This is a genomic window from Amycolatopsis sp. CA-161197 (genome assembly GCF_050942255.1).
In the GTDB taxonomy this organism is placed as follows: Bacteria; Actinomycetota; Actinomycetes; order Mycobacteriales; family Pseudonocardiaceae; genus Amycolatopsis.
This window is the reverse complement of sequence record NZ_CP192059.1, coordinates 6,190,824-6,248,494: the sequence shown is the minus strand read 5'-3', so window position 1 is coordinate 6,248,494 and position 57,671 is coordinate 6,190,824. Positions and strand designations below refer to the sequence as shown.

Annotated in this window: 41 protein-coding genes and 1 pseudogene (2 of these 42 cut by a window edge); 29 read left to right on the top strand and 13 right to left on the bottom strand. The window is 71.7% G+C overall.

Features of this window, described 5'->3' with window-relative positions; all coding sequences use genetic code 11:
* Both ACQPXB_RS29180 and ACQPXB_RS29175 read right to left on the bottom strand, forming a co-directional pair.
* Positions 1-136 carry the beginning of a hypothetical protein gene (locus tag ACQPXB_RS29180; RefSeq protein WP_366583552.1) on the bottom strand. The gene continues 251 nt to the left of window position 1, outside the view, so only the first 136 of its 387 coding nucleotides appear in the window; it begins with the start codon at positions 134-136; the stop codon falls past the left edge of the window.
* Between the two features lie 115 nt (positions 137-251).
* Entirely contained in the window at positions 252-1,073 is an 822-nt protein-coding gene (locus ACQPXB_RS29175) for an alpha/beta fold hydrolase (RefSeq protein ID WP_366583553.1), read from the bottom strand.
* A 109-nt stretch (positions 1,074-1,182) separates the two neighbouring features.
* On the opposite strand from ACQPXB_RS29175, the gene ACQPXB_RS29170 reads away from it, so the two are divergent.
* The 4 genes from ACQPXB_RS29170 (at position 1,183) to ACQPXB_RS29155 (ending at position 5,627) form a co-directional block, all read left to right on the top strand.
* On the top strand, positions 1,183-1,863 hold the full coding sequence (locus ACQPXB_RS29170; RefSeq protein WP_366583554.1) for a GntR family transcriptional regulator: 681 nt from the start codon (positions 1,183-1,185) through the stop codon (positions 1,861-1,863).
* Positions 1,864-1,940: 77 nt separating this feature from the next.
* A complete protein-coding gene (locus ACQPXB_RS29165; protein ID WP_366583555.1) occupies positions 1,941-3,359 on the top strand; it encodes an aldehyde dehydrogenase family protein in 1,419 nt (472 codons plus the stop codon).
* A gap of 31 nt (positions 3,360-3,390) precedes the next feature.
* Complete coding sequence (locus ACQPXB_RS29160; RefSeq protein WP_432845164.1) at positions 3,391-4,476, top strand: Zn-dependent alcohol dehydrogenase; 1,086 nt, start codon at positions 3,391-3,393, stop codon at positions 4,474-4,476.
* A complete protein-coding gene (locus ACQPXB_RS29155; RefSeq protein ID WP_386954478.1) occupies positions 4,476-5,627 on the top strand; it encodes an acyl-CoA dehydrogenase family protein in 1,152 nt (383 codons plus the stop codon). The genes ACQPXB_RS29160 and ACQPXB_RS29155 overlap by 1 nt, the downstream gene beginning before the upstream one ends.
* Positions 5,628-5,660: 33 nt before the next feature.
* On the opposite strand, the gene ACQPXB_RS29150 is transcribed toward ACQPXB_RS29155, so the two are convergent.
* On the bottom strand, positions 5,661-7,979 hold the full coding sequence (locus tag ACQPXB_RS29150; protein ID WP_432845163.1) for a transketolase-like TK C-terminal-containing protein: 2,319 nt from the start codon (positions 7,977-7,979) through the stop codon (positions 5,661-5,663).
* A gap of 143 nt (positions 7,980-8,122) precedes the next feature.
* Here ACQPXB_RS29150 and ACQPXB_RS29145 point away from each other — a divergent pair, with 143 nt between their 5' ends.
* Positions 8,123-8,605 carry an Lrp/AsnC family transcriptional regulator gene (locus ACQPXB_RS29145; protein ID WP_220241846.1) on the top strand — a complete coding sequence of 161 codons (483 nt, stop codon included), beginning with the start codon at positions 8,123-8,125 and terminating at the stop codon, positions 8,603-8,605.
* Positions 8,606-8,627: 22 nt separating this feature from the next.
* Entirely contained in the window at positions 8,628-9,743 is a 1,116-nt protein-coding gene (locus tag ACQPXB_RS29140) for an oxidoreductase (protein ID WP_432845162.1), read from the top strand.
* 7 nt (positions 9,744-9,750) lie between these two features.
* Here ACQPXB_RS29140 and ACQPXB_RS29135 read toward each other — a convergent pair whose 3' ends face one another.
* On the bottom strand, positions 9,751-10,047 hold the full coding sequence (locus ACQPXB_RS29135; protein WP_432845161.1) for a DUF3040 domain-containing protein: 297 nt from the start codon (positions 10,045-10,047) through the stop codon (positions 9,751-9,753).
* 219 nt (positions 10,048-10,266) lie between these two features.
* Between ACQPXB_RS29135 and ACQPXB_RS29130 the strand changes: the two genes are divergently transcribed.
* The 15 genes and pseudogenes from ACQPXB_RS29130 to ACQPXB_RS29060 form a co-directional block, all read left to right on the top strand.
* Positions 10,267-11,127, top strand: a complete 861-nt coding sequence (locus tag ACQPXB_RS29130; protein ID WP_432845160.1) for an LLM class F420-dependent oxidoreductase — start codon at positions 10,267-10,269, stop codon at positions 11,125-11,127.
* A gap of 59 nt (positions 11,128-11,186) precedes the next feature.
* Positions 11,187-12,563 carry a M1 family metallopeptidase gene (locus ACQPXB_RS29125; RefSeq protein WP_432845159.1) on the top strand — a complete coding sequence of 459 codons (1,377 nt, stop codon included), beginning with the start codon at positions 11,187-11,189 and terminating at the stop codon, positions 12,561-12,563.
* The gene (locus ACQPXB_RS29120) at positions 12,560-13,945 is read left to right on the top strand and encodes a M1 family metallopeptidase (protein WP_432845158.1); all 1,386 of its coding nucleotides are present in this window, start codon (positions 12,560-12,562) and stop codon (positions 13,943-13,945) included. The genes ACQPXB_RS29125 and ACQPXB_RS29120 overlap by 4 nt, the downstream gene beginning before the upstream one ends.
* Positions 13,946-14,142: 197 nt before the next feature.
* The gene (malQ, locus tag ACQPXB_RS29115; RefSeq protein WP_432845157.1) at positions 14,143-16,122 is read left to right on the top strand and encodes a 4-alpha-glucanotransferase; all 1,980 of its coding nucleotides are present in this window, start codon (positions 14,143-14,145) and stop codon (positions 16,120-16,122) included.
* Between the two features lie 98 nt (positions 16,123-16,220).
* Positions 16,221-18,350, top strand: coding sequence for a glycogen debranching protein GlgX (gene glgX, locus ACQPXB_RS29110; protein ID WP_366583565.1), 2,130 nt, complete (start codon positions 16,221-16,223; stop codon positions 18,348-18,350).
* Complete coding sequence (gene treY / locus ACQPXB_RS29105; RefSeq protein ID WP_432845156.1) at positions 18,347-20,629, top strand: malto-oligosyltrehalose synthase; 2,283 nt, start codon at positions 18,347-18,349, stop codon at positions 20,627-20,629. The genes glgX (ACQPXB_RS29110) and treY overlap by 4 nt, the downstream gene beginning before the upstream one ends.
* A complete protein-coding gene (gene treZ, locus ACQPXB_RS29100) occupies positions 20,630-22,351 on the top strand; it encodes a malto-oligosyltrehalose trehalohydrolase (RefSeq protein ID WP_432845155.1) in 1,722 nt (573 codons plus the stop codon). It begins immediately after the preceding gene.
* 92 nt (positions 22,352-22,443) lie between these two features.
* A complete protein-coding gene (gene glgX / locus ACQPXB_RS29095) occupies positions 22,444-24,591 on the top strand; it encodes a glycogen debranching protein GlgX (RefSeq protein WP_432845154.1) in 2,148 nt (715 codons plus the stop codon).
* Positions 24,592-24,744: 153 nt separating this feature from the next.
* Complete coding sequence (locus tag ACQPXB_RS29090) at positions 24,745-26,304, top strand: Re/Si-specific NAD(P)(+) transhydrogenase subunit alpha (protein ID WP_432845153.1); 1,560 nt, start codon at positions 24,745-24,747, stop codon at positions 26,302-26,304.
* Positions 26,305-26,311: 7 nt separating this feature from the next.
* The gene (pntB, locus tag ACQPXB_RS29085) at positions 26,312-27,730 is read left to right on the top strand and encodes a Re/Si-specific NAD(P)(+) transhydrogenase subunit beta (protein WP_366583570.1); all 1,419 of its coding nucleotides are present in this window, start codon (positions 26,312-26,314) and stop codon (positions 27,728-27,730) included.
* A gap of 382 nt (positions 27,731-28,112) precedes the next feature.
* A complete protein-coding gene (locus ACQPXB_RS29080; protein ID WP_432845152.1) occupies positions 28,113-30,092 on the top strand; it encodes a maltotransferase domain-containing protein in 1,980 nt (659 codons plus the stop codon).
* A gap of 97 nt (positions 30,093-30,189) precedes the next feature.
* Complete coding sequence (gene treS, locus ACQPXB_RS29075) at positions 30,190-31,998, top strand: maltose alpha-D-glucosyltransferase (RefSeq protein WP_366583572.1); 1,809 nt, start codon at positions 30,190-30,192, stop codon at positions 31,996-31,998.
* 5 nt (positions 31,999-32,003) lie between these two features.
* Positions 32,004-33,392, top strand: coding sequence for a maltokinase N-terminal cap-like domain-containing protein (locus ACQPXB_RS29070; RefSeq protein WP_432845151.1), 1,389 nt, complete (start codon positions 32,004-32,006; stop codon positions 33,390-33,392).
* A 4-nt stretch (positions 33,393-33,396) separates the two neighbouring features.
* Positions 33,397-35,625 carry a 1,4-alpha-glucan branching protein GlgB gene (glgB, locus tag ACQPXB_RS29065; RefSeq protein WP_432845150.1) on the top strand — a complete coding sequence of 743 codons (2,229 nt, stop codon included), beginning with the start codon at positions 33,397-33,399 and terminating at the stop codon, positions 35,623-35,625.
* Between the two features lie 128 nt (positions 35,626-35,753).
* A pseudogene (locus ACQPXB_RS29060) lies at positions 35,754-36,578 on the top strand (glycoside hydrolase family 16 protein); the annotation flags it as partial.
* 180 nt (positions 36,579-36,758) lie between these two features.
* On the opposite strand, the gene ACQPXB_RS29055 reads toward ACQPXB_RS29060, so the two are convergent.
* Positions 36,759-37,769, bottom strand: a complete 1,011-nt coding sequence (locus ACQPXB_RS29055; protein ID WP_432845149.1) for a helix-turn-helix domain-containing protein — start codon at positions 37,767-37,769, stop codon at positions 36,759-36,761.
* 262 nt (positions 37,770-38,031) lie between these two features.
* On the opposite strand from ACQPXB_RS29055, the gene ACQPXB_RS29050 reads away from it, so the two are divergent.
* Together ACQPXB_RS29050 and ACQPXB_RS29045 are read left to right on the top strand one after the other, a co-directional pair.
* On the top strand, positions 38,032-42,036 hold the full coding sequence (locus ACQPXB_RS29050) for a S8 family serine peptidase (protein WP_432845148.1): 4,005 nt from the start codon (positions 38,032-38,034) through the stop codon (positions 42,034-42,036).
* Between the two features lie 538 nt (positions 42,037-42,574).
* Positions 42,575-43,429 carry an SDR family NAD(P)-dependent oxidoreductase gene (locus ACQPXB_RS29045; protein ID WP_432845147.1) on the top strand — a complete coding sequence of 285 codons (855 nt, stop codon included), beginning with the start codon at positions 42,575-42,577 and terminating at the stop codon, positions 43,427-43,429.
* Between the two features lie 49 nt (positions 43,430-43,478).
* On the opposite strand, the gene ACQPXB_RS29040 is transcribed toward ACQPXB_RS29045, so the two are convergent.
* Positions 43,479-43,895 carry a hypothetical protein gene (locus ACQPXB_RS29040; protein ID WP_432845146.1) on the bottom strand — a complete coding sequence of 139 codons (417 nt, stop codon included), beginning with the start codon at positions 43,893-43,895 and terminating at the stop codon, positions 43,479-43,481.
* 288 nt (positions 43,896-44,183) lie between these two features.
* Positions 44,184-45,065, bottom strand: a complete 882-nt coding sequence (locus tag ACQPXB_RS29035; protein WP_432845145.1) for a hypothetical protein — start codon at positions 45,063-45,065, stop codon at positions 44,184-44,186.
* Positions 45,066-45,476: 411 nt separating this feature from the next.
* Between ACQPXB_RS29035 and ACQPXB_RS29030 the strand changes: the two genes are divergently transcribed.
* The gene (locus tag ACQPXB_RS29030) at positions 45,477-46,037 is read left to right on the top strand and encodes a hypothetical protein (protein ID WP_432845144.1); all 561 of its coding nucleotides are present in this window, start codon (positions 45,477-45,479) and stop codon (positions 46,035-46,037) included.
* Here ACQPXB_RS29030 and ACQPXB_RS29025 read toward each other — a convergent pair.
* Complete coding sequence (locus tag ACQPXB_RS29025) at positions 46,034-46,762, bottom strand: M24 family metallopeptidase (RefSeq protein ID WP_432845143.1); 729 nt, start codon at positions 46,760-46,762, stop codon at positions 46,034-46,036. The two genes, ACQPXB_RS29030 and ACQPXB_RS29025, sit on opposite strands and share 4 nt — an antisense overlap.
* Positions 46,763-46,961: 199 nt before the next feature.
* Between ACQPXB_RS29025 and ACQPXB_RS29020 the strand changes: the two genes are divergently transcribed.
* The 3 genes from ACQPXB_RS29020 (at position 46,962) to ACQPXB_RS29010 (ending at position 51,111) form a co-directional block, all read left to right on the top strand.
* Positions 46,962-48,602, top strand: coding sequence for a trypsin-like peptidase domain-containing protein (locus ACQPXB_RS29020; RefSeq protein ID WP_432845142.1), 1,641 nt, complete (start codon positions 46,962-46,964; stop codon positions 48,600-48,602).
* Positions 48,603-48,998: 396 nt separating this feature from the next.
* The gene (locus ACQPXB_RS29015) at positions 48,999-49,493 is read left to right on the top strand and encodes a hypothetical protein (protein ID WP_432845141.1); all 495 of its coding nucleotides are present in this window, start codon (positions 48,999-49,001) and stop codon (positions 49,491-49,493) included.
* Between the two features lie 61 nt (positions 49,494-49,554).
* On the top strand, positions 49,555-51,111 hold the full coding sequence (locus ACQPXB_RS29010) for an AMP-binding protein (protein WP_432856830.1): 1,557 nt from the start codon (positions 49,555-49,557) through the stop codon (positions 51,109-51,111).
* A 4-nt stretch (positions 51,112-51,115) separates the two neighbouring features.
* Here the strand turns inward: ACQPXB_RS29010 and ACQPXB_RS29005 are convergent, their stop codons facing one another.
* The 5 genes from ACQPXB_RS29005 to ACQPXB_RS28985 all read right to left on the bottom strand — a co-directional run bounded on the left by ACQPXB_RS29005 (position 51,116) and on the right by ACQPXB_RS28985 (position 54,979).
* The gene (locus tag ACQPXB_RS29005) at positions 51,116-52,165 is read right to left on the bottom strand and encodes a class I SAM-dependent methyltransferase (RefSeq protein ID WP_432845140.1); all 1,050 of its coding nucleotides are present in this window, start codon (positions 52,163-52,165) and stop codon (positions 51,116-51,118) included.
* Between the two features lie 86 nt (positions 52,166-52,251).
* Entirely contained in the window at positions 52,252-53,478 is a 1,227-nt protein-coding gene (locus tag ACQPXB_RS29000; RefSeq protein ID WP_432856828.1) for a glycoside hydrolase family 18 protein, read from the bottom strand.
* Positions 53,479-53,632: 154 nt separating this feature from the next.
* Entirely contained in the window at positions 53,633-53,947 is a 315-nt protein-coding gene (locus tag ACQPXB_RS28995; protein ID WP_366583586.1) for a hypothetical protein, read from the bottom strand.
* 85 nt (positions 53,948-54,032) lie between these two features.
* Positions 54,033-54,650 carry a hypothetical protein gene (locus ACQPXB_RS28990; RefSeq protein ID WP_432845139.1) on the bottom strand — a complete coding sequence of 206 codons (618 nt, stop codon included), beginning with the start codon at positions 54,648-54,650 and terminating at the stop codon, positions 54,033-54,035.
* A complete protein-coding gene (locus ACQPXB_RS28985) occupies positions 54,647-54,979 on the bottom strand; it encodes a PadR family transcriptional regulator (protein WP_366583588.1) in 333 nt (110 codons plus the stop codon). Before ACQPXB_RS28985 ends, ACQPXB_RS28990 begins: the two co-directional genes overlap by 4 nt.
* Before the next feature lie 141 nt (positions 54,980-55,120).
* Between ACQPXB_RS28985 and ACQPXB_RS28980 the strand changes: the two genes are divergently transcribed.
* Complete coding sequence (locus ACQPXB_RS28980) at positions 55,121-56,893, top strand: chitinase (RefSeq protein ID WP_432845138.1); 1,773 nt, start codon at positions 55,121-55,123, stop codon at positions 56,891-56,893.
* An 89-nt stretch (positions 56,894-56,982) separates the two neighbouring features.
* Positions 56,983-57,671: the 5' portion of a short-chain dehydrogenase/reductase gene (locus ACQPXB_RS28975; protein ID WP_432845137.1), read on the top strand. It continues 61 nt past the right edge of the window; the window shows 689 of its 750 coding nt (coding positions 1-689); the start codon lies at positions 56,983-56,985; its stop codon lies off the right edge, out of view.

Sequence of the window (57,671 nt, the reverse complement as noted above, 5' to 3'; positions counted from 1 at the left end):
GGCTCACGTGCACGGTGGCCCGCGCGCCCTCCGGCGGCTGGTCGCCGCTCGCCGACGCGGTGGTGATCCCGATCGTGCCCGCCGCCGCCAGCGTCACCGCCACGGCCGCCACCAGCACCGCTTTCCGGTTCCCCACGGTGTTCTCCCTCCTCGGGTGTCCACTTCGGACACCTGCCGCACGGCCCCACGGCGTGGGACTCATCCGGGCAAGACGCTCGCGGTGGCGGCGGAGGTTCTCCGGGTGATCCGGATCACGCGAGATCGTCGAGGAACGCGGTGAGCACCGCCTCGTACGCGTCGGGAGTTTCGTCCTGCGGGGTGTGGCCGGCGCCGGGCAGCACCTGGACTTCACCGCGCCACAGCCGGGGCGAGGTGACGGTGCGCAGGTACTCGAGGTTCACCAGCTGCTCGAGCGCGCCGTGCAGGATCGCCACCGGCACGCGGGCGCCGGCGACGATCGCGCGCTCGTCGGCGTTCTCGGCACTCTGCAGGCTGCGGCCGAGCCCCGCGCGCGCCTCGGGGTCGGTGGCGAGGATGTGCGCGACCGCCGCGTCGAGCGGCAGCGGCGAGCCGAGCGCGAGCTGGGCGCGGGCGTACTCCGCCGCGTCCTCTCGGGACACTTCGCCGGTGAACCCCGTGGCCACGGCCGGGTTCGGCAGGAACGCCGTGGCGAGGTCCGCCGGCGAGGAGACCGGCGGCGTGCCGTGCACGACGATCCCGCGCACGCCGGGCAGCCGCGTCGAGGCCGAGAGCGCGATGTGCCCGCCGAGGCTCCAGCCGACGAGCACGGCGTCGCCGGCGCCCGCCGCCGCGGCGAAGTCCGCGACCACCCGTGCATAACCGGGGATCGAGTAGGTGGCCGGGTCTTTCGCGCGCGCGGACTCGCCGTGGCCCGGCAGGTCGAGCGCGAGCACGCGGAACCGCCGCCCGAAGGGGCCGTCGAGCACGTGAGCCCACGCCGCCGAGGACGAGGAGTTGCCGTGCACGAACACCACGGCGGGGCCGGAACCTGGGCTGGTGCGGTAGGCGATCCGCTGCCCGGCCGCGTCGAGGTTTTCCAAGCGGGATTCCATGCGGCGAACGCTAGGCCGGGCGGCGCCCGCGCGGTAGCGGCCGCACGGCGGATCGTCCGGCGCTACGATGGCGTGAATCGTCGCCGGAGCCCCGCAGGGTGGTCGTTTCGTGGCAGAAGCCGGACAGACGCGGCAGCCGGGGGAGCGGCTGAGCCCGCGGGTGGCCAAGCAGGTCCGCGACCTCATCATGAGCGGCGCCGTGCGCGGCGGCGAACGGCTGCGCACCGAGCACCTCGCCGAACAGCTCGGCGTGAGCGCGACTCCGGTGCGCGAGGCACTGATGTCGCTGACCGGCGAGGGCATGGTCGACTTCCGGCCCGGCCGCGGCTTCAGCGTGGTTCCGGTGACCCGCCAGGACGTGACCGACCTCTACGACACACAGGCCTACCTCTCCGGCGAGCTCGCGGCCCGCGCCGCGGGGCGGCTCACCGCCGCGGATCTCGCCGGTCTGGCCGACCTGCAGGACGAGCTGGAACGCGCCGTGTCCGCCGGGGATCTCGACGCCACCGAACGCGCCGACTTCGAGCTGCACCGCCGCGTGAACCACGCAGCGGCCGCGCCGAAGCTCACCTGGATGTTGTCGCTGACGCTGCGGTACGTGCCGTTCACCGCCTATGCCGACATCCCCGGCTGGCCGCTCGCCGCGCGCGACGGCCACGAACCGATCCTCGCCGCGCTGCGCGAAGGGGCGACCGCGCCGGCGCGCACCGCGATGAGCGCGCACATCCGCCTCGCCGGCGATCTGCTCGTCGACTTCCTCGCGGCGCAGGGCGTGCTCGCGGGCGAGTGACGAATCCGCACTGGGCAGTGCGCGCGAGTTTTCTATAGAATCCGCCGCGAAGGCGGTTCCCGGTCGAAGGAGACTCGGTGCAAGAGCGCAACGTGCTGTACATCGGCGGCGAGTGGGTCCCGGCGGCGGGCGCCGCCACGATCGCCGTCGAGAACCCGGCCACCGAACAGGTGCAGGCGCAGATCCCGGAAGGCTCGGCCGACGACGTCGACCGCGCGGTGCGGGCCGCGCGCGAGGCCTTCCCGGCCTGGTCGGCCACCACCCGCGCCGAACGCGCGGAGCTGCTGCGCAAGCTGCACGAAGGACTCGCCAAGCGCGCCGAGGAGATCGGCGAGACGATCGCGCGCGACGTCGGCACGCCGCTGCGCATCGCCACGCGCATCCAGGCCGCGCTGCCGCAGACCGACGTGCAGACGTATGTGGACCTGCTGGGCGAAGACGCGCCGGAGGAGAAGGTCGGCAACTCGCTGATCGTGCGCGAGGCCGCCGGGGTCGTCGCGGCGATCACGCCGTGGAACTACCCGCTGCACCAGATCACGTGCAAGATCGCGCCCGCGCTGGCCGCCGGCTGCACCGTGGTGGTCAAGCCCAGCGAGGTCGCGCCGCTGAGCGCCTACCAGCTGTTCGACGCGATCCACGAGGCCGGTTTCCCCGCCGGTGTGGTCAACCTGGTCACCGGGTACGGCCCGGTGGTCGGCGAGGCGCTCGCGACGCACCCGGAGGTCGACGTCGTGTCGTTCACCGGGTCCGTGCGCGCCGGCACGCGCGTGGCCGAGGTCGCCGCGCGCTCGGTCAAGCGCGTGACCCTGGAGCTGGGTGGCAAGTCCGCCAACGTGATCCTCGACGACGCCGACCTCGCCACCGCCGTGAAGGTGGGCGTCTCCAACGCTTTCCTCAACGCCGGCCAGACCTGCACCGCGTGGACGCGCATGCTCGTGCCGCGCGAGAAGCACGAGGAAGCCGTTGCGCTGGCGAAGAAGTTCGCCGAGGGCTTCACGCCCGGCGACCCGCTGGACGCGAAGACGAAACTCGGCCCGCTGGTGTCGGCGGCCCAGCGCGAACGCGTGCGGGAGTTCATCGCCAAGGGCGTCTCCGAAGGCGCGACGCTGGTGACCGGCGGCGCCGAAACCCCCGAGGGGCTCGACACCGGCTACTTCGTGCGCCCGACCGTGTTCGCGGGTGTGGACCCGGACTCGACGATCGCGCAGGAGGAGATCTTCGGCCCGGTGCTGTCGATCATCCCGTTCGACGACGAGGAAGACGCGCTGCGGATCGCCAACAACTCGAAGTACGGCCTGCACGGAGCCGTCTGGTCTGGCGACCAGGACCGCGCGCTGGCGTTCGCGCGCCGCGTGCGCACGGGCCAGATCGACGTGAACGGCGGCGCCTACAACCCGCTGGCGCCCTTCGGCGGCTACAAGTCCTCGGGCGTGGGCCGCGAGATGGGCCGCCCGGCGCTCGACGAGTTCACCGAGATCAAGTCCATCCAGCTCTGAGCCACTCGAGCGCGACGAAGGAGAAGACACCGTGGTCAAAGCCGTGGTCGTGCGCGAGCCGGGTGCCGTGCCCGAGGTCCGCGACATCGTGCTGCCGCCCGTCGGCCCGGCCGACGTGCGGGTGCGGATCGCCGCCGCCGGCGTCTGCCACTCCGACCTGTCGATGGTCGACGGCACGCTGAAACCCCAGTACCCGTTCGTGCCCGGCCACGAGGCTTCGGGCATCGTCGCCGAGGCCGGCGCGGAGGTCACGCACGTCAAGCCCGGCGACCGGGTCGTGCTCAACTGGGCCGCGGCGTGCCGTGAGTGCTGGTTCTGCCAGGCCGGGGAACCGTGGCTGTGCTCCACGATCGAAGGCATCACGACCTTGCCCCGCGGCGAGGTGGACGGCGAGCCGCTCAACGTCGTGCTCGGCGTCGGTGGGTTCGCCGAGGAGACGGTGCTGCCCGGCAAGTCCGTGGTGCCGCTGCCCGACGGCGTGCCGCTCGACCTGGCGGCGCTGATGGGCTGCGCCGTGCTCACGGGCGTCGGCGCCGTGCGCAACACCGCGAAGGTCCGCAGTGGACAGTCGGTGCTCGTGGTCGGCCTCGGCGGCATCGGGCTCTGCGCGGTGCTGGGCGCGAAGCTGGCCGGCGCGTCGCCGATCATCGCCGTGGACGTCTCGCCGGAGAAGGAAAAGCTCGCCCGCGCAGCCGGGGCGACGCACTTCCTGCTGAGCGAGGAAAAGCTCGCCAAGCAGGTGCGCGGCCTCACCGAGGGCCGCGGCGCCGACCACGCCTTCGAGTGCGTGGGCGCGGCCGCGACGATCCGCACGGCGTGGAGCTCGGTGCGCCGCGGCGGCCACTGCACGGTGGTCGGCGTCGGGCGGCGTGACCAGGAGGTGGTCTTCAACCCGCTGGAGATCTTCCACTTCGCGCGCACGCTCACCAGCACCGTCTACGGCGCGTCCGACCCGGACCGCGACATCCCGGTGCTCGCCGAAGAGGTGCGCTCCGGCGAGCTGAACCTGGAAAGCCTGGTGACGCACCGGATTTCCCTCGACGAGGTGCCCGAGGCGTTCGACCGCATGCGCGCGGGCCAGGGCGCCCGGTCGCTGATCCGGATCGCGGAGGTCTGATGGGAGAGCTCGACACCGAGGAACAGGCCATTGTGGACACCGTGGCCGAGTTCGTCGACCGCGACGTGCGCCCCGTCGCGCGCGATCTGGAGCACTCGGACACCTACCCCGAGGCGCTGATCGAGCGCATGAAGGAGCTCGGCGTCTTCGGCCTGGCCATCCCGGAGCCCTACGGCGAGGTCAAGGTGTCCACGCCGTGCTACGCGCTCGTCACCGCGGAGCTGGCGCGCGGCTGGATGAGCCTGGCGGGTGCGATGGGCGGGCACACCGTCGTCGCGAAGCTGCTGCTCATGTACGGCACGGAAGAGCAGAAGCAGAAGTACCTGCCGCGCATGGCGACCGGCGAGCTGCGGGCCGCGATGGCGCTCACCGAACCGGGCGGCGGCTCCGACCTGCAGGCGATGCGCACGCGGGCCCGCCGGGTCGATGACGGGTACGTGGTCGACGGCACGAAGACGTGGATCACCAACGCGCGCCGCGCGGGGCTGGTGGCGTTGCTGTGCAAGACGGATCCCGACGCCGAGCCCAAGCACCGCGGCATCAGCGTGCTGCTGATGGAGAAGGTGCCCGGCTTCGAGGTCTCGCGCGACCTGGGCAAGCTCGGCTACAAGGGCGTGGAGACGTGTGAACTGTCCTTTTCGGACTGTCACGTGCCCGCGTCGGCGTTGCTGGGCGGGGAAGAGGGCCGCGGCTTCGCGCAGATGATGCGCGGCCTGGAGATCGGCCGGATCCAGGTCGCCTCGCGCGCGCTCGGCGTGGGCCGGGCCGCGTTCGACGACGCGTTCCGCTACGCGCAGGAACGCGAGTCGTTCGGCAAGCCGATCTGGAAGCACCAGGCGGTGGGCAACCACCTCGCGGGCATGGCGACGAAGCTGACGGCCGCGCGCCAGCTCATCCTGCACGCCGCACGGCAGTACGACTCCGGCGCGCGCTCCGACCTCGAGGCCGGTATGGCGAAGCTGTTCTGCTCCGAGGCCGCGATGGAGGTGGCGCTCGACGCCATCCGCGTGCACGGCGCGTATGGCTACTCCACCGAGTTCGACGTGGAGCGCTACTTCCGCGACGCCCCGCTGATGATCGTCGGCGAGGGCACCAACGAGATCCAGCAGGACGTGATCGTGCGCCAGCTCATCGCCCGCGGTGGCCTCTAGCCGTTTCGGAGCCCACCGCGGGCGACCGGGGCGTCAGTCCGCGACGTCCAGCGCGGCGCGGATGATGCTGTCGGTGTCGATGCCGTGGTGGCGGTAGACGCTCTCCAGGTCGCCCGACTGCCCGAACCGGGTCACGCCCAGGTGCGCGGCCCGCACGCGGTGCACGCCGGCCAGGAACGCGAGCGTGTGCGGGTGCCCGTCGAGCACCGTCACCATCGGCGCCGAGCGCTCGGACGGCAGCGCGGAGTCGAGGATCCACGTGTCGGCGGTGTCCTGGCCCGAGCGCGCCTGCAGCGCGCGGAACAGCAGGCCCGCGCTCGTCACGCACACGACGTCGGCGTGCTTGCCCAGCGCGTCGAGGCGGTCGGCGGCGGCCAGCGCCTCGGTGACCATCGCACCCATCGCCACGATCGTCACGTCCGGGCGGGCGACCGCGGCCGTGCGGATCGGGTAGGCGCCGGCCACGACCTGGCGGCGCCGGCGTTCGCGTGCGGCGAGGTCGGTGGGCACCGCGGCGAGGTTCTGCTCCACGGGCCGGGTCGAGAGCCGCAGGTACGCCGACGTGCCGTCGGGCCGGCCGAGGCGGCCCAGCGAAGCCAGCAGCGTCCACTCGACGTCGATCGCGAACGCCGGTTCGTAGGTGATGCAGCCCGGCTGCTCGAGCCCGACCGACGGTGTGGTCACCGACTGGTGCGCGCCGCCCTCCGGCGCCAGCGTGACGCCCGAGGGCGTGCCGACGAGGATCGACTGCCCGCCGCCGTAGATGCCGAACGACCACGGCTCCAGCGCGCGTTCCACGAAGGGGTCGTAGAGCACGCCGATGGGCAGCAGCGGCCGGCCCCAGCGCGACCACGTGGTGCCCAGCTCGCCCAGCGCGCTCACCAGGTTCACCTCGGCGATGCCCAGCTCCAGGTGCTGCCCGGTGGGCCGTTCGCGCCAGTGCAGGATCGTTTCGGGGTCGTCGGCGAACCAGTCGACGCGTTCCTGCGGCGACCACACACCGACCTTGTTGACCCACCCGCCGAGGTTGGTGCTCGACGAGACGTCGGGGCACAGCGTCACCACGAGCTTCGCGGCTTCGGGCGCTTCCCGGGTCAGGTCGAGCAGCGCGCGCCCGAGCGCCGCCTGCGTGGTCGTGCGACCCGAGGGAGTGCGGCCGATGTCGGCGGGAATGGCCGGAACCTCGTGGGCCACCACGGGTTCGCGGTGCAGCCGCGCCGCGGTCTCGGCGCACAGACGGGCCGCGGCCGAGCCTTCGGGGAACTTGTGCCACGGGTCGTCGACCGACGTGCCGACGCGCTCGGCCAGCTGCCCGACCTGCTCGGCCGTGAGCAGCGACGAGTGGTTCTGCGGGTGGCCCTCGCTCGCGAGGCCGAAGCCCTTGACGGTGTAGGCGAAGATCACCGTGGGACGACGGTCGTCGATGGCGTCGAACGAGTCGAGCAGCGCGGACAGGTCGTGGCCGCCGAGGTTGCGGATCGCGGCGTGCAGCGTCTCGTCGTCGAGCGAGTCCAGCAGCGGCGCCAGCTCCGCCGACGCCAGGCGCTCGCGCAGCTGGGCCGGCGTGCAGCGCAGCAGGCGCTGGTACTCGGGGTTGGGCATGTCGTCGATCCGTCGGCGCAGGGCCTCGCCGCCCGGGCGCTCGAACAGCTCCTGAAGCAGCCGGCCGTACTTGACGGTGAGCACCTGCCAGCCCGCCGCGTCGAACATGCCCTGCAGGCGCGTGGCGCCGATGTTGGGCACCACGCGGTCGAGCGACTGGCGGTTGAGGTCGACGATCCACACGACCTCGCCGAGCTCCTGCACGTTCGGGTCGAGAATGGACTCCCAGACCGCGCCTTCGTCGAGCTCCGCGTCGCCGACGAGCGAGTACTGGCGGCCGGTGCCCGCGCCGCCGGTGGTCGACTCGACGTAGCGCCGCGCCAGCGCGCCCCAGATCGGCGCGGTGGCGCCGATGCCGACCGAGCCCGTGGAGTAGTCGACCTGGTCGGGGTCCTTCGAGCGCGACGGGTAGCTCTGCAGTCCGCCGAACTCGCGCAGCGACGTCAGGTACTTCTCGTCGAGGCCGTCGAGCAGGTAGTTGATCGCGTGGAGCACGGGGGAGGCGTGCGGCTTCACCGACACGCGGTCCTCGGCGCGCAGCCGCGCGAACCACAATGCGGTCATGATCGAGACCATCGACGCGCTGGAGGCCTGGTGGCCGCCGACCTTGAGGCCGGTCGGGTTCGGGCGCACGCGGTTGGCGTGGTCGATGATCGCGGTCGAAAGCCAGAGCACGCGGTCCTGCACCTCGCGCAGGACTTCCGTGTCCGCTGCGGTTCCCGGTGTGCGCTCGGCGGCTGGACTGCTCACGACGACAACGACCTCTCTGCGATCTTCTTGGGCGTAACGTGGTCTTCAGTCCAACAGAGCTGGGTATGCTGCACAACCGATGGTCTGTTCAGTGAGCAGAACGCCCAGAATCGCGCCTTCAGGCGCCGAGAGGACTGCGCACCATGCCCAGTGGCCAGCGGCTCGACGCCACCGACGCCCGGATCCTGCTCGCGCTCAACCGCAACCCGCGGGCCACCGCGGTCGCGCTGGCCGACGAGCTCGGCCTCTCGCGCAACACCGTGCAGAGCCGCCTCGCGCGGCTGGAACAGGGAGACTCGCTGCGCTCGGTCGAGCACCGGATCGACCCCGCCGCGCTGGGCTACCCGCTCACGGCGTTCGTGACCGTGCAGGTCACGCAGCGGCTGCTCGACGAGGTCGGCCGCGCGCTGGCCGCGGTGCCGGAGGTGCTGCAGGTGCGCGGGCTGACCGGGCAGTCCGACCTGCTGGTGCACGTCGTGGCCCGCGAGGCCGACGACCTCTACCGCATCGCCGGGCAGATGCTCGAGATCCCCGGCGTGGAGCGCACGCACAACGCGCTCGTGATGCGCGAGATGGTGCCCTACCGGATCACGCCGCTGCTGGAGCGCGCGGTGGCCGGGAAGTGAGCCGCGCGGGCACACTGGAGCCGTGAACGATCTTGTCGCGCGGGCGCGGGAGCTGCGGCCCCTGCTCACCGCCGAGGCCGCGCAGGGGGAGACCGACCGCAGGCTCACCGACAAGGCCGTGCGCGCCCTCGACGACGCCGGCCTGTTCCGGCTCGGCACGCCGCGGCGCTTCGGCGGCCACGAGGCGAGCCTGCGGACACTGCTGGACGTCGGCGCGGAGGCGGGCGAGGCCGACGGCGCGACGTCGTGGGTGCTCACGCTCGTGAACGCGTGCGCGTGGGTGGTGAGTCTCTTCCCGGAGCCGGCGCAGGACGACGTGTTCGGCGCGGACGCACAGGCGAAGATCGCCGGCGCGCTCGCGCCGACGGCCCGGGCCGAGCGGGTGCCCGGCGGGTACCGCGTCGGCGGGCGCTGGCCGTACGCGTCGGGGATCGCGCACGCGGGCTGGGCGCTGCTGGGGATCCCGGTGGGGGACAACGGCGAACCCGCGATGGCGCTCGTGCCGGCGGGTGACTACGCCGTCGAGCGCACGTGGGCCGTCGCCGGCATGCGCGGCACGGGCAGTGACACGGTGGTCGCGGACGAGCTCTTCGTGCCCGAGCACCGCGTTGTGCGGACGGCCGCCCTTCTGGAACGTGTTTCAGTCTTCGCGGCGTACCTGACCGTGGTGCTCGCGGCGCCGCAGCTGGGACTCGGCCGGGCCGCGCTGCGCCTGGTGCGCGCGGCCGCGTCGGCAAAAGGTGTGACCGGAACCGTGTATGCGCGCCAAGCCGATTCGGCGGTGTTCCAGGTGCGGTTCGCCGAGGCGGCGTTGAAAATCGACACCGCGCACCTGCATTCGGCGCGAGCCGCGGACGACGTCGACGCGGCCCTCGCGAGTGGTGAACCGATGACCGAACTGGCGCGGGGGCGAGTGCACGGGGACATCGGGCTGGCGGTGCAGAGCGTCGTCGACGCGATCGGGATCCTCGTGGCGGCGCACGGCACAGGAGGGTTCGCCGACGCGCATCCGTTGCAGCGCATCTGGCGCGACGCGAACTTCGCGCTGACCCACGCGATGGCACACCCGGCGGTGAACCACGAGATCTACGGGAAGGCGCTGCTCGGTATCCGGCCGAACATCACCGCGATGCTCTGAGCCTGCGCTAGGCCTTCGCGTCGTCGGCCGTGTGATTGCGCTTGCGCATCAGGATCGACCGGTGGACCCAGACGAGCACAGGGACCGTGACGAGGCCCCACAGGAACATGCCGGTGCTGCCGGCCAGCAGTCCGACCACGATCATCAGCACCACGGTGACGTCGGCCAGGATCAACGTGGCGAGCCACGTGCGCGATCGCACGGCCGGGACGCCGGCGCTCAGGGCCGCGACGAAGTCGGGGTCGCTCGCGGCCAGCTCTTCTTCGATCTTCCGCAGTGCACTGCGGTCACGATGGGGAAGCATGACCCCCTCCTCAGGACGGATCGGGCCGGGTGATCGCCCTACCAGTTGAATCCCCGGGCCCACCCCGCGTCAAGCGCCGCTTTTCCAGGAATAATCGCCAAACCGGACGGGTGGTGCGGTGCTCCGTGGCCCGGAGGCCACCTGCTCACTGTAGAACACTTCCGGCCGTCAGGCGGATTTCGTTGCAAACTGAAACACGTTCTAATACTGTCGGGAGCCGTGAGATACGGCATCGTGCTCTTCACGAGCGACCGCGGGATCACCCCCGCGGCGGCAGCGCGGGCGGCCGAATCGGCCGGGTTCGACACCTTCTACGTTCCCGAGCACACCCACATCCCGGTCAGGCGCACGGCCGCGCACCCGCGCACCGGCGACGCGAGCCTGCCCGACGACCGGTACCTGCGCACGCTCGACCCGTGGGTCTCGCTCGCCACGGCGGCCTCCGTCACCACGCGCATCCGCCTGGCCACGGCGGTCGCGCTCCCGGTGGAGAGCGACCCGATCACGCTCGCCAAGACGATCGCCACGCTGGACCACCTCTCCGGTGGGAGAGTCACGCTCGGCGTCGGGTTCGGGTGGAACACCGACGAGCTGGCCGACCACGGCGTGCCCGCGGGCCGGCGCCGCACCGTGCTGCGCGAGTACCTCGACGCGATGCGTGCCTTGTGGACCGACGAGGTGGCGAGCCACGAGGGCGAGCACGTGGCGTTCGGGCCGAGCTGGGCGTGGCCGAAACCGGTGCAGGAGCGGGTTCCCGTGCTCGTGGGCGCGGCCGGCACCGAGGGCACGTTCCGCTGGATCGCGCGCTCGGCCGACGGCTGGCTCACCACACCGTCCGAAGTGGACGTCGAGGCGAATGTCGGGCTGCTGCGGGAGATCTGGCGCGCCGAGGGCCGCACCGGCGAGCCGGAGGTGGCCGCGCTCGGCCCGCGGCCCGATCCCGAAGGCCTCGCACGGCTCGAAGCGGCCGGTGTCACGGAAGTGATCTTCGGGCTGCCGGACCGCGAGCCGGCCGAAGTCGTGGCCTGGCTCGGACGGCTCGCGGGCAAACTCGATCACGGAACCCTCATCCGACCCTGACAAGTTCCTGACCGGTTCGGCCCGTCGTTCTGCCAGCCTGGCGCGGTGCTGAAGAGAGTGTGGGCGACCGCGGTCGCCACCGGCTCGATCCTCGTGCTCGTCTCGGGCACGGCGGTCGCCGCCCCGGGTCCGACGGCGCCGGCGACCCGCTGTTCCCGCAGGACGGCAACGGCGGCTACCGCGTGAGCCACTACGACGTCGCGCTGGACTACGACCCGGCGAAACCCGACCACCTCACCGGCGACACGGCAGCCGACGCCGTCGCCACCCAGGACCTGAGCCGCTTCGACCTCGATCTCGAAGGCTTCACCGTGCAGAGCGTCACGGTGGCGGGCGCGCCCGCGGCGTTCACGCGCGCCGGGGAGCACGAGCTCGTGATCACGCCGGCGAAACCCCTGCGGCGTGGACAGTCCTTCCGGGTGCGCGTGCGCTACCAGGGCACGCCGGGGTTCTTCTGGATGACGGCCGACGACGCCGGTGCGGTGCACGCGTTCGGCGAGCCGCATTCCGCGTCCAGCTGGTACCCGGTGAACGACCACCCGTCGGGCAAGGCGACGTTCCACCTCGCCGTGACGATGCCGGACCGGCCGGGCTGGGCGGTGGTGGGCAACGGCGTGCCCGCGCCGCCGGTGGTGCGCGACGGCCGCAAGACGTTCTCGTGGACGGAAAACCACCCCGTGGCCTCCTACCTGACGGGTGTGGTGATCGACCGGATGACCGTCCACACGGGACACCTCGCCGACGGGACCCCGGTCGTGGACGCGTACACCACGGGCGCCGAAGCCGCGAAGCCGTTCGAAGACCGGCTGCCCGAGGTGCTCGGGTTCCTGTCCTCGCGCTTCGGGAAGTACCCGTTCTCCTCGGCCGGCGGCGTCTTCTACCCCGGCGGCACCGGTGGCGGGTTCGAGATGCAGGAGCGGCCCGTGTACCCGGGCGGGGTTCCGCCCGAGCGGTTCACCGACATCGTGCACGAGCAGGCGCACCAGTGGTTCGGCGACAGCGTCTCGGTCGCGCGCTGGTCCGACATCTGCCTGAAGGAGTGCTTCGCCACCTACGCGGAATGGCTGTGGCGGGAAGTGAAGGAGGGCCACGACCTCGACGCCGACTACCGCACCGCGCTCGCCGGCGCCGGCCCGGACTTCTGGCAGGTCCCGCTCGCGGACCCGGGTGCCGGCTTCTACGGCGGCTCCTACACCGTCGGCCCGCTCATGCTGCACGCGCTGCGCCGCACCGTCGGCGACGCCGTGTTCTTCCGGACCCTGCGTGATTTCCTCGCGCAGCACCGCGACGCCAACGCCTCCTGGGCCGACTTCGCGCACCTCGCGGCCCAGGAGTACGGCCACGACCTCACCGGCTTCTTCACCGCGTGGGCGCACAGCACCGTGATCCCGCCCGAGCCCTACCTCCACCCCGGAACCCTGAAGGACAACGCATGAGCTGGTACAAAGCGCTCGCCCTCGTCGCGAGCGGAGCGGCGGCGCTCGGCATGGCGCAGCCGCCGGCGATCGGCGCGGACGGCGTCGGCGACCCGTACTTCCCGCGGGACGGCAACGGCGGCTACGACGTCTCGCGCTACGACGTGAAGGTGTCCTACGACCCCGCGGACCCCGGTTCGTTCACCGGCGACACCACGGTGCACGCGGCCGCGCGCCAGGACCTCGACCGGTTCGACCTCGACCTGGAGGGCTTCACGGTCTCGGCCGTGACCGTGAACGGCGTGCCCGCGGAGGCGATCGCGCGGTCGGGCGCGCACGAGCTGGTGATCACGCCGCGCACGCGGGTGCGGCGCGGCAGCACCTTCGCCGTGCGCGTCGTGTACTCCGGCAAGCCGGTCGGCGCGAGCTGGCACCGGCTCGTGGGCGGCGGCATCGACGTGAGCGGCGAGCCGCACTCGGCGACGGCCTGGTTCCCGCTGAACGACCACCCGTCGGACAAGGCGGCGCTGCACCTGGAGGCGACCGTGCCGACCGGGTGGACGGTGCTGGGCAACGGGCTGCCCGGCCCGACGACCACCTCCGCCGGCCGCACGACGTTCCGCTGGCACGAGGACCACCCGATCGTCTCCTACGCCACGACGATGGCGATCGACAAGTTCACCGTGCACACCTCGAAGCTCGCCGACGGCACGCCCGTGATCACCGCGTACGGCCAGAACACGAGTTACCTCCCCGACTCCGAGGCGCTGCTGCCGAAGATCATGGGCTTCCTGACGAAGACGTTCGGCCCGTACCCGTTCGACTCGACCGGCGCGATCGTCGTCGCCCCGGAGGCCGCCGAGGGCAGCCTCGCGCTGGAGACGCAGACCCGCCCGACCTACGACGGCGCGTTCTTCGACGCCTCGGCCGTCCACGAGCTGGCGCACCAGTGGTTCGGCGACGCGGTGTCCTTTTCGGACTGGCGCGACGGCTGCCTCGCCGAGTGCTTCGCCCAGTACGCCGGGCAGCTGTGGGACGAGGCCGAGAACGGCGCCGACCTCGACGAGAGCTACCGCTCGATCGTCGAGCAGAACGCGGGCGACGCCTACTGGCAGGTGCCGATCTACGACCCGGGTAAAGATCGCCCCCTCGACTACGCCCTCTACGACCGGGGCTCGCTCATGCTCCACGCGCTGCGCCGCACGATGGGCGACGACAAGTTCTTCGCTCTGCTCAAGCACTGGATCGCCGCGCACCGCGACGGCAACGCGTCGTGGCCCGACTTCGAGCACTTCGCGTCGGCGCAGGCGGGCCAGGACCTGTCGGGCTTCTTCACGGCGTGGGCGCACAGCTCCGTGATCCCGCCTGCCCAATACCTGTACCCGGGCTCACTCGCGCGCTGAGCGAGCCGCACTTCACCCGAAATAGTGAAGTGCGCCACCGCGCGTCATTCTGTTCACCGGATGTCCTCTCGGTGGGTGTGGCGGTGACCGGCCGGCACGCCCCCCGACTGGCCGGTCACCGCTGTACGCATCCGGCATTCGGGTGCCGCCCGGCGAGGCGATTGGCGCGCCCCGGCGCGGGCGGCAAGACTGGGCCGGTGCAGAGCCCGACCGCCTCCGGATCACCGACCCCCGACGTTTCGCCCGAGCTGGCCGAGCTGGCCGCCGCCTACGGCGTGGCGACCCACTACGAGAACTCCGACCGCCTGGAAGTGCAGGTCGAGGCCGAGGTGGTGGTCGCCGTCCTCGCGCAGTTCGACGTGGACGCCTCGAACGAGGAGTCGATCCGCCGGGCACTGGAGGGCGTGCGCTCGGCGCGGGCGTCGGCCGACCTGCCGCCCACGCTCGTCGTGCGCGCCGGTGACACGCGCGAGCTGGGCCGGGAGGTGACCGTCGAGCTGGAGGACGGCACGACCCGCGCCGTCGGCACCACGCTGCCGGCCGACCTGCCGCTGGGCTGGCACCACGTCGTCGACGGCGAGCGCCGGGTGCCGCTGGCCGTGGTCCCGGCGAAGCTGCCCGAGGTGCCCGCCGCGTGGGGCTGGATGCTGCAGCTCTACGCCCTGCACTCCGCGGGGTCGTGGGGGATGGGCGACTTCGGCGACTTGCGGACCACCGCCACCCGCTCGGCCGCCGAGCTCGGCGCCGGCGTGCTGCTGGTCAACCCGGTGCAGGCGTTCGCACCCGCGCACCCCGTGGAGCGCTCGCCGTACTCGCCGTCGAGCCGCCGCTTCGCGAACCCCGTGTACCTGCGGGTCACCGACACCGAGGCGTTCGCCGGGGCCGACGAGGCCACGCGCGCGAAGGTGCTGGCCCTGGCCCCGGACGCGGTTCCGGACCTCATCGACTACGACGCCGTGTGGGACGCCAAGCGCACCGCGCTGGAGCTGCTGCGCCCGCACCACCCGCGGCCCGTCGAGCTCGGCGGCGACCTGCGCGACTTCGCGACGTTCGGCGCGCTGGCCGAGGTGCACGGCGCCGACTGGCGCGAGTGGCCCGAGGCCCTGCACGACCCCGCGAGCCCCGAGGTCGCGGCCGCGCGCGCCGAGCTGGCCGACCGGGTCGAGTTCCACGGCTGGCTCCAGCAGCTGTGCCACGAACAGCTCGACGAGGTCCGCCATGCGGCGCGAGAGGCCGGGATGACGGTGGGGGTCGTGCACGACCTGCCCGTCGGCGTGCACCCCGGCGGCGCCGACACGTGGGCGCTGCGCGAAGTGTTCGCCGCCCGGGTGCGCGTGGGCGCGCCGCCCGACGCGTTCAACCAGCAGGGCCAGGACTGGAACCTCCCGCCGTGGCGGCCCGACCGCCTCGCCGAGGCCGGGTACGCGCCGTTCCGCGACGTCATCCGCGGTGTGCTGCAGCACGCCGACGGCATCCGCGTGGACCACATCGCCGGGCTGTGGCGGCTGTGGTGGATCCCGCCGGGCGAGCCCGCCGGCCGCGGCACGTACGTGCACTACGACGCCGAGGCGATGCTCGGCGTGCTCGCGCTGGAAGCCCACCGCGCCGGCGCCGTGGTGGTCGGCGAGGACCTCGGCACGGTCGAGGACATCGTCACCGAGACCATGCACGAGCGCGGCGTGCTCAGCTCCGCCGTGCTGTGGTTCCAGCGCGACTGGGACGCACCGGGCAAACCGTTCGTCCGCCCCGCGGACTGGGATCCGCACGCGATGGCGAGCATCTCGACCCACGACCTGCCGACGGTGTCCGGCTGGCTCGAAGCGGAGCACGTGCGCGTGCGCGCCGAGCTGGGACTGCTCGACCGGCCCGTGGAGCAGGAGTACACCGAGGCGGCGGCCGAGCGCAGCGCGCTGCTCGACCTCGTTGCGCGCGAAGGCATCCCTGCCGACGACCCGGTGGTGGCCCTGCACACGCTCCTGGCCTCGGCGGCGTCACGCCTGGTGCTCACCTCACCGGCCGACGTGGTCGGCGAACGGCGCCAGCCCAACCTGCCCGGGACGATCGACCAGTACCCTAACTGGCGGATCCCGCTCCCCGTCACCGTCGACGGGTTCTTCGCCGACGCGCGGGTGCGTGCGGCGGTCGCCCCGCTCAAGGCCGCCCGTCCGCTCCCGTAACCGCCCGGGCCGGTCCTCGTGGTTCGAGACCCGCCCGCGGGGGTAAGTCAGTCTTCCCTGAGCAACCCGACAAACCGATGTCCCCCAAGGAGAGTCCCGTGCGTCCCTGGCCCGGAAGGCCCTACCCGCTCGGCGCCACCTACGACGGGGTGGGCACGAACTTCGCCCTGTTCTCCGAAGTCGCCGAGTACGTGGAGCTCTGCCTGTTCGACGAGGACGGCACGGAAACGCGCTCGCGCCTGGAGGAGGTCGACGGCTTCGTCCACCACGGCTACCTGCTCGGCATCGGTCCCGGCCAGCGCTACGGCTTCCGCGTGCACGGCCCGTACGACCCCGAGCGCGGCCTGCGCTGCAACCCGAACAAGGTCCTGATCGACCCGTACGCCAAGGCCCTTTCGCGCGGCGTCGACTGGTCGGAGGCGCTGTTCGGGTACGAGTTCGAGAACCCGGAGCAGCGCAACGACCAGGACTCGGCCGGGCACGTGCCGTACTCGCTGGTGGTGAGCCCGTTCTTCGACTGGGCCAACGACCGCGCGCCGCGCACGCCCTACCACGAGACCGTGATCTACGAGGCCCACGTGCGCGGCATGACGATGACGCACCCGTTCGTGCCCGACCGCCTGCGCGGCACGTACGCCGGGCTCGCGCACCCGGCCGTGATCGAGCACCTGAAGAAGCTCGGCGTCACGGCGGTGGAACTCATGCCGGTGCACCAGTTCGTGACCGACCACGGCCTCGACCAGAAGGGCCTGCGCAACTACTGGGGCTACAACACCATCGGCTTCTTCGCGCCCCACGACGCCTACGCGGCGATGCCGGGCCAGGGCGGGCAGGTGCAGGAGTTCAAGGGCATGGTCCGCGCCCTGCACGAGGCCAACATCGAGGTGATCCTCGACGTCGTCTACAACCACACCGCCGAGGGCAACCACCTGGGCCCGACGTTGTCCATGCGCGGCATCGACAACGAGGCCTACTACCGGCTGGTCGAGGACGACTCGCAGTACTACATGGACTACACGGGCACGGGCAACTCGCTCAACGTCCGCAACCCGCACACGTTGCAGCTGATCATGGACTCGCTGCGCTACTGGGTCACCGAGATGCACGTGGACGGGTTCCGCTTCGACCTCGCCTCCGCGCTGGCGCGCGAGTTCTACGACGTCGACCGTCTGTCCACGTTCTTCGAGCTCGTGCAGCAGGACCCGATCGTGAGCCAGGTCAAGCTCATCGCGGAGCCCTGGGACGTCGGCCCCGGCGGGTACCAGGTGGGCAACTTCCCGCCACTGTGGACGGAGTGGAACGGGCAGTACCGCGACACCGTGCGCGACTTCTGGCGCGGCGAGCCGTCGACGCTGGGGGAGTTCGCGTCCCGCATCACGGGTTCGTCGGACCTGTACCAGGACGACGGGCGCCGGCCGTTCGCGTCGATCAACTTCGTCACCGCGCACGACGGCTTCACGCTCGAGGACCTGGTGTCCTACAACGAGAAGCACAACGAGGCCAACGGCGAGGACAACCGCGACGGCGCCGACGACAACCGGTCGTGGAACTGCGGCGTGGAAGGCCCGACCACCGACGAGGAGGTGCTCGCGCTGCGCGCCCGCCAGCGCCGCAACCTGCTCGCCACCGTGCTGCTGTCCCAGGGCGTGCCGATGCTGCTGCACGGTGACGAGCTGGGCCGCACGCAGCAGGGCAACAACAACGCGTACTGCCAGGACTCCGAACTGTCCTGGATGGACTGGGGGCTCGCCAAGGAAAACGTCGACCTCGTCGAGTTCACCGCGGCGCTCACCGCGTTCCGCAAGGCGCACCCGGTGTTCCGGCGCCGCCGGTTCTTCCAGGGCAAGCCGGTGCGCAAGGGCGAGGAGCTCGGCGACATCGCCTGGTTCACGCCGGCCGGCGAGGAGATGACCGAGCAGAACTGGGACGACGGCTTCGGCAAGTCCGTGGTCATCTTCCTCAACGGCGAGGGCATCTCCGACCTCGACCCGCGGGGCATGCCGGTGGTCGACGAGTCGTTCCTGCTCGCGTTCAACGCCCACTACGAGGACATCGCGATGACCTTGCCCGCCAACGGGTACGGCACCGAGTGGACGGTCGTCGTCGACACGGCCACCGGCCAGGTCGGCAAGACCGACGTGGAGCCGATCCCGGGCGGGGGCAAGCACACGCTCGCCGCGCGGTCGCTCGTCGTGCTGCAGCGCACCGGCCGGGAGGAGCAGGAGTGAGCGCGCCGTCCTCGACGTACCGGGTGCAGCTGCGCCCGGAGTTCACCTTCACCGACGCCGCCGGGATCGTCGACTACCTGCGCTCGCTCGGCGCGGGCGCGCTCTACGCGTCGCCGGTGCTCGACGCGACGACCGGCTCCACCCACGGCTACGACGTGGTCGACCCGACGCGGGCGCGGCCGGAGCTGGGCGGCGAGGAAGCCCGGCAGGTGCTGGTCACGCGGCTGGCCTCCGCGGGGCTCACGCTCGTGGTCGACATCGTGCCGAACCACATGTCGGTGGAGGTCCCGAAGCTCAACCGCTGGTGGTGGGACGTGCTGCGCCACGGGCCGGCGTCGGAGCACGCTGGTTTCTTCGACATCGACTGGAGCCGCGGCAAGGTGCTGCTGCCCGTGCTGGGCGAGGACGCTGCCGTCGCCGAGCTGACCGTCGAGGGAGAGGAGCTGGTCTACTACGACCACCGCTTCCCGATCACGCCCGGCACCGGCGAGGGCACGCCGCAGGAGGTGCACGCGCGCCAGAACTACGAGCTCGTCGGCTGGCGCCGCGGCAACGCCGAGCTGAACTACCGCCGCTTCTTCGACATCACCAACCTCGCGGCCGTCACGGTCGAGAAGGCCGAGGTGTTCGCCGAGACCCACGGCGAGGTGCTGCGCTGGGTGGCCGACGGCGACGTCGCCGGCCTGCGCGTGGACCACCCGGACGGCCTGGCCGACCCCGGCGGGTACCTGCGCCGGCTGCGCGCGGGCGCGCCCGACGCGTGGCTGGTCGTGGAGAAGATCCTGCACCCGGGCGAGGCGCTTCCGCAGAGCTGGCCGGTCGACGGCACCACCGGCTACGACGCGCTGAACGAGATCACGGGCGTGTTCGTGGACCCGGGCGCGGAGCCGGCGTTCACGCGGCTCGCGGGCGAGCTGGGCGGGCGCACCGACTATCCCGCCGTGGAAGAGGAAGCGCGGCGGCTGGTCACCGACCGGATCCTCGTGGCCGAGGTGCACCGCATCGCGGGCCTGGTCGACGGCGTCGAGCCGGAAGCCGCGCGCGCCGCCGTGGCCGAGGTGATGATCGCCTTCGGCGTCTACCGCTCGTACCTGCCGGAGGGCGCCGCCGAGTGGACCGCGGCCGTCGAGCGCGCGCGGGCGCGCCGGCCCGACCTGGACGAAGCCCTGACCGCGCTCGATACGCAGGTCCGCGCGGAGCCCGCCGGCGAGCTGGCGACGCGCGTCCAGCAGACGTCCGGCATGGTCGTGGCCAAGGGCACCGAGGACACCACCTTCTACCGCTTCACCCGCTTCGCCGCGCTCAACGAGGTCGGCGGCGACCCGGACCGGTTCGGCCGCACGGTGGCCGAATTCCACGAGCTGGCCGGGGCCCGCGCCGCCGGCCGCCCGTCGAGCATGACCACGCTGACCACGCACGACACCAAGCGCTCCGAGGACACGCGGGCGCGGCAGGCCGCGCTGTCCGAGCTGGCCGACGAGTTCGGCGACGCCGTGCGCCGCTGGACGAAGCGGCGCGGCATCGACGAGCCGGCGCTCAACCTGCTGGCCTGGCAGACCCTCGTGGGCGCGTGGCCGATCGCGCCCGGGCGCCTGCGCGACTACCTCGACAAGGCGGCCAAAGAGTCGAAGCTCCGCACCACCTGGACCGACCACGACGAGGAGTTCGAGCAGGCCGTGGCCGCGTGGCCCGAGCAGGTGCTGGGCGACGCCGAGCTGGTGGCCGAGATCGAGGAGTTCGTCGGGAAGCTGCGCGGGCCGGGCTGGGTGAACTCGCTGGGCCAGAAGCTGGTGCAGCTGGCCGGGCCGGGCGTGCCGGATGTCTACCAGGGCACCGAGCTGTGGGACTTCTCGCTCGTGGACCCGGACAACCGGCGCGCGGTCGACTACGGCGTGCGCCGCGAGATCCTGGAGCGCGTGCTGGCCGGGGAACAGCCGGAGGTCGACGAAACCGGTGCCGCGAAACTGCTCGTGGTCCACCGGACGCTGACGCTGCGGCGCGAACGGCCCGAGCTGTTCACCGGCTACCGCCCGCTGAAGGCCGAGGGCGCGGCCGCCGAGCACCTGCTGGCGTTCCAGCGCGGCGAGAACCTGGCGGTGGCCGTGACGCGGCTGCCCGTCGGGCTGGAGAAGTCCGGCGGCTGGCGCGACACCCTGCTGCCGCTGACCGACGGCTTCTGGACCGACGTGCTGACCGGGCGGGCGCTCGGCGACGCGCCGCCGGCCGCCGCGCTGTTCGACCGGTACCCGGTGGCTCTTCTGGTGCGAGGGGATTCCTGAATGTTCACCGTGTGGGCGCCCGCCGCGGACCGCGTGCGGGTGCGCGTCGACGGCACTGACCACGAGATGAGCCCAACCGCCGGCGGCTGGTGGCAGGCCGAGGTCACCGGTACCGACTACGCGTTCCTCCTCGGCGACGACGGGAAACCGCTGCCGGACCCGCGTTCGCTGCGCCAGCCGGCCGGCGTCCACGAGGCTTCGCGCGTGTACGACCACGCCGAGTTCGAGTGGACCGACCGCGCGTGGACCGGCCGCCAGCTGCCCGGCGGGGTCGTCTACGAGCTGCACCTGGGCACCTTCACCGAGGGCGGCACGTTCGACTCGGCGATCGAGCGGCTCGGCCACCTCGTGGACCTCGGCATCACGCACGTCGAGCTGCTGCCGGTGAACTCGTTCGACGGCACGGCCGGCTGGGGCTACGACGGCGTGCTCTGGGGCGCGGTGCACGAGCCCTACGGCGGGCCGGACGGCCTCAAGCGCTTCGTCGACGCGTGCCACGCCCGCGGCCTCGCCGTGGTGCTGGACGTGGTCTACAACCACCTCGGCCCGTCGGGCGCCTACCTCGACCGCTTCGGCCCGTACTTCGCCGGCCACACCGACTGGGGCGCGGGCCTCAACCTCGACGGCCCCGGCTCCGACGAGGTGCGCCGGTACGTGCTCGACAACGCGCTGGGCTGGCTGCGCGACTTCCACGTGGACGCGCTGCGGCTCGACGCCGTGCACGCGCTGGTGGACAAGCGCGCCGTGCACCTGCTGGAGGAGCTGGCCACCGAGGTCGGCGAGCTGTCCGCGGCGCTGCGCCGCCCGCTCACCCTGATCGCCGAGTCGGACCAGAACGACCCGCGGCTCGTCACCCCGCGTGAAGGCGGCGGCTACGGCGTGCACGCGCAGTGGTCCGACGACCTGCACCACACGCTGCACGTCCGCCTCACCGGCGAGACTTCCGGGTACTACGCGGACTTCGCCGCGCCCGGAGCGCTCGCGAAGACGCTGCGCGAGGTGTTCTTCCACGCCGGCACCTGGTCGTCGTTCCGCGAGCGCACCCACGGCCGCCCGGTGGACACGCGCAAGGTGCCGGGCCACCGGTTCCTCGCGTACCTGCAGAACCACGACCAGATCGGCAACCGCGCCACCGGCGACCGGCTTTCGGCCACCGTCACGCCGGGCCTGATTGCGGCCGCGGCCGCGGTGGTGTTCTGCTCGCCGTACACGCCGATGGTGTTCATGGGCGAGGAGTGGGCGGCGAGCACGCCGTGGCAGTTCTTCGCCTCCTTCCCGGATCCGGAGCTGGCCGAGGCCGTGCGCACGGGCCGGCGGCGCGAGTTCGGCCGCCACGGCTGGGGCGAGGCCGACGTGCCGGACCCGATGGACCCGGCGACCGTCGCGCGCTCGCGGCTCGACTGGACCGAGCCGCAACAGCCCGGGCACCAGGAGATGCTGCGGACCTACCGCAGGCTGATCCGGCTGCGCCGCGAACGGCCGGAGCTCGCGGACCCGAACCTCGACGGGTTCGTCGTGCGCGCGGCCCCGGACGATTCGTGGCTGGTGCTGCACCGCGGCGCGCTGCGGCTCGCGTGCAACTTCGGCGGAACCCCGGCGACCGTCCCACTGGGCGGGACGCCGGGGGAGGTGCTGGCGTGCTGGGACACGCCGGAGTTCGACCATGCCGGTGAATCCGTCCGTCTTCCGGGCGCGTCTTTCGTGCTGGTGGTCACCTCCTGACCGGCGCCTACGCGGGAAGTCCGGCACTTTCCCCGGAAAGTTCAGCCGGGTAGCCGGACCCGCGGGACCGGCCGGTTTGGGAGGATCACCCCATGGCAACACGACCCGCTTCCGACACCCAGGTCCTGGCCGGCCGACCCTTTCCGCTCGGCGCTCACCCGGAAGCCGGAGGGGTGCGGTTCGCCGTCACCTCGGCGGTGGCCGACGCCGTGGAGGTCTGCCTCCTCGGTGACGACGGCAACGAGCGCCGGATCGAGCTGACCGAGCGGACGTTCGGCGTGTGGCACGGGCTGGTCCCGGGCGTCACGCCGGGGCAGCGTTACGGCTACCGCGTGCACGGCCCGTACGACCCGGCCCGAGGTCTTCGCTGCAACCCGGCGAAGCTGCTCGTGGACCCGTACGCGCACCGGATCAGCGGCCGGCTGACCGACCTCACGGCCGCGCAGGGCTTCGTGGGCGACCCGGACCGCGGTCCCGCGTCCACTGTGGACTCACTCGGCAGCGTGCCGCTTTCGGTGGTCACCTCGCCGGGCGGACCGGACACGGGCGTGCGGCCCGAGGTGCCGTTCGAGGAGTCGGTGATCTACGAGCTGCACGTGAAGGGCTTCACCGAGCTGCACCCGTTCATCCCGGAAGCGCTGCGCGGCACCTACCTGGGTCTCGCGCATCCGGTGGCGATCGAGCACCTCACGCGGCTCGGCGTGACCACAGTGGAACTGCTGCCGGTGCACGCGTTCGCCGACGAGCCGGCGCTGGTGCGCGCAGGCCGGCACAACTACTGGGGCTACTCGCCGCTGGGCTACTTCGCCCCGCACCCGGGGTACGCGAGCGAACCCGGCCGGGAGATCGAGGAGTTCCGGACGATGGTGGCGGCGCTGCACGCGGCCAACATCGAGGTGATCGTCGACGTCGTGTTCAACCACACCTGCGAGGGCGGGCCCGACGGGCCCACGCTGTTCCTGCGCGGCCTCGACGCGCCGGCCTACTACCTGCACACCAAGCGCGGGCAGATGGCCGACATCACCGGCTGCGGCAACACGCTCGACTCGGGCTCGCCGACCGTGGTCCGGCTCGTCACCGATTCGCTGCGGTACTGGACGCAGGAGCTCGGCGTCGACGGCTTCCGGTTCGACCTCGCGAGCACGCTGGGCCGTCCGCGCGGCGGCATGTTCGACCGCGACTCCACCATGCTCACCGCCATCACGACCGACCCGGTGCTGTCGCGGTGCAAGCTCATCGCCGAACCGTGGGACGCGACGGGGGAGGGCTACCGCGTCGGCGACTTCGGCGCGCAGTGGGCCGAGTGGAACGGCCGCTACCGCGACAGCCTGCGCGACTTCTGGCGCGGCGTCACGGGTGTGCGCGACCTCGCCTACCGGCTTTCGGGGTCCTCGGACCTCTACGACCACAACCTGCGCCGGCCGTGGCAGTCGATCAACTTCGTGACCGCGCACGACGGCTTCACGTTGCGGGATCTGGTGTCCTACAACGAAAAGCACAACGAGGACAACGGCGAGGACAACCGCGACGGCACCACCGACAACCGCTCGTGGAACCACGGCGTGGAGGGCGAGACCGACGACCAGGCGATCGTCGCGCTGCGCACCCGGCAAGCGCGCAACCTCTTCGCCACGCTGCTGCTGTCCACCGGCACGCCGATGTTCGTCGCGGGCGACGAGATGTGGCGGACCCAGGGCGGCAACAACAACGCCTACTGCCTCGACGACGAGACGTCGTGGGTAGACTGGACGCCCTCGGCCGCGTCGGAGCCGATGCTCGCCTTCGCCCGGCGGGTGGTGCGCCTGCGCGCGAGCAGCCCCGCGCTGCGCCAGCCGGAGTTCTTCGAAGGCCGCACCACGCCCACCGGCAAACCGGACCTCGTCTGGTTCCGGCCCGACGGCGAGGAGTTCGACGAGATCGACTGGTTCGACGAGAGCCGCCGCACGCTGTGCATGTGGATCGACGGCTCCAACTCGCAGGCCCGCAACCGCGAGGGCGAGCTCGTCACCGACCACTCCTGGCTGCTGATCCTGCACGCAGGAGAGGACGACGTGGAGGTGGTGCTGCCCGGACCCGAGTACGGTGCCACGTACAAACCCACGCTGGACACCGGCACGGCCGACGGCAGCCCCGCGTACGTCGGGGCGCTGGATCCGAAGACGCGCATCGTGGTGGCGGCCCGGTCGTTGCAGCTGCTCCGAGCGCCGCGGGACTTCGTGCCGGGCCCCCAGCCGCTTTAGCGCGGGGGTCCGGCGGCTCCCGGGGTGCATCGATCAAGAGGTTTCGCAGAAATCGGTCAAGAGATCACTCTCACCCCGGAACGCCGGAATCCCCCTCGTCATCCGGATCGTTGGATGCTGAAATCCAGCGTGGCTATCCCCGAGGAGAAGTGCATGAGCGACGACGGCACTGGATCCGAGCCCGGTCTGCGCATCGGACTGGTCGCGGAGTCGACGAAAACCGAGACCCGCGTCGCGCTGACGCCGGACACCGTGCGCAAGGCCATCGGCCTGGGTTACCGCGTGCTGGTGGAGTCCGGGGCCGGCGTGCGATCGGGGTTCGACGACGAGGCCTACCTGTCCGCGGGCGCCGAGGTCACCCCCGATCCGGTGTGGGACGCGGACGTCGTGGTCACCGTCAACGCGCCCGATCCCGGCGAGATCGAGAAACTGGGCCCGGGCACGGTCCTGGTGTCGATGCTGGCGCCCGCGCTGGAGCCGGGCCGGCTGGCGGCGCTGGCCGCCCGCGGCGTCACCGCGCTCGCGATGGACGCGGTTCCGCGGATTTCGCGGGCGCAGTCGCTGGACGTGCTCAGCTCGATGGCGAACATCGCCGGCTACCGGGCCGTGATCGAGGCCGCGCACGTGTTCGGCCGGTTTTTCACGGGCCAGGTCACGGCGGCCGGGAAGGTGCCGCCGGCGAAGGTGCTCGTCGCCGGCGCCGGGGTCGCCGGGCTCGCGGCGATCGCCGCGGCCAACAGCCTGGGTGCCGTGGTCCGCGCGACGGACCCGCGGCCGGAGGTGGCCGACCAGGTCCGTTCGCTCGGTGGCGAGTACCTCGCCGTCGAGGTCGAGCAGGAGGCCAGCACCGACGGCTACGCCAAGGCGACCTCGGCGGACTACGACAAGCGGGCGGCGGAGATCTACTCCGAGCAGGCCGCCGACGTCGACATCGTCATCACGACCGCGCTCATCCCGGGCCGGCCCGCGCCGAAACTGCTCACGGCCGAGCAGGTCGCGTCGATGAAGCCGGGCAGCGTCATCGTCGACATGGCCGCCGCGCAGGGCGGCAACGTCGCCGGCACCGAGGCCGGCGAGGTCGTGACGACAGAGGGCGGGGTCACGATCATCGGCTACACCGACCTGCCGGGCCGGCTGCCCGCGCAGGCTTCGCAGCTCTACGGCACCAACGTGGTGAATCTGCTCAAGCTGCTCACACCCGGGAAGGACGGCCGGCTCGCGCTCGACTTCGAGGACGTGGTGCAGCGCGGGCTCACCGTGGTCCGCGACGGCGAGGTCCTGTGGCCGCCGCCGAAGGTGTCGGTGAGCGCGGCGCCGCAGGCCGCGCCGGCGGCGCCGAAGCCGGCACCGGAACCCGAGAAGTCCCGCTCGCCGTGGGCGCGGGCGACGGTCGCCGCGGTCGGCGCGGTGCTGCTGTTCCTGGCGTCGGCGTTCGCACCGCCGGAGCTGGCCGGGCACCTCACGGTTTTCGTGCTGGCCATCGTGATCGGCTTCTACGTGATCGGCAACGTGCACCACGCGCTGCACACGCCGCTGATGTCGGTCACCAACGCGATCTCCGGGATCATCGTCGTCGGCGCGATCCTGCAGATCGCCGGCGGCGGGATCGCCACCACCGTCCTGGCCGCCGCCGCCGTGCTGCTGGCCGCCATCAACATCGTCGGTGGGTTCATGGTGACCCGCCGGATGTTGTCGATGTTCTCGAGGAGCTGAGCGAACAGTGCACGCTGAAACGTGGAAGTCGGCGGCGTACCTGATCGCCGCCCTGTTGTTCGTGGCCAGCCTCGCGGGGCTCGCCAAGCACGAGACCTCGCGCCGCGGGGTCTGGTTCGGGATCGCGGGCATGGCGATCGCGCTGATCGCGACCGCGGCCACCGCGCTCGGCCTGGCCTCGGGCCTCGGCATCACGCTGCTGCTCATCGCGCTCGTGATCGGCGCCTCGATCGGCGTGTGGCGGGCGCGCGTGGTCGAGATGACCGGCATGCCCGAGCTGATCGCGCTGATGCACAGCTTCGTCGGCCTCGCCGCGGTGCTGGTCGGCTGGAACGGGTTCCTCGAGGTCGAGGGGAACGACGCGCAGACCGAGCTCGTGGGGTCGCTGCTGGGCATCCACCACGCCGAGGTCGTGATCGGCGTGTTCATCGGCGCCGTGACGTTCACCGGCTCGATCATCGCGTTCCTGAAGCTGTCGGCGCGGATCCCGTCGGCGCCGTTGCAGCTGCCGGGCAAGAACATGCTCAACCTCGGCGCGCTGGTCGTGTTCGCGGTGCTCACGGTGTTCTTCGTGATCACTCCCGCCACATGGCTGCTCGTGGTGGTCACGGTGCTCGCGCTGGCGCTCGGCGTGCACCTGGTCGCGTCGATCGGCGGCGGGGACATGCCGGTGGTCGTGTCGATGCTCAACAGCTACTCCGGCTGGGCCGCGGCCGCGTCGGGCTTCCTGCTGGGCAACGATTTGCTGATCATCACCGGCGCACTCGTCGGCTCTTCCGGTGCGTACCTGTCCTACGTGATGTGCAAGGCGATGAACCGGTCGTTCATCTCCGTCATCGCGGGCGGCTTCGGCGCGCCGGCGACCAGCGGCCCGGCCGAGGTCACGGGCGAGCACCGCGAGATCGACGCCGCCGGGGTGGCCGAGCTGCTGGCAGGCGCGAGCTCGGTGGTCATCACGCCGGGGTACGGCATGGCGGTGGCGCAGGCGCAGTCGCCGGTGGCCGAGCTGACGCGGCGGCTGCGCGAGCAGGGCGTGAACGTCCGGTTCGGGGTGCACCCCGTCGCCGGCCGGCTGCCCGGGCACATGAACGTGCTGCTCGCCGAGGCGAAGGTGCCCTACGACATCGTCCTGGAGATGGACGAGATCAACGACGACCTCGCCGACACCGACGTCGTGCTCGTCATCGGGGCCAACGACACCGTGAACCCGTCGGCAGCGGAGGACCCGGGCAGCCCGATCGCCGGCATGCCGGTGCTGCGGGTCTGGGAAGCCGGCAACGTCGTGGTGTTCAAGCGGTCCATGGCGCCGGGCTACGCGGGTGTGCAGAACCCGTTGTTCTTCCGCGAGAACAGCCAGATGCTCTTCGGCGACGCCAAGGAGCGGGTGCAGGACATCCTCGCCGCGCTGCCGGCCCGCGTCGGCTGAGCCGGTAGTCGTCCACCGCGCCGCCGGACCGGGATAGCCCCCGGACCGGCGGCGCGGTGCTGTGTCCGGCGCCCACTGTGGACAGTCGGGCGCGAATCCGCCGGGGTCGTCGACTCGCGCGAGGAACTGTGAACGTTGTTCGACTTCTGTGTTACGGGGAAACTGCGAAAAACAGGCTCGGGTGATTGTTCCGCCGTTCGAGTTGCGCCCGATGCGAGCGTGTGGGAATGGGCGGAAGCTCCGGCCGGCCGGATCCGTTTCGCCCGACCGGGTGGCGGGTACAACTGTAAAAGGCCCCGCTGTCAAGGGCTTTGAGGGAATCAGGCACACTGACCGTGCTCGCGTTCGCACGGAAATCAGCACAGCCAAGAGGGGCGTTGCCATGACCGGCCGGCTCGGTATCGACGACGTCAACCCGACCGTCAGCTGCGGTCGGTACCCGGCGAAAGCCGTTGTGGGAGAACACTTTCCGGTCTCCGCCACGGTGTGGCGCGAGGGCCACGACGCCGTGGCGGCCACCGTCGCGTGGCGCGGTCCGGGCGACCGGGTGTCGCGTCAGACGCGGATGGCCGAACGCGGCAAGGGCCTGGATCTGTTCGCCGCCGTGATCGTGCCCGACACCGAAGGCCTGTGGACCTACCGCGTGGACGCGTGGAGCGATCCGTGGGCGACGTGGGAACACGCCGTCGAGGTCAAGATCGCTGCGGGACAAGGACCCGAGGACCTCGCGAACGACCTGGAGAACGGCGCGCGGCTGCTCGAGCGCGTGTCCCGCCGGCCCGAGCGCCGCGGCGAGCGCGCGCTGCTCGCGGGCGCGGCGGCGGACCTGCACGACGCCGGCCGCGATCTCGGCGAGCGCGTGGGCGCCGCGCTTTCGCCCGAAGTGCGCCACTTGATGCACGAATTCCCCGTGCGGGAACTGATCACCAAGGGCAAACCGCTGAAGCTGTGGGTCGACCGCAAACGCGCGGCCTTCGGTTCCTGGTACGAGTTCTTCCCGCGGTCCACGGGCGGGGTCGACGAGCACGGCAACGCGGTCCACGGCACGTTCGCCACCGCCGCGCGTTCACTCGACCGGGTGGCGAACATGGGCTTCGATGTGGTCTACCTGCCGCCGATCCACCCGATCGGGCGAGTGAACCGCAAGGGTCCGAACAACACCCTCGTGGCCACTCCCGACGACGTCGGCTCGCCGTGGGCCATCGGCGCCGACGAGGGCGGGCACGACGCGATCCACCCGGACCTCGGCACGTTCGACGACTTCGACGCGTTCGTCGCCCGTGCGGAGGAACTCGGCATGGAGGTGGCGCTCGACCTCGCGCTGCAGGCCGCGCCCGACCACCCGTGGGTGCTCAAGCACCCGGAGTTCTTCACCACCCGCCCGGACGGCACGATCGCGTACGCCGAGAACCCGCCGAAGAAGTACCAGGACATCTACCCGGTCAACTTCGACAACGACCCGCGCGGCATCTACGACGAGGTGCTCCGCGTCGTGCTCCACTGGGTGTCGCACGGGGTGCGCATCTTCCGGGTGGACAACCCGCACACCAAGCCGCCGGACTTCTGGGCATGGCTGATCCAGTCGGTCAAGGACGCGCACCCCGACGTGCTGTTCCTGGCCGAGGCGTTCACGCGCCCGGCGCGGCTGTGGGGCCTGGCGAAGCTCGGTTTCACCCAGAGCTACACCTACTTCACCTGGCGCACGAGCAAGGACGAGCTGACCGAGTTCGGGACCGACCTGGTCGAGCACTGGAACGAGGGCCGCCCCAACCTGTTCGTGAACACCCCGGACATCCTCCACGAGTCGCTGCAGCACGGCGGCCCGGGGATGTTCGCGCTGCGGGCGGCGCTGGCCGCCACGCTGTCGCCGACGTGGGGCGTCTACTCCGGGTACGAGCTCTACGAGCACCAGCCGGTGCGCGAGGGCAGCGAGGAGTACCTCGACTCGGAGAAGTACCAGCTGCGTCCGCGCGACTTCGAGCGGGCGCTGGCCGAAGGCCGTTCGCTGGAACCGTGGCTCACGAAGCTCAACACGATCCGCAAGAACCACCCGGCGTTGCAGGGCATGCGGACCCTGCGGTTCCACCACGTCGACAACGGCGCGCTGCTCGCCTACTCCAAACAGGACCCGGCGACCGGCGACACCGTCGTCACGGTGGTGAACCTCGATCCGCACGGTGCGCAGGAAGGCACCCTGTGGCTCGACCTGGAGTCGCTCGGCTTCGACTGGCACGAGCGGCTCATCGCCCACGACGAGGTCACCGGGGAGACCTGGGACTGGGGCCAGGCCAACTTCGTCCGGCTCGAACCGTGGCGTGCCGTCGCGCACGTCGTCGCGGTCCGCCGCCGGCTCGCCGGGTAACCGGGTCCCCTGAACGAATTTTCCAGCCACCCTGCACGCACGGCACGCGGCAGGGACGATCGAACGTACCGCCGGACGCGGGACGAGGTGGAGTTTGATGGACGACGAGAGCCGGCCCGACGCAGCTCTGGGCCTGGACGGTGTTCCGCACACGGGTGAGGCGATGACCGCCGAGGGCCTGCTCGTGGAACCGCAGGCGGACGAGTTCGCGCACGCCGAAGAGGCGCCGCGCGATCCGCACTGGTTCAAGGGCGCCGTGTTCTACGAGGTGCTCGTGCGTGCCTTCACCGACTCGAACGGTGACGGCACGGGCGACCTGCGCGGGCTCGCGAGCCGGCTGGACTACCTGGAGTGGCTCGGCGTCGACTGCCTGTGGCTGCCGCCGTTCTACGCGTCGCCGCTGCGCGACGGCGGTTACGACATCAGCGACTTCCGCTCGGTGCTCCCGGAGTTCGGCACCGTCGAGGACTTCGTGTACCTGCTCGGCGAGGCGCACCGGCGCGGGATCCGCGTGATCACCGACCTGGTGCTCAACCACACCTCCGACGCGCACCCGTGGTTCCAGCAGTCGCGTTCGGACCCGGACGGCCCGTACGGCGACTACTACGTGTGGAGCGAAGACGACTCGCGCTACGCCGACGCCCGCATCATCTTCGTCGACACCGAGACGTCGAACTGGACCTATGACCCGGTGCGCGGCCAGTTCTACTGGCACCGCTTCTTCAGCCACCAGCCGGACCTCAACTACGAGAACCCGGCCGTGCAGGAAGCGATGATCGACGTGCTGCGGTTCTGGCTCGACCTCGGCATCGACGGGTTCCGGCTCGACGCCGTGCCGTACCTGTTCGAGCAGGAGGGCACCAACTGCGAGAACCTGCCGCGCACGCACGAGTTCCTCAAGCGCTGCCGCAAGGTCGTCGACGACGAGTTCCCCGGCCGGATCCTGCTGGCCGAGGCGAACCAGTGGCCCTCGGACGTGGTCGAGTACTTCGGCGACCCGGACGTCGGCGGCGACGAGTGCCACATGGCGTTCCACTTCCCGCTGATGCCGCGCATCTTCATGGCGGTGCGGCGCGAGTCGCGGTTCCCGATCTCGGAGATCCTGCTGCAGACGCCGCAGATCCCGAGCGGCACGCAGTGGGGCATCTTCCTGCGCAACCACGACGAGCTCACGCTCGAGATGGTCACGGACGAAGAGCGCGACTACATGTACTCCGAGTACGCCAAGGACCCGCGGATGAAGGCCAACATCGGCATCCGCCGGCGCCTGGCGCCGCTGCTGGACAACGACCGCAACCAGCAGGAGCTCTTCACCGCGATGCTGCTCTCGCTGCCGGGCTCGCCCGTTCTGTACTACGGTGACGAGATCGGCATGGGAGACAACATCTGGCTCGGCGACCGCGACGCGGTCCGCACCCCCATGCAGTGGACGCCGGACCGCAACGCCGGCTTCTCCTCCTGCGACCCCGGCCGCATCTACCTGCCGGTGATCATGGACCCGGTCTACGGGTACGAGGCCCTCAACGTCGAGGCCCAGTCGAACAACGTGTCGTCGCTGCTGAACTGGACGCGGCGGATGATCGAGGTGCGCAAGCAGCACCACGCGTTCGCCGAGGGCGACTTCGTGGACCTCGGCGGGTCCAACCCGAGCGTGCTGGCGTACAAGCGCCAGTGGCGCCGCCCGGACGGGCGCGAGGACGTGGTGCTGTGCGTGAACAACCTGTCGCGCTTCCCGCAGCCGGTGGAGCTCGACCTGGCCGGCCACCGCGGCTCGGTGCCGGTGGAACTCACCGGCGGGGTGCGGTTCCCGGAGGTCGGTGAACTTCCGTACCTGCTCACGTTGCCCGGACACGGGTTCTACTGGTTCCAGCTCCTCGAGCGGGAAGCCGAAGGCGAAATGAGGTGAGTGCCTTGAGCGACCACGGGCACCTGGTCGAGCAGCTCGTCGCGGAGCTGCCGGCCTGGCTTCCGGCGCAGCGGTGGTTCGCGGGCAAGGACCGGCCGATCACGGCCGTCCGCCCGCTCGCGTCCACGGTGCTGGTCGAAGGCGACCCGCAGCTGCTGCACGTGGTCGTCGAGGTGGTGCAGGGCGAGCGGTCCGAGCCGTACCAGCTGCTGGTCGGGCGACGTTCGCACCCGCCGGAGATCTCGTCGTCGGCGTGGATCGGCGCCGACGGCGGCCTCAACTTCTACGAGGCGAGCGGTGACGCGGACCTGACCGCGGTGCTGCTGGACCACGTGGTGGCCGGCGACCGCGTCGGACCGCTCGTGTTCGAGCACGAGCCCGGTGCGCAGCTCACGGGCGGGCTGCGCGCGCGGCCCATCACCTCCGAGCAGAGCAACACGTCGCTGGTGTACGGCGGGCAGTACATCCTCAAGCTGTTCCGCAAGCTCAGCCCGGGGACGAACAAGGACCTGCTGCTGCACCGCGCGCTGCAGAAGGCCGGTTGCGAGCACATCGCCGAGGTCGTCGGCTCGATCACCGGCGAGCTCGCCGGGGAGCCGGCGACGATCGCGATGCTGCAGGTGTTCCTGCCCGACGCCGTCGACGGCTGGGCCATGGCCACCACGAGCGTGCGCGACCTGATGGCCGAGCCGGAGCTGCGGCCCGACGAGGTCGGCGGCGACTTCGCCGGCGAGGCCGAACGCCTGGGCGCGGCGGTGGCGCACGTGCACACCGACCTCGCCGCGGCGCTGGGCGCGCACCCGGTGGACGAGTCCGAACTCGAGCGCACGGTGGCGGGCATGACCGAGCGGCTCGACCGGGTCGCGAGCGACGTCCCGCAGCTGGCGGAGCACGCGCCCGCGCTGCACAAGGTGTTCGACGCGCTGCGAGACCTGCCGCCGGGCCGGCCGGGGATCTCGATGCAGTACATCCACGGCGACCTGCACCTGGGCCAGGTGCTGCGCACGGTCGGCGGCTGGCTGCTGCTCGACTTCGAGGGCGAACCGGCCGCGCCGCTGGAGGAGCGGCACGCCCTGCGGTCGCCGCTGCGCGACGTCGCGGGCATGCTGCGCTCGTTCGACTACGCGGCCCGGCAGCTGCTGGTGGGCCAGCCGGACGACCCGGCGCTGACCGAACGCGCGCTCGAATGGACGCGCCGCAACCGCACGGCCTTCTGCGACGGGTACGCCGGGGCCGCCGGCCCGATCGGCGACCCGCGCGAGCACGGAGAGCTGCTTCGTGCGTTCGAACTCGACAAAGCGGTGTACGAAGTGGCCTATGAGCACGCGAACCGGCCCGACTGGCTGGCCGTGCCCATGGCGGCAATCGCCCGCATCGCCCACGGAGGTGAGTGAAGACGTGAACGCGGTTTCCCGGGATCTGCCCGCGGCGGCTCCGTCCCCGCAGGACATCGACCGGCTGCTGGCCGGCTCGCACCACGACCCGCACTCGGTGCTCGGCGTGCACGCCCAGGGGACGGTGGGCATCGGCAGCACGAGCCCCGGCACCATCGTGGCGCGCGCGTTGCTTCCCGGCGCGAAGTCCGTCTCCGTGCTGGCGGGGGCGCGGCGGTTCCCGCTGGAGCGCGTGGCCGACGCGTTGTTCGCGGCCCCGCTGCCCGAGCACCCCGGCGACTACCGGCTCGAGGTCGACTACGACGGGCACACCGTGGTCACCGACGACCCGTACCGCTGGCTGCCGACCGTCGGCGAGCTCGACCTGCACCTCATCGGCGAAGGCCGCCACGAACGGCTGTGGGACGTCCTCGGCGCTCACGTGCGCGACTACGACACGCCCCACGGCGCGGTCGAAGGCGTGTCGTTCGCCGTGTGGGCGCCGACCGCGCGCGGCGTGCGGGTGATCGGCGACTTCAACGGCTGGGAGGGCCGCGGGCACGCGATGCGCTCGCTCGGCTCGTCGGGCGTGTGGGAGCTGTTCGTGCCCGACGTGCCGGTCGGCTCCTGCTACAAGTTCCGGATCCTCGGCGCCGACGGGCACTGGCACGAGAAGGCCGACCCGATGGCGTTCGCCACCGAGGTGCCGCCCGCGACCGCGTCGAAGGTCACGAAGTCGGCCTACACGTGGGCCGACGACGAGTGGACCGCCCGGCGCGAGGCGACGAACTGGGCCGACGCTCCGATGAGCGTCTACGAGGTCCACCTCGGCTCGTGGCGGCCGGGGCTGGACTACCGCGAGCTGGCCGACCAGCTGGCCGATTACGTGACCGACACCGGCTTCACCCACGTCGAGTTCCTGCCGGTGGCCGAGCACCCCTTCGGCGGTTCCTGGGGCTACCAGGTCACCTCGTACTACGCGCCGACCTCCCGCTTCGGCTCGCCCGACGACTTCCGCTACCTCGTGGACCACCTGCACCAGCGGGGGATCGGCGTGCTCGTGGACTGGGTGCCCGCGCACTTCCCGCGCGACATCTGGGCGCTCGCGCGCTTCGACGGCAGCCCGCTCTACGAGCACGAGGACCCGCGCCGCGGCGAGCAGCCCGACTGGGGCACGCTCGTGTTCAACTTCGGCCGCAACGAGGTCCGCAACTTCCTCGTCGCCAACGCGCTGTACTGGCTCGAGGAGTTCCACCTCGACGGCCTGCGCGTGGACGCCGTCGCGTCGATGCTCTACCTCGACTACTCGCGCAAGGACGGCGAGTGGCTGCCCAACGAGTACGGCGGCCGCGAAAACCTCGACGCCGTGCGGTTCCTGCAGGAGCTGAACGCGACTGTCTACAGGCGACACCCGGGTGTGGTGATGGTGGCCGAGGAGTCCACCGCGTGGCCCGGCGTCACGCGGCCGACGCACCTCGGCGGGCTCGGCTTCGGCTTCAAGTGGAACATGGGCTGGATGCACGACACGCTGCGCTACCTCGGCCACGAGCCGATCCACCGCGCCTACCACCACAACGAGATGACGTTCTCGCTCGTCTACGCGTGGAGCGAGAACTTCGTGCTGCCGCTCTCGCACGACGAAGTGGTGCACGGCAAGGGTTCGCTGTGGCAGCGCATGCCGGGCGACGACTGGAACAAGGCGGCGGGACTGCGGTCACTGCTGGCGTTCATGTGGGCCCACCCGGGCAAGCAGCTGCTGTTCATGGGCGGCGAGTTCGGGCAGCCGCAGGAGTGGTCGGAGTCGCGCTCGCTCGACTGGCACCTGCTGGAGCAGCCGCTGCACCGCGGCGTGCAGGACCTGCTGCGCCGCCTCAACGACATCTACCGGTCCACGGCCGCGCTCTTCAGCGGCGACGTGCGGCCGGAGGGTTTCCAGTGGATCGACGCCAACGACTCGGCCGGCAACGTGCTCAGCTTCCTGCGCATCGGCTCCGACGGCTCGCGGCTGGCGTGCATCGCGAACTTCGCGGGCGTGCCGCACCACGACTACCGCGTGGGCCTGCCCGCCGCCGGGCGCTGGACCGAGCTGCTGAACACCGACGCCGAGGTCTACGGCGGGTCCGGGGTCGGCAACCTGGGCGCGGTCGAGGCGGTCGACAAGCCGTGGCACGGCTTGGCGGCCTCGGCGGTGCTGCAGCTGCCGCCGAGCGGTGTCCTGTGGTTGCTGGAGGAGGCCCCGGTTACCGCCGAGTGAGGTTGTCGGAAAATTCCTCACGTTAATCCTTGCCGGTGAACAACCGGTCGGGTTAGCTTTGTTGCCATCCACAACAAACCCGGGGTGGCGCCGCCAGGCCGCCCCTCGAGTGACGAGGGATGACGACGATGAAGTCTCCGAAGACGTCTGCCCGGTGGCGGCTGCTGGCGATTCCGGCTGCGCTGGCGGTGGCAGGAGCCGTGACGCTCACGGCGACACCGGCCGGCATCGCGGCTCCGGCGGGCCCGGCCGCCACGTTCACCGACGACTTCGACGGGCCCGCGGGCAGCCCGGCCGACGGCTCGAAGTGGAACTACGAGACCGGCGACAACGTGAACAACCACGAGCGCGAGTGGTACACCTCCGGCGCGGCCAACGCGGCGCTCGACGGTCAAGGGCACCTGGTGATCACGGCCAAGAAGGAGAGCTCCGGCAACAACTGCTGGTACGGCCCGTGCGAGTACACCTCGGCGCGGCTCAACACCTCCGGCAAGTTCTCCACGAGCTCCGGCCACGTCGAGGTCCGGATGAAGCTCCCGCGCGGGCAGGGCATGTGGCCGGCGTTCTGGATGCTCGGTGGCGGCAACTGGCCGACCGACGGTGAGATCGACGTCATGGAGAACATCGGCAAGGAGTCGAACACCGTGCACGGCACGATCCACGGCCCGGGCTACTCCGGCGCCAACGGCATCGGCGCGGCCTACAACGGCCCGAACTTCTCCGACGACTTCCACACCTACGCGGTGGACTGGTCCACGAACAAGATCGTGTGGTCGGTGGACGGCAACGCCTACGAGACGCGCACGCCGGCCGACCTCAACGGCAACAAGTGGGTCTACGACCACCCGTTCTTCCTCATCCTCAACCTCGCCGTGGGCGGCGACTGGCCGGGTGACCCGGACGGTGGCACGCAGTTCCCGCAGCAGCTCGTGGTCGACTACGTGCACGTGAGCTGATCGTCCACTTCGGACTGTTTCGCGGTGGTGCACGCCACCGGACGCCTCCGCGAATTCGGGCCGCGGCGGCGGGCGGAGATCGGGTGGGCGCGGATCTCCGCGGCTTCGCCCGGCTCGACTTGCGGCGAGCCGGGCGAAGCTCCGGAACCGGGTCCCCGGTATTCGTCCATTGTGTATCTACAGCCAGCCGCGGGCTTTCGCGTTCATGCCGGCCTGGAAGCGGGTCGTCGCGTTGAGCTCGGTCATCAGCCGCTGCACGCGCCGCTGAGTGGTGCGGGGACTCCAGCCGAGGGCGCGGCCGATGCCGGCGTCGGTCTGGCCCGCGGCGAGCAGAGTCAGCAGTGTCATGCTCTCGGGATCGCGGTCCGGCGCCGGGTCGGTGAACGCCTCGGCGATCGGCACGGCGCGGTCCCACTCCGCTTCGAACAGCGTGACGAGTGCGTCGAGCAGGGCCGAGGCGTGGATGATGTAGGCCGCGTCGACGACGTGCGGTGACGAGCTGATCGGGATCACCGCCACCTCCTCGTCGGCCATCACCATCTTGATCGGCAGCTGCGGGCGCACGCGCGAGCGTTCGCCGTGGGTGCCGCTCAGCAGGATGTCGTTCTGCAACCGGCCGGGCACGGCGATCGCCTCGCGGTCGTAGATCACGCGGAAGACGATGCCGGCCTTGAGCCGCCGGTGTTCCAGGTCGAGGTTGCCCCCGGGCGCGCTGACGTAGGGCGGCCGGTCGAACCCGCGGATCTGCGTGCGGGCCTCGTCCTGCAGCCGGCGCACGCGGGCGTCGAGGTTCTCCGCGCCGGTCACGACCTCGACGAGCTCGGCGGGGTGGGTGAACCGGCTGGCTTCCCGGTGCACGGTCATCAGGTCCTCGATCGCCGCGCGGGCGCTGCGCAGCTCGGCCGCGCGTTCGGCCGCGAGCGCACCCAGTGCGATGTCGGGGGCCGCGGCGAGGTAGCGCGCGGGCCGCCCGGGCACCCGGCTCGCCATGCCACTCGCGGTGAGCCGCGAGAGCGCCCGCGTCACCTGCTGGGCGGAAAGTCCGGATTGTTCCACCAGGTCCACGGCTCGGGTCCGCGGATGGCCGAGCAGCGCCGTGTAGACCTGCGCGTCCGTGGCCGGGACGCCGAGCGCGTCGAGGTCCCGCAGCTGCTGGCGGGAACCCGCCACTTGGCGACTATTGGTCATGGTGGCTATCTTGCGCCACCGCGGCCACCGCTGGGAAATTGATCCGATCACTGGCCGACCGGTCGGTGATCCCCGTCCCCGACCCCTGTGAACTCCCCGTCCCCCCGACCCGAAAGGGAGCCAGGTGCCCCGCGCCCGAACGATCCCGTTTCGCCGTGTCCTGACCGCTGTGACCGCGGCCGCGACCTTCGCCGGTCTCGCAGTCGCTCCGGCCACCGCCGCACCCGAGCCCGATCAGCCACCACCTTCGAGACACGTCGCGATGCCCGATGGCGGCAGCATCACCGTCGACCCCGACGGCACCGCGACCCGCACCGACGCCCACGGCAAGACGCTCGGCAAGACCGTGCTCGCGCTGCCGCAGGGGACTTCCCCGCTCGGCTCGCTGGCGCCGACCGACGACGCCGTGCGCGCCGCCTTCACCCGCAGCGCCACGCCCGAGCAGCCGAGTGACGTGCTCGTGCAGCTCGCCGCCTCCACTGCCGTGACCGGCGCGCCGCTCGCGGCCGGTCGCCGTGCGGCCAAGACGTCGGACAACGGCGTCAACGCGGCGCTGGCCGCGGTCGGCGCGACCTCCGTCGAACCGGTGTTCCCCGACGTCACCGACGTGCCCGCGCTGGCCAAGACCGTGCTGGTGCACCTCGCCGACAGCAAGCACACCGATGCCGCCGTGCAGAAGCTCGCCGCCACGCCCGGCGTGGTGAGCGCGCAGCCCGACCGCCGTGTCTCGGCGATGTCGACCGGCCCCGTGCCGGTGCCGCAGCCGAAGGTGAAAGCGGCGAAACTGCCGCAGGCGCACCAGAAACCGCCGGCCGGCCTGCCGTCGAACTACGGCGTGACGTCGTCGGCGCAGAGCTACCTCGACGCCGGCGGCACCAACGCGCTCGGTGCGTACAGCCTCCTGCACGGGAAGCTCCCGGGCAGCGGCGAGATCATCACCAACGTCTCGCTCGGCGACCTCACCGATCAGAGCATGGCCGACGCGGGCGACACCTACGTGCGCAACTACGGCCCGACCACCGTCGTGCAGGGCGGCCAGCGCTACCTCGATGTGCCGTCGATGCCGCTGATCCCCACCTACACCGCCGACTCCTCGGGCCGGCTCGACCCGCTCGGCTCCGTGGAGAACGAGGACCCCGCGCTCGGCGAGGTGCTGCTCGACTTCGGCGTGATGGCCCCGCTGCCGCACGACGCGCAGCGCGCCGGCGCCCAGGGTGACGGCTTCACCGACCTGCTCGGCATCGCGCCCGGCGCGCAGTACCGGCTGGTGGTGCCGCAGGAGCCGACGCTCGACCAGATCTCCGTGGCGCTGCTGGCCGCCGCGCGCCAGACCCCGCGGCCGGACGTGATCACCGCGAGCCTCGGCGTCGGCACCGACAGCGCGGGCTTCCCGGGCCGCTACCTCGAAGACGACCCGGTGGCGCAGGCGGTGATCTCGACGATCGTGAACCAGTACCACATCGTCGTCACCATCTCGTCCAACGACGGCACGCGCCTCTACACCCCGGCCGCGGTCGGCCCGGACGGCGGCAGCACGCCCACCGACGTGACGCGCGACGCCCGCGCGACCACGGACATCGCCGACGACCAGTTCTCCACCACCCCGACCAAGGTGCTCGACAGTGGCGCGATCGCCGTCGGCGGCACCACACTCGACGACACGCTCGCCGTGCCGCAGCAGGCCGGCGGCGCGGCCGCGCACAACCCGACCTTCGCCACCACCCGCACCGACGGGGGCGGGAACTTCTCCTCCGGCTTCGGCACGCGCGTGGACGTTTCCGCGCCCAGCGACAACATCCTCGTCGTCGAGCACACGCAGAGCGGCGGCGCGCAGGACGTGACGCCGGTGCTCAACGGCGGCACGTCGGCGTCCGCGCCGATGACCGCGGCCGCGGCGGCGGTGGTGCTGCAGGCGGCGAAGCTGGCCGGCCGTTCACTGAGCCCGGCCGACGTCCGCTCGGTCCTGCAGCACACGGCGCGGCCGGTCGCGTCGCCGCCGCAGATGGACCGGCCCGTGACGGTCGGTCCGCAGATCGACGTGACGGCGGCGGTGCAGTCGGTGCTCGGTGATCGGCATGCGGAGCCGGCGATCGCGGGGGTTTCCGTGGCGCACCGCGTGACCGTGGGCGGGCTCGGCGGTTCCTTCACCGAAAACGCCGACGGCGGCCGCATCGACCTCGACACCGGCGGCACGGGGGAGGGCCTCGTCGGCCCGGTCACCGTCGGCGCCGACGTGGTGGGTGCGCCGGATCACGCGACGTACGCGCTGAAGATCCACGGGCACGAGTTCACTTCGGACGTTCCGGCCGTGCGGCTGAGCCCGAAGGAAATCCTGGCCGCGGCGGGACTTCCGGTGGTGTCCACAGAGGACCGATCCGTGCCCGTCACCTTCGAGGTCCGCTCGGGACACCGCGTGGTCGCGTCGGCCGCGCAGACGCTCACCTTCGGACCGGCCGACGGCACCTACGCCGAGGCACTCGCCCCGGTGGCGCCGGCAACCGTGGCCGTGGGCAAGGACGTGCGGGTGCACTACGACCTCACCGGCGTGCGGAACCTCTCGAACCCGCAGGTGGTCGTGTCGACGCTGGGGCACTGGAACCCGGTCAACGCGCCGCTGTTCGGCACTTCGTTCGTCGCGCCGGTCACCGCGACTTCCGGTGACGTGGTCGTGCCGGCTTCGGCTTTCGCCGGCGGGGCGGGCGTCTACGGCGTCGGGATCGTGCAGCGTTCGGTGACCGGCACCGCCGGCGACCCGACGTACGGCGAGTTCACCGCGATCCGCGTCGGCGGCGCGGCGCAGCGGCCCGACGCGCCGATCCTCACCGCGGGCGGGATTTCCGGGCACTTCGTGGAGATCACGCGGGCGGCGCCGGCGTTCTCGCTCGGCTACGACGTGCGCGGCGTGCCGGGTGCGACCGGCGCCGCGGTGGAGGTGTCGGCTCCGGCGCCGACGTTGTACAACTCGCTCAACACCGTGACCAACGCCAACGGCGACCGGCGCGACCAGGGTGGCCCGAGCGCGGGATCTGTTGCGTACCAGCAGCTTCCGGCACGCAACGGCGTCGCGAAGCTGGACGCGGTGAAGCTCGGGCTGGGTGGTTCGGTGGCCTACGACGTGCGCGTGCTCGCCACCGACCGCCAGGGCAAAGTGCTCGGTCAGGCGTCGCCGACGTCGTTCCTCGCGGTCGATGACGGCTATGCGCCCGGAACCGCCGTGGTGACGAGCTTCGCGGCGGCGGCTCAAGGTCTGTCGTACGCGGCGCTGCGCACGCCCGGCGGTGGTGAGGCGGTGCAGGAGTACGACGCCGTGAAGGGCACGTACGGGCGGGTGCTCACGTCCGACCCGTCCGGCGACGGCGGCTACCAGGTGCTCGGCGCGGACGCTTCGACGCACCGGCTGGCGTTGCTGCACTTCACGAACGCCGGGTGGACGCTGGAGACGTACGACACGACGTCGTTGCAGCGGGTGGCTTCCGTGACCGCGGACGGCTACTCGGTGCAGGGCGGCCGCGTGGACGCGACCCGGCACCGCGCGGCGATCCTGGCCAAGCGGACGGCGGACAACACCGACTTCGTCCTGCCGCTGACCCTGGCCGACGGCACCCTCGGCACGCCGCTGCTTGCGGATCCGCCGGGTGCGGTGGCGGGCGCGTTCAAGATGATCGAGCTCGACCAGGCCACCGGTCTGGTCTACCTCGCGCGCACCGGCGGCGGCCCGATCTGCTTCGGCGGCGGCGCGGCCTCCATGGCGAGCGTCGACCTCGACTCCGGCACGACGACCCTGTCGGGCGCGGGCAGCGTCTGCGCCGGCGCCATGGCCTACGACGAGGGCGCGAACAAGCTGTACCAGCTCGTGTACCGCTCGGTGAGCCTCAACATCGTCGGCACCACCTCGCTGGGCTCCATCGCGGGCGACACGCTGACCGCGGGGGAGTCGTACACGGTGCGCCAGCAGCAGGCGGCCTTCCTCGCCGTGGACGGCGTGCACCACCTCGGCCTGGTCGCCTTCCGCACGCCCCCGGTGATCTCGCAGTTCGGCAAGGTGGGCGGCGTGATCACCGACAACAACGCCACGAGCCAGCTCGCGGTGATCGACCTGGCGACCGGCAAGCAGCTGTCGGTGGTTTCCGGCCTGAACTTCGTGTCGAGCCCCTTCGGCGGCGAGTACAACTCCCTCACCGAACGCTCGGTCCAACTCGACCCGGCCACCCGCACGGGCTGGGTGCCTTCCTATGACGGGAGGCAGTTGCAGCAGTTCCGGTACTGAGGTTTCGGTGATCGCGGCGGGGCTGGTCCAGGGTGGACCGGCCCCGCTGTGGTCTTGGTGGGCAGGTGTGGGCCGGCTTTGGCGCGGCGCGTGGTCGCGGTGCGGTCTGGCGGGACGTGCAGCGTCGGGTCGGCGGCTTGCTGAGTGCGCTCCATGCCGGTGGCGCGGCCAAGAAGCGTACTCCCTCGCACCGGCGAATTGCCGCGTTCCGGCGTGGCTGACCTGAAGCGAGGCTTCGAGATCGGCAGTTGGCCGCGGTCGGTGCAGGCGGAAGGTGGTTCGCGCTTGGCGGCTCGGCCTGGTTCGGTGCGGTTGGGCAAGAGACTGTGACGCCGACGCAGGCAGTTCGGCTCGCGGGATCCGCCGCGAGTGGGCAGGACCCGCGACCTCCGGGGCGGCAGGTCGCCCCTGGGCGGCGCGCGTGGTCGCGGTTCGGCGGCTTGCGGCGGTCCCATGTGGCTGGCGCTGATGGGCAGGAGGCGTGCCTTCCCGGGCCGGCCGTTCGCCGTGGTCCCGGGGCGCGGGCAAGATCGGAATCATGAACGGAGCTTTGGCGGGCAAGATCGCGGTCGTCACGGGTGCGACGCGGGGTGTGGGCAAGGGCATCGCCCTCGAGTTGGGGGCGGCGGGGGCGACGGTGTACGTCACGGGCCGCACCGCTGAGCCCGGGGCGTTGCCGGGCACGCTGGGCGAGACGGCCGCCGAGGTGACCGCGCTGGGTGGCACCGGGGTCGCCGTGCGGTGTGATCACCACGACGACGCCCAGGTGGAGGCGGTCTTCGCGCGCGTCGCCGAGGAGGCGGGCCGGCTGGATGTGCTGGTGAACAACGTCTTCTCCGCGCCTGACCTGGCAACATGGCTGAACCGGCCGTTCTGGGACCTGCCGCTGACCGCGTGGGACGAGGTCCTCGGCATCGGCGCGCGCTCGCACTACGTGGCGAGCGTGTTCGCCGCCCCGCTGCTGTTCGCCGCGGGCGGTGGCCTCATCGCGAACATCTCGTCGTCGGGCGCGGCGGCGTACCAGCAGAACACCGTGTACGGCGTCGGCAAGGCCGCGGTCGACAAGATGACCGCCGACATGGCGCTGGAACTGCGCGACCGCGGCGTCGCGGCCGTCTCGATCTGGCCGGGCCTCGTGCGCACCGAGCTGCTCGCCCTCGCCGGCCGCCCCACGCCCGACGGCCGCACCGTCCTCGACATCCCGGGCGCCGGCGAGTTCGACCTCGCCGCGGCGGAGTCCCCGCGCTTCGTCGGCCGCGGCGTCGCGGCCCTCGCGGCCGACCCCGCCGTGCTCACCCGCTCGGGCCGCGTCCACACCACCACGGACCTCGCCACCCACTACGCCTTCACCGACCTCGACGGCACCCTCCCGGGCGAGGTCGCCGCGTCCTGACCCACGGGATCCGGTTGCCGCGGTGCGGTTCGCGCAATTGACGACAGTCTCACTGAGCCCAGGGGTGCAGGGCGCTCCAGGTGCCTCCGGTCGCTGCGAAGACCAGCGCCGAGCCGTCGAAGACTTCCTCGGCATTCTCCGGGTGCAGGCTCCCGAAACGTTCGGCACACAAGTCGACCTGCAGCAGGCCGTCGAAGCGGGTGAACTGCGGGGGATCGTAGAGCACCCACGAGCCCTCGATGTTCTCGTCGATGCGGAACCGCCGCACGTCGAGCAGGTCCAGGGACACCGGTTCCCAGCGGAGATCTTCCCAGCGCGCACCCTCGCTCAGGACCCTGGCGTCGATCACAAGCCGGACGACCCGTGTCCCTTGCGGGCCCCATTCCTGATCGACGATGACGCGACGGACGAGGGAGTCGTGAAACGCGTAGCGGTGCAGCAAGGCCGCGACCCCGTCCTCGGTCAACGGGTGTGGCCCGAGCTTCCGCTCCGGTACCGGCGGTCTGAGATCCATTGTGCTCCTTCGTCCTCCGGCGAAACGAGCGCCGGCATCGCCACGGCAGATAGTGTCCGACGCGTCGGCCCGAAGGAGCAGCGGATCGGCGTTCTGCTGCGCCGGCCGGCCGGGCAAGCTCCTGCATCCGACGCACGGGGAGACCGCCGCCCCTGGCAGGGGGCGCGTGCTCGAACTCCGCGGTCGAGCGAAGGGCGCCCCGACGGTGGTCGAGGCGCCCTTCGCGGTGAGGGGAAGCGGTCAGCCGCCCATCTGCTTCACGATCTCGCTCATGTCGGCGATCTGGTCGGCCGGCGGGGCGGTGATGGTGACGGGGGTGCCCCAGTCGCTGTATTTGAGCGTGCTCTTGCCCAGGCCGGTGCCGCCCGTGCCTTCGGCTTGGGTCAGTGCAGTCTCGTCCATCGTGATCTGGCGCGGGAGCTGGTTCTTGTCCACCCAGAGCTCGGTCGGGAGCATGATGTGCTTGCCCTTGACCTGCTGCTCGAGCTTGGCCTTCGCCGCGGCCGGCAGGAAGTCGGTGACCTTGTCCAGGATCTTGTCGAGATCGAGCTCCACCTTGTAGTGGTTCATTTTCTCGCCGTCCAGGGTGGTCTGGTCGGAGCTGAGGATCCGGCCGGCTTCGGCGACCCGGTCGAGTACCTCGGTCGGGTCGCTCGCCTGGGAGGTCGAACCCATGCTGCCCGACATCGCCTGCGACAGCGCGTCGTCGGCACCCGGCGTGATCTTGAGCCACGGCTTGTCGGTGCCCAGCTGGCTCGCCTCGCCCGGCGGAACCTTCACGTACAGGGTCTTGTCGACGATCCGCAGCTCGACTTGCTGGCCTTCGACGTTCTCGGTCAGCGAAAGCTCGATGTTGCCCGGCTGGAACAAGTAGTCGCCTTGAGCCGTGACCGTCTTGCCGGCCGCGTTCGCCACCAGCGAGACTTTCGCCGACTTCGACTTCTGCGTGACCTGCTTCGAGGCGGCCGACAGTTCCAGCACATTCTGGAACGGTGCGGCGAGCCCGAGTTCCGGTTTGTCACCGGCGCCCGACGCCGTCCCGTTCTGGCCCTTGGCACCACAGCCCGTCAGCACGAGTGCCAACGCGGCGCCCGCGGCGACGACGAAAGTGGTTCTGCGCATGCAATCTCCCTGGGAGGTCATTGGTTCACCCGCATATCGCCGTGGTGGTCCGGCGGTTACGCCGTTTCGGTCACGATTCGGCGTTGTGGTTCGACAAAAGTGCGGCCGGCGTCTTTTGCGACATCAATCCCGCTGACACGCAAATCCGCCAATAGGGAGGGATAAACCCCGATGTTCGAAAAGGTGTCATCCGGGGCCGAAACCACCACGGCAAATGATCAACCGCCCCACGCGAAACAGTCCCAATCATCCCGATTTGACCGAAAAATCCCCGACATACGGCGACACATCCCCGCAGGTTCACCGCGCGAGCCGAGACGAACACCACTCTCGACATCTGCTTAGGTTTGCCTAAGCTCACCTTGCCCGACCTGCCGGGCAGCCCCCTTGAGTCCGGAAAGGACCTTCGCCGTGAGTACCCCTGCCACTCAAGCCGCGCCCGTCGCGGGTTCCGTGTCCCCCACCTTCCGGCGGCTGCACGCCGCTGCGGTCGCCCGGATCGTGTTCGGTGTGGTGTGGGCGATCGACGCCACGTTCAAGTGGCTGCCGGGCTTCGTGCACGGCCAGACGCTCGGCAAGGAGCTGGGCAAGGCCGACAAGATCTCCGTCCCCGTGGTGCACCAGTGGCTGGAGCTGTGGCACACCGTCGCGAGCTGGAGCCCGGCGGCGTTCGCCGTGGGCACGGCCGTGATCGAGACGCTGATCGCGCTCGGGCTGATCTTCGGGGCGTTCTCGAACCTCGTGTTCATCGGGAGCGCGGTGTTCTCGTTCGGCATCTGGTCGGCGGCGGAGGGCTTCCACCTGCCGTGGGACGCGCCGGGCATGACGGACCTCGGACCGTCCGTCGGCTACATCTTCGCCTCGCTCGGCCTGTACTACGCGGCCGCCGGATCCGTGTGGAGTGCGGACACGGTGCTGCAGCCGAGGCTCGGCAAGCTCTCCTGGCTGGCCGCGAAACCCGCCGCTGTCTAGTCGGAGCCGCCGCCGGACCGCTCGTGGCCGAGGTCGAGCAGCTCCTCGAAGAACCCGCCGATCCGCCGTTCGCGGTCGACGAGGTGGACCTCGAGGATCCAGTGCGACGTCTGCCCGTTGCGGTCCGGCCGGCGCATCGGCCGGTCGCTGCCCGGCGCGATGTAGGACTCGATCCGCTCGCCGTCGATCGTCTCGTGCGGGAACTGGCCCACGAGGTGCCCGGAGTGCGCGCCGCCGAACTCCCAGCCGGCCTCGGCGGCGAGCTTGGTGACGTGCTCGTACAGCTCGGCGCCGGTCACGTCCGGGTGTGCCTCGAAGTACTCGCGCCCGGCCTGCCACACCACGGGCAGGCTGTCGCGCAGCCGCAGCTTCACGGGGTCGTCGCCGAGCACGAACGTCCGCCCGAAGTCGGCCTCGAACTCCTCGAAGATCGGCCCGAAGTCCACGAAGACGATGTCGTCCTCGGCGATCACGCGGTCGGGCGGGTTCTCCCGGTACGGCCGCAGCGTGTTCTCGCCCGCGCGCACGATCCGCTTGTGCCAGTAGCGGTCCACGCCGAACAGCTCCGCCGCGAGGTCGCGCACCGCGTTGCTCGCCTCCGTTTCGCGCACGCCGGGCGCGAGCAGCCCGCGCCGCTCGACCTCGTCGAACAGCTCGACGGCCTTGGCCTGCGCGTCCAGCAGCCGCGCCGCGCGCTGTGCCTCGTCCTCGATCAGCTCACCCATGCCCCCGACGGTAACCACCGCCGCACGTGGCCACCAGGCGAGTCCGATTTGGGTGCCGGCGGGAGGAATCACCCGATCCGCGACCGAACCTGGGGAAACTCCACAGGTTTCCCACGGAGCCCGGCAAGGAAAATCTCAGGTACGGGGTGTGTTCTGGTCGAGGCGGTAGCCAGGAGCGGGACGAGGCTGGAGCGGGAACATGAGCGAACAGGAGCCGGGGTCGACCGGTGGGTGGCCGTACGGACACGGTGACCAGGCCCAGCCGGGCGCGTACGAGCAGTACGGACAGCCGGACGCGGCGGGCCGGCAAGGCACCCCGGGGCAGCCGGGCACGCCTGGACAACCGGGCACGCCGGGACAACAGGGTCACTACGGCCCGTACGCCGGCTACAACCAGGGCTGGGCACCGCAGGGCGCGTGGGGTCACCCGGGCACCCAGCAGTTCCCGCAGACGCCGTACCACCGGCCGCCGCGGCCGATGCGCAGCGCGGCGATCGCCGTCGGCGCCATCGGGCTTTCGGTCGTGCTCGGCCTCGGCATCGGGCACTTCGTGTGGACGCCGGGCTCGGATTCCGCGTCGGGCAACCAGAACTTCGGGTCCGTGGCGCCTCCCGGGGGCACGTCGAGCACGTCGATCGACCCCAACGGGATCGCGACGAAGGTCGACCCGGGCCTGGTCGACGTGAACACCGAGCTCGGTTACCAGAGCGCCGCCGCGGCGGGCACCGGCATCGTGCTGACCTCGGACGGCGAGATCCTCACCAACAACCACGTCGTCGAAGGCGCCACCAGCATCAAGGTGACCGACATCGGCGACGGCAAGACCTACACCGCCTCCGTGCTCGGCTACGACCGCAGCCACGACATCGCGGTGATCAAGCTCAACGGCGCCTCCGGCCTGAAGACCGCGACGCTCGGCAACTCGTCCGCGGTCGCGGTCGGCGACGCCGTGGTCGGCATCGGCAACGCGGGCGGCGCCGGCGGCACCCCGGCCGTGGCGGCCGGCAAGGTGACGGCGCTGAACCAGTCGATCACCGCGTCGGACGAGTCGGCCAGCTCATCGGAGCAGCTCACCGGCCTGATCCAGGTCGACGCCGACATCCAGTCCGGCGACTCCGGCGGCCCGCTGGTCAACGCCGACGGCCAGGTCATCGGCGTCGACACCGCTGCGTCTCAGGGCTTCCAGTTCAACGGCGGCCAGGGCCAGGGCGGTCTCGGCCGCGGCCGCGGCGGGCTCGGCCAGGGTCAAGGAGGCCTGGGGCAGGGTGGTCTCGGGCAAGGGCAGGGCGGCCTGGGTGGCCTCGGCGGGCTCGGCCAGGGTCAGGGCGGTCTGGGCCAGGGCGATCCGGGCCAGGGCCAGGGCGGCCTCGGCGACGGCAGCGGCCAGCAGGGCGCCTCGAGCGGCCACCAGGGCTTCGCGGTCCCGATCAACCAGGCGATCGACCTGGCCCACCAGATCATCGGCGGCAAGTCGTCCGACTCCGTCCACATCGGACAGAGCGCGTTCCTCGGCGTGTCGGTGAGCGACGCCGGCCAGCAACAGCAGGCGCCCGGCGGGTTCGGCCAGGGCCAGGCCCAGGGTGGCCCGGACCAGTCCCAGGGCAGCTCGACCGGCGCGCAGATCCAGGACGTCGTCGCGGGCGGTCCCGCCGCCTCGGCCGGCCTCACGGGCGGCGACGTGATCACCGCCGTCGACGGCAAGACCGTCGACTCGGCGACCGCCCTCACCACCCTCATGGACACCCACCACCCGGGCGACAAGCTCACCGTCACCGTGGTGGACCAGACCGGCCAGCAGCACGACGTCACCGTGACCCCGGTCAACGGCCCGGTCGGCTGACCGCGAGCACGCAAGGAGGGGGCCCGGTCCATCACGGACCGGGCCCCCTTCGCTGTCGCGGCGGCAACTTCCTCCTGGGCCGTGCCGAGTAGGAAAGCGCGACTTCGGGCCGACGGTCTTGCTCGACCCCGGCGCGCGAACGTTGTCACGCGCCCGAGAAGGGGGTCCCGGTCGATTGCGAACCGGGGCCCCTTCGCTGTCGCGGTGGCAACTTGCTCCCGGGCGGTGCCGAACAGAAAAGCGCGACTTCGGGCGGACGGCCTCCGCCGGCCTGGCTCGGCCCCGGTGCGAGAACGTTGTCACGCGCCCGAGGAGGGGTTCCGGTCCAGCGGACCGGGACCCCTCCCGCCATCGCGGCGTTACCTTCCCCCGACGCGAGCGAGGGAGGAACAGCCCATGGACCGCAAGTGGCTCACCCCGGTGCTTCTGCTGGCGGTCACCGGCTGCAGCACCGGCACGACCGGCCACGCACACCCCGCCGGTGGGGACCTGCCGGGCGCGGCCGACGGGCGCGACTACGCGGCCTGCGCCGACGGCAACTGCGAAGTCCTCGTCACGAAGCCGGTCGACCTTCCGGCCGGCGGGCGCGGGGACGTCGACACGTTGGCGATCACCCGCATCGGGCCCGGCGGGGTGGACTACGAGGTCAGGAGCGCCCACGGCGGCGGCTCCGGGAACCTGACCGCGGGCTGCGTCTCGACGTTCTTCCGGGGCGGGGGAGGCTCGGCGTGCTACTCGGGGGACGTGCCGCGGCCGCAAGCGCAGACGGGGGTGCTCGCGGTGCGGCTGACGGGGGCTTCGGCGGCCGGGGCCGTGGTGCAGCTGGTCTCGGGGCCGCCCGGGCCGCCGCCGGAGTCGCTGGTGCCTCACATTCCCGGTTTCGGGGGCTGAGTGCGGCCTATTCTCTCCAGCGGCACCGTCGCCGAAGCCGGGAGAGGAATCCGTGGACTCCATCAGCACCCTGTCGTACGAGCCGCTCACCCCGACCGCCTACCTCGACCGCGCCGCGGCCGCGCACGGGGACCGGATCGCCGTGGTCGACGGTGAGGACCGCTGGACCTACGCCGAGCTGCACGAGCGGTGCCGCCGGCTCGCCGGGGCGCTGGCGCCGCTCGCGGAAGGGCGGCCGGTGGCCGTGCTCGCGCCCAACACCCACGTGCTGCTGGAAGCCAACTTCGGCGTGCCGTGGGCGGGCGTGCCGCTCGTCGCGGTGAACACGCGGCTCGCGGCGCGCGAGGTGGCCTACATCCTGGAGCACGCGAAAGCGGCGGTGCTGGTGCACGACCCGGTGTTCGACGAGCTGGTCGAAAACGCCATCGCGTTGCTGCCCGGGCCCGCGCCACGCCGGATCCGCGCGGGCGAGGAGTACGAGCGGCTGCTGGCGGCCGCCGAGCCGCTGGCGATCACGCCCGACGACGAGCGGTCCGTGCTGTCGATCAACTACACCTCCGGCACCACCGGCCGGCCGAAAGGCGTGCTCTACAGCCATCGCGGCGCGTACCTGCAGGCGCTGGCGATGGTCGGCCACACGGGCCTCTCGCCCTCGGCCGTGCACCTGTGGACGCTGCCGATGTTCCACTGCAACGGCTGGTGCTTCCCGTGGGCGGTCACCGCGGCCGCGGCCACGCACGTGTGCCTGCCGAAGGTCGAGCCCGCCCGCGTGTGGCAGCTGATTCGCGAGCAGGGCGTCACGCACCTCAACGGCGCGCCGACCGTGCTGTCGATGCTCGCCTACGCCCCGGAAGCGGCGCCGGTCGAGACGACGGTGCGGGTCGCCACCGGGGGAGCGCCGCCGTCGCCCGCGATCCTGCGCCGCATGAGCGAGCTCGGCTTCGACGTGACGCACCTCTACGGCCTGACCGAAACCTACGGCCCGGCGATGATCTGCGACTGGCGTCCCGAGTGGAACGCGCTGGACGAGCAGGAGCAGGCGCGGCTCAAGGCCCGCCAGGGCGTGGGCAACATGATCTCCTGCACCGCCCGCGTGATCGCCGACGACGGCACCGACGTGCCCGCCGACGGCGCCACCGTCGGCCAGATCGCCTTGCGCGGCAACAACGTCATGCTCGGCTACCTCGACGACCCCGAAGCGACGCGCGCCGCCGTGCCCGACGGGTGGTTCCGCACCGGCGACCTCGGCGTGGTGCACCCGGACGGCTACGTCGAGCTGCGCGACCGCAGCAAGGACGTGATCATCTCCGGCGGCGAGAACATCGCGTCGGTGGAGGTGGAGCAGGCGATCGCCGAGCACCCGGCCGTGCTGGAGGTGGCCGTGGTCGCCGTGCCGGACGAGCGCTGGGGCGAGGTGCCGGCCGCGTACGTGACCTTGCGCGACGGCGCGAGCGCCACGGAGGCGGAGATCGTCGAGTTCGTGCGCGAGCGGCTGGCGCGGTTCAAGGCGCCGAAGTCCGTGACGTTCGGGGACCTGCCGAAGACCTCCACCGGGAAGATCCAGAAATACGTGCTGCGCGAGAAGGCCTGGGCGGGCGTGGAGCGGCGCATCCAGTGAGCACTCAGCCCAGCCGGTAGAAGCGCCACATGTCGTGGTCGATCGGCAGGGTCTCGATGCGGGCGAACCCGGCTTCGCGGGCGTACGCCTCGACGGTCGAGCGGCGGATCGCGGTGCCGGTGGCGGCCGAGCCCGTGCTGCTCATGCTGTCGGGCAGGCAGATCGCCACGCTGAAGCCGTACATCAGCCGCTCGACGGCGTCGCCGGGCGCGGTGAACTCGTCGGCGACCTTCATGTCGGCCACGAGCACCGGCCCGCCGAGGCCGCGCATCGCCGCGAGCGCGCGGACGGGGTAGGGCAGGTCGTGGAGGCATTCGAAGGCCATCACGAGGTCGTACGGCTCGGCCTCGACCGTGCCGATGTCCTGGCGGTGCACGGTGATCCGGTCGGTGAGGCCGGCTTCGGCGACGTTGGTCCGGGCGAGCTCCACCGACGCTTGGTCGAGGTCGTACGCGTCGACGTGCGTCTGGGGGAACGCGCGCGCCAGCGCGATCGCGGCCCAGCCGCCGCCGCAGCCGATGTCGGCGACACGCGACGGCCCGTCGGCCAGGCGCGCGAGCACGTCGGGCATCGCGGGCAGCCATTGGTGCGCCAGCAGGTGCAGGAAACCCGGACGGTTGAGCGCCGCCTGGGATTCGCGCATGTCGGTGCCGTAGCCGGCCCACGGGAAGCCGTGGCCGGTGCGGAACGCCTCCGCGACCTCGGGCACGTGCCCGGCGGCGCTCACGAGCTGGCGCGCGAGCGGGCTGAGGTAGGCGAGCGCGTCCTGGTCGGCGAGCACGGTCTCGGCGCCCGGGGCGAAGCGGTAGTGCCGTTCGGTCTCGGTCCCGGTGACCTCCAGGAACCCCGACACCGCCTGCTGTTCGAGCCATTCGCGCGCGCACCGCTCGTCGGTGCCGGTCGACTCCGCGAGCTGGGCGGGCGTGCGGTCGCCGCCGGCGAGGGAGCGGTAGTAGCCGAGGCGGTCGCCGAGCGCGATGGCGATGACGTCGGAAGTCGCGACGGCGGCGTCGAACACGCGCGCCGCCATGGCTTCGGCGGGGTCTTCGGGCATCACCCAGTATTCGCAGAGCGGCCCGAACCGGACAACGACGGGCTTTTCACCGGGGCCCGGGCTCGCGGCCCGGGACCCGGCGGAGATCAGCGGGAGATCGCGGAGAGGAGTTCGGCGTTCGTGGTGTCGCCGGAGAGCTCCCACGCGAACACGCCGCCGAGCCCCTGCGACTTCGCGTAACCGGCCTTGGCCGACGCCGTCGCGGGAGTGTCGTAGCTCCACCACTGCGAGCCGCACTTCGCGTAGGCGGTGCCGGCGATGAGGCCGTTGGACGGGCACGTGGTCTTGAGGACCTTGTAGTCCTCCACGCCGTCCTCACCCGTGGTGGTGCCCTTCACCGGGCCGGTCGCCGTGCCGCCAGGCTGCTTCTGCGTGACACCGTCCCAGCCGCGGCCGTAGAACCCGAGGCCCAGCAACAGTTTCGCCGACGGCACGCCGTCGCGGCGCAGCTTCTGGATCGCGGCGTCCGCGTAGAACCCCGCGGTCGGGATGCCGTGGTACGAGCGCAGCGGCGAATGCGGCGCGGTGGGACCGGTCGGGGAGGCGCCGGCGACGAAGTAGTCGTAGGTCATCACGTTGTACCAGTCGAGGTAACGGCTCGCGCCCGCGTAGTCGGTGGCGTCGATCTTGCCGCCGGGCGTGCCGTCCGCGGTGATCGCCGCGGTCACGAGCTGCTTGCCGAACCTGGCGCGCAGGGCCCGGACGACCTCGGTGAAGGCGTCGGGGCCGCTGGCGTCGCACTCGAGGCCGCAGGCGTTGGGGTACTCCCAGTCCACGTCGATGCCGTCGAAGAGCCCGGCCCAGCGCGGGTCGTTCACCAGGGCGTAGCAGGAGTCCGCGAACTTCGCGGGGTCTTTCGCGGCCTCGGTGAAGCCGGGGGAGAAGGTCCAGCCGCCGAACGACCACAGGATCTTCAGGTTCGGGTGCAGCTTCTTGAGCTGCAGCAGCTGGTTGAAGCTGCCGTGCAACGCGCCGGGCTCGGCGCTGTCGGCCTGGCCGGTCACGCTCGTGGCGGCGTCGTAGGGCTGATCGGCGTCGGCCCACTCGTCGCCGAACGCGCACTGACCGGCCGTGACGGTGCCGAACGCGTAGTTGATGTGGGTGAGCTTCGCGGCGGAGCCGGAGGTCTCGATGTCCTTGACGTGGTAGTTGCGGGCGTACACGTCCCAGTCGGCGAAGTAGGCCATGACCTTGTGGTCCGGCCGGTGATTCGCCGCGGCCGGGGTGGGAGCAGGTGTGGTCGCCGTCGCCGGCGCTGCGAGGGAGGCGAGCACCAGGGCCACCCCGGCCCCGGCCGTGACCAGACGTCTCAGCACGATCGTTTTCCCTTCGACGGGGGAAGAAGACCGCCGGACGCTAACAGGTCCAGACCATTGGGGACAGGGCTCGCCGGGAGAGCGGGCAGCAACGCGGCCCGTTTTGACCCTGCCGGCGCGGAGACGGGCCTCGGGGTCGGGGAACCGGCGCTCAGGCCTGCTTGACCTCGCAGCGCCACGCGCCGCCGGCGCCACGGGTGCACGTGAGCTGCTGCTCGTCGGTCGCGTCGCCGGGCTGGCGCCACGGCATCACGGTGTCGCCGGCGATGAGCGCGTCGAGCGTCTGCAGCTGCGGGTCGCGCGGCTCGGGATGGTGCTCGTACCCGGCCCGCCCGAGCGCCAGCGCGATGGCCATGCCGAGCAGGTTGACGTCGTTCGCGTCCGTCGGCAGCTCGCCTCCCTCGGGGCGCAGCCGCACCCCGGCCTCGGGCGAGTGGACGATCGCTGCGGTGTAGCTGTCGGACATCAGCCGGCACTCTCCGTTCGTGAACTTCCGGACAGGGCTCAGCCTATTTCGCCCGCTCACCGGTGTCACCGCCGACCCGCCGGGCTCAGCCCAGCGCCCGCCGCAGCCGGGGTGCGCTCAGGAGCACCCGGCAGGCGTAGCGCACCTGGGCCCACCGGCCGCTGCGCGCTTCGGCGAGGTCGTGCAGCTCCGAGAGGAACAGCTCGGCGTACTCGGCCCGGCTCCCGGCCGGCAGCAGCGCCGCCGCGCACGTGGCCGTCACGCGGGAGAACGCGATCACCTGCGCCGGGCTCGCCGCCGGCCCCGCCCACCCGTGCCAGCGGGGACGCCGCGAGCCGAACCCGTGGTCGGAGAGCACGGTGACGACGTCCCTGCGCGCCGCGTCGAGCTGGTCCACCACCTCGATCACGCAGCGGCGCGCGAGGTCGTGGTCGTCGCGGCCGGTGCCGTCGCCGACCAGTGCCAGCGCGCGCCACGCGTAGGCGCGGGCGTTGCCGAGCGCCGGCCCCAGCTCGGCGGCGCTCGCGAGGTCGCCCGTCACGTCGAGCTCGCGGCACAGGTCGGCGAGAAGCCCGCCGACCAGCGGCAAATCGATGGCACGGAACGAGCTGCTCAGGTGGGGCAGCAGCGTGGCCGCGACGCGATCGTGGGTCCGGCCGAGCATGCGGTCCAGGCCGAGCAGCAAGTCGAGCGGCGGGTTCACCGCGCGTCCCCCGCCAGGCCCGGGCGCAGCCGCGTCAACGCGCGCGCCGAGGTTTCCGCGCGGTGCAACGCTTCCCGCACGGCCTCGAGACCGTCGGGGTCGAGCCGGTAGTAGCGCCGCCGCGGCCGGCCCGCCTCCGCCGGATCCGCTTCCTCCCACCGCGACCGCAGCCAGCCCGCCTTCTCAAGGCGCGCGAGGATCGGGTGGATCGTGCCGCTGGGCAACCCGGCGGCAGCGCAGATCTCGAGCCCGTAGAGCTCCTGGGTGGGCTCCCGCAGCAGCGCGTGGAGCACCAGCTGGGTCGGGAGGGTCATCCGCGGACCGGCCATGCAAGAACTCTACCTAGCCCCCTTCGCGAGGGAAAGCCCTGGCCGTGGCTCGGCGTCCGGGTGGGCTTCGGGAAGTGGTCTGGACATTTCACACATTGGTCCAGACAATGAGCACCTCCCCGCCGAAGCCGGAGGTGCGCGATGAGGCGTTCCCGACTGTCCGTGTTCCTGGCCGCGTTCGCCGTGGCGCTGGGTGGGCTCGTGGCCGTGCCCGGCAGTGCCGGGGCCGCGAACCTGCTGGTCAACCCCGGGTTCGACGCCGGGTCGACGGCCGGGTGGGAGTGTGCGGGCGGGGCGGCGACGGTGGCCTCGCCGGTGCGTTCGGGGGCGGGGGCGCTGGCGGTGACCGCGTCCGCGAGCGACACCGGGCAGTGCAGCCAGACGGTGTCCGTGCGGCCGAGCACGACCTACGCCGTGGAGGCGTGGGTGCGGGGCAATCCGGTGTACCTGGGGGTCACCGGAGGGCCCTCGACCTGGGCGGGATCGGGTGACTACACGCGGCTGGCACTGTCGTTCACCACGGGTGCGAGCCAGACGTCGGCGCAGCTCTACCTGCACGGCTGGTACGGCGGCGGCACCTACTACGCCGACGACGTCAGCCTCGACGGCCCGGGCGGCGGGACCCCCGGCGCGCCGAGCGCTCCGACGGCGCCGAAGCTCGGTGTGGTCACCGGCACGTCGATCGGCCTGACGTGGACCGCGCCGGCGGGCACGGTGACCGGCTACCGCGTCTACGAGGACAGCACGCTGCGCGCCACCGTCACCGGCACCTCGGCGACGCTCACCGGTCTTTCGCCGTGCACCACGCACAGCTACACCGTCGCCGCCTACAACACGGCGGGGGAGTCACCGCGCAGCGCCACCGTGTCCGGGTCCACCGGCGGCTGCACCAACGCCGGCTTGCCGGAGCACGCCCTCATCGGCTACCTGCACGCCAGCTTCGCCAACGGCTCCGGCTACGTGCGCATGGCCGACGTGCCCGACGCGTGGGACATCATCGACCTCGCGTTCGGCGAGCCGACCACGCCGACGTCCGGCGACATCCGCTTCAACCGCTGCCCGGCGACCGAATGCGCGGGCGTGGAGAGCGACGCCGACTTCATCGCGGCGATCCGCGCGAAGCAGGCGCAGGGCAAGAAGGTGCTCATCTCCATCGGCGGCGAGAAGGGCCAGGTGCAGCTCACCACCACGGCCGCCCGCGACGCGTTCGTCAGCTCGGTCTCCGCGATCATCGACAAGTACGGCCTCAACGGCCTCGACGTCGACTTCGAAGGCCACTCGCTGTCGCTGAACGCGGGCGACACCGACTTCCGCAACCCGACCACCCCCGTCGTGGTCAACCTGATCTCCGCGCTCAAGACGCTGAAAGGCCGCTACGGCAGCGGGTTCGTGCTCACGATGGCGCCCGAGACGTTCTTCGTGCAGGTCGGCTACCAGTTCTACGGCGGCTCCTCGGCCGGCGACCAGCGCACCGGCGCGTACCTGCCGGTGATCAACGCCCTGCGCGACTCGCTGACCGTGCTGCACGTCCAGGACTACAACTCCGGGCCGGTCATGGGGCTGGACAACCAGTACCACACGATGGGCGGCGCCGACTTCCACATCGCCATGACCGACATGCTCAAAGCCGGCTTCACCGTCGCCGGCGGCGCGTTCTTCCCGGGCCTGCGCGACGACCAGATCGCCCTGGGCGTGCCGGCGACCGTCAACGCGGGCAACGGCTACACCGCCTCCGCTGACGTGCAGACCGCCCTGACCTGCCTCACGAAGGGCACCGGCTGCGGCGGCTACACCCTGCGCGGCGGGACCGTGCCGGGGCTGCGGGGGCTGATGACATGGTCGATCAACTGGGACCACTTCTCGGGCTGGGCGTTCCAGAACGCGCACGCGCCGTTCCTGGACACGCTGCCCTGAGACCCCTGCCCTGAGACCCACGAGACATGGCGGCCCGCCGGCGATCTTCGGCAGACTGGGAACCACCCCGAAGATCGTGAGGACCACCGATGGACCTGAAACTCCGCGGCAGGCGTGCCCTGGTGACCGGCGCGTCGAAGGGCATCGGCGCGGCCGTGGCCGAGGTGCTGGCCGCCGAGGGCAGCCACCTGCACCTGGCCGCGCGCAGCGGTGAGGCGCTCGAAGCCCTCGCCCGGAAGCTGCGGGAGGCGTACGGGGTCGAGGTGACCGTGCACGTCGTCGACCTGCGGGAAACCGCCGATCTCGAACGGCTCGCCGAGGCCACGGCCGACGCCGACATCCTCGTGAACAACGCCGGCGACATCCCCGCCGGCACGCTCGACCAGGTCGGTGCCGACCGGTGGCGGCACGCGTGGGACCTCAAAGTGTTCGGCTACGTCGACCTCATCCGGCTCGTCTACGCGCGGCTGCGCGAGCAGGGCCGCGGCGTGATCGTCAACGTGATCGGCGCCGGCGGCGAGCGGCCCAAGCCGGAGTACATCGCCGGCGGTGCGGGCAACGCGGCGCTGATGGCCTTCACGCGCGCGCTCGGCGCCGAGGGCCCGCGCGACGGCGTGCGCGTGGTCGGCGTGAACCCCGGCCCGGTCGCGACCGAGCGGATCACCACCATGCGCGCCGCCAATGAAGACGTCGACGCGAGCTTCGCCGCGCTGCCCTCGCGCCGCGTCGCCGAGCCGGGCGAGGTCGCCGACCTGGTGGCGTTCCTGGCCTCGGGCCG

Coding starts and splice junctions, on each gene's coding strand:
- ACQPXB_RS29175 (WP_366583553.1), bottom strand. CDS start 1,073: ATGGAATCCCGCTTGGAAAACCTCGACGCGGCCGGGCAGCGGATCGCC.
- ACQPXB_RS29155 (WP_386954478.1), top strand. CDS start 4,476: ATGGGAGAGCTCGACACCGAGGAACAGGCCATTGTGGACACCGTGGCC.
- ACQPXB_RS29145 (WP_220241846.1), top strand. CDS start 8,123: ATGCCCAGTGGCCAGCGGCTCGACGCCACCGACGCCCGGATCCTGCTC.
- ACQPXB_RS29135 (WP_432845161.1), bottom strand. CDS start 10,047: ATGCTTCCCCATCGTGACCGCAGTGCACTGCGGAAGATCGAAGAAGAG.
- ACQPXB_RS29120 (WP_432845158.1), top strand. CDS start 12,560: ATGAGCTGGTACAAAGCGCTCGCCCTCGTCGCGAGCGGAGCGGCGGCG.
- treZ (WP_432845155.1), top strand. CDS start 20,630: ATGTTCACCGTGTGGGCGCCCGCCGCGGACCGCGTGCGGGTGCGCGTC.
- glgX (WP_432845154.1), top strand. CDS start 22,444: ATGGCAACACGACCCGCTTCCGACACCCAGGTCCTGGCCGGCCGACCC.
- ACQPXB_RS29090 (WP_432845153.1), top strand. CDS start 24,745: ATGAGCGACGACGGCACTGGATCCGAGCCCGGTCTGCGCATCGGACTG.
- ACQPXB_RS29080 (WP_432845152.1), top strand. CDS start 28,113: ATGACCGGCCGGCTCGGTATCGACGACGTCAACCCGACCGTCAGCTGC.
- treS (WP_366583572.1), top strand. CDS start 30,190: ATGGACGACGAGAGCCGGCCCGACGCAGCTCTGGGCCTGGACGGTGTT.
- ACQPXB_RS29055 (WP_432845149.1), bottom strand. CDS start 37,769: ATGACCAATAGTCGCCAAGTGGCGGGTTCCCGCCAGCAGCTGCGGGAC.
- ACQPXB_RS29050 (WP_432845148.1), top strand. CDS start 38,032: ATGCCCGATGGCGGCAGCATCACCGTCGACCCCGACGGCACCGCGACC.
- ACQPXB_RS29045 (WP_432845147.1), top strand. CDS start 42,575: ATGAACGGAGCTTTGGCGGGCAAGATCGCGGTCGTCACGGGTGCGACG.
- ACQPXB_RS29035 (WP_432845145.1), bottom strand. CDS start 45,065: ATGCGCAGAACCACTTTCGTCGTCGCCGCGGGCGCCGCGTTGGCACTC.
- ACQPXB_RS29025 (WP_432845143.1), bottom strand. CDS start 46,762: ATGGGTGAGCTGATCGAGGACGAGGCACAGCGCGCGGCGCGGCTGCTG.
- ACQPXB_RS29020 (WP_432845142.1), top strand. CDS start 46,962: ATGAGCGAACAGGAGCCGGGGTCGACCGGTGGGTGGCCGTACGGACAC.
- ACQPXB_RS29015 (WP_432845141.1), top strand. CDS start 48,999: ATGGACCGCAAGTGGCTCACCCCGGTGCTTCTGCTGGCGGTCACCGGC.
- ACQPXB_RS29005 (WP_432845140.1), bottom strand. CDS start 52,165: ATGCCCGAAGACCCCGCCGAAGCCATGGCGGCGCGCGTGTTCGACGCC.
- ACQPXB_RS28995 (WP_366583586.1), bottom strand. CDS start 53,947: ATGTCCGACAGCTACACCGCAGCGATCGTCCACTCGCCCGAGGCCGGG.
- ACQPXB_RS28985 (WP_366583588.1), bottom strand. CDS start 54,979: ATGGCCGGTCCGCGGATGACCCTCCCGACCCAGCTGGTGCTCCACGCG.
- ACQPXB_RS28980 (WP_432845138.1), top strand. CDS start 55,121: ATGAGGCGTTCCCGACTGTCCGTGTTCCTGGCCGCGTTCGCCGTGGCG.